At 70.6% G+C, this 53774-nt stretch carries 66 protein-coding genes and 1 pseudogene (2 of these 67 only partly in view); 57 read left to right on the forward strand and 10 right to left on the reverse strand.

Annotated features, from left to right (window positions below; translation table 11 throughout):
• From tuf to glmM, 37 genes and pseudogenes are all read left to right on the forward strand, one after another.
• On the forward strand, positions 1-1044 hold the 3' portion of the coding sequence (gene tuf / locus ABZ716_RS10160) for an elongation factor Tu (protein WP_042812325.1). The gene continues 150 nt to the left of window position 1, outside the view; the window shows 1044 of its 1194 coding nt (coding positions 151-1194); its start codon lies off the left edge, out of view; the stop codon is at positions 1042-1044.
• Positions 1045-1745: 701 nt separating this feature from the next.
• Positions 1746-2054 carry a 30S ribosomal protein S10 gene (rpsJ, locus tag ABZ716_RS10165; RefSeq protein WP_003948644.1) on the forward strand — a complete coding sequence of 103 codons (309 nt, stop codon included), beginning with the start codon at positions 1746-1748 and terminating at the stop codon, positions 2052-2054.
• A 14-nt stretch (positions 2055-2068) separates the two neighbouring features.
• On the forward strand, positions 2069-2713 hold the full coding sequence (gene rplC / locus ABZ716_RS10170; protein ID WP_042812328.1) for a 50S ribosomal protein L3: 645 nt from the start codon (positions 2069-2071) through the stop codon (positions 2711-2713).
• A 4-nt stretch (positions 2714-2717) separates the two neighbouring features.
• Positions 2718-3368, forward strand: coding sequence for a 50S ribosomal protein L4 (gene rplD, locus ABZ716_RS10175; RefSeq protein WP_030959024.1), 651 nt, complete (start codon positions 2718-2720; stop codon positions 3366-3368).
• A gap of 20 nt (positions 3369-3388) precedes the next feature.
• Positions 3389-3691 (forward strand): annotated as a pseudogene (rplW, locus tag ABZ716_RS10180) (50S ribosomal protein L23); the annotation flags it as partial.
• 39 nt (positions 3692-3730) lie between these two features.
• A complete protein-coding gene (gene rplB / locus ABZ716_RS10185) occupies positions 3731-4567 on the forward strand; it encodes a 50S ribosomal protein L2 (RefSeq protein WP_007265902.1) in 837 nt (278 codons plus the stop codon).
• 12 nt (positions 4568-4579) lie between these two features.
• Positions 4580-4861 carry a 30S ribosomal protein S19 gene (gene rpsS / locus ABZ716_RS10190; RefSeq protein WP_003956461.1) on the forward strand — a complete coding sequence of 94 codons (282 nt, stop codon included), beginning with the start codon at positions 4580-4582 and terminating at the stop codon, positions 4859-4861.
• A gap of 43 nt (positions 4862-4904) precedes the next feature.
• The gene (gene rplV / locus ABZ716_RS10195) at positions 4905-5252 is read left to right on the forward strand and encodes a 50S ribosomal protein L22 (RefSeq protein WP_007265904.1); all 348 of its coding nucleotides are present in this window, start codon (positions 4905-4907) and stop codon (positions 5250-5252) included.
• A complete protein-coding gene (rpsC, locus tag ABZ716_RS10200; RefSeq protein WP_007265905.1) occupies positions 5252-6091 on the forward strand; it encodes a 30S ribosomal protein S3 in 840 nt (279 codons plus the stop codon). Before rplV ends, rpsC begins: the two co-directional genes overlap by 1 nt.
• A 5-nt stretch (positions 6092-6096) precedes the next feature.
• Positions 6097-6516, forward strand: a complete 420-nt coding sequence (rplP, locus tag ABZ716_RS10205) for a 50S ribosomal protein L16 (RefSeq protein ID WP_007265906.1) — start codon at positions 6097-6099, stop codon at positions 6514-6516.
• A complete protein-coding gene (gene rpmC / locus ABZ716_RS10210) occupies positions 6516-6740 on the forward strand; it encodes a 50S ribosomal protein L29 (protein WP_079429299.1) in 225 nt (74 codons plus the stop codon). The genes rplP and rpmC overlap by 1 nt, the downstream gene beginning before the upstream one ends.
• Positions 6740-7021 carry a 30S ribosomal protein S17 gene (rpsQ, locus tag ABZ716_RS10215; protein WP_358812081.1) on the forward strand — a complete coding sequence of 94 codons (282 nt, stop codon included), beginning with the start codon at positions 6740-6742 and terminating at the stop codon, positions 7019-7021. The genes rpmC and rpsQ overlap by 1 nt, the downstream gene beginning before the upstream one ends.
• Positions 7022-7140: 119 nt before the next feature.
• On the forward strand, positions 7141-7509 hold the full coding sequence (gene rplN, locus ABZ716_RS10220; protein WP_003956455.1) for a 50S ribosomal protein L14: 369 nt from the start codon (positions 7141-7143) through the stop codon (positions 7507-7509).
• Between the two features lie 2 nt (positions 7510-7511).
• Positions 7512-7823: a 50S ribosomal protein L24 gene (gene rplX / locus ABZ716_RS10225; RefSeq protein ID WP_351878344.1), complete on the forward strand. Its 312-nt coding sequence runs from the start codon at positions 7512-7514 to the stop codon at positions 7821-7823.
• Entirely contained in the window at positions 7823-8374 is a 552-nt protein-coding gene (gene rplE, locus ABZ716_RS10230; RefSeq protein WP_351878340.1) for a 50S ribosomal protein L5, read from the forward strand. The genes rplX and rplE overlap by 1 nt, the downstream gene beginning before the upstream one ends.
• A gap of 5 nt (positions 8375-8379) precedes the next feature.
• Positions 8380-8565 (forward strand): type Z 30S ribosomal protein S14, encoded by a 186-nt coding sequence (locus ABZ716_RS10235; RefSeq protein WP_003956452.1) that lies wholly within the window; start codon positions 8380-8382, stop codon positions 8563-8565.
• Positions 8566-8784: 219 nt separating this feature from the next.
• Entirely contained in the window at positions 8785-9183 is a 399-nt protein-coding gene (rpsH, locus tag ABZ716_RS10240; RefSeq protein ID WP_079429302.1) for a 30S ribosomal protein S8, read from the forward strand.
• A 20-nt stretch (positions 9184-9203) separates the two neighbouring features.
• The gene (gene rplF, locus ABZ716_RS10245; protein ID WP_042812337.1) at positions 9204-9743 is read left to right on the forward strand and encodes a 50S ribosomal protein L6; all 540 of its coding nucleotides are present in this window, start codon (positions 9204-9206) and stop codon (positions 9741-9743) included.
• Between the two features lie 4 nt (positions 9744-9747).
• Positions 9748-10131, forward strand: coding sequence for a 50S ribosomal protein L18 (gene rplR, locus ABZ716_RS10250; RefSeq protein ID WP_351878336.1), 384 nt, complete (start codon positions 9748-9750; stop codon positions 10129-10131).
• Between the two features lie 45 nt (positions 10132-10176).
• Positions 10177-10779 (forward strand): 30S ribosomal protein S5, encoded by a 603-nt coding sequence (gene rpsE, locus ABZ716_RS10255; RefSeq protein WP_351878333.1) that lies wholly within the window; start codon positions 10177-10179, stop codon positions 10777-10779.
• On the forward strand, positions 10779-10961 hold the full coding sequence (rpmD, locus tag ABZ716_RS10260) for a 50S ribosomal protein L30 (protein ID WP_005313525.1): 183 nt from the start codon (positions 10779-10781) through the stop codon (positions 10959-10961). The genes rpsE and rpmD overlap by 1 nt, the downstream gene beginning before the upstream one ends.
• A gap of 2 nt (positions 10962-10963) precedes the next feature.
• Positions 10964-11419 (forward strand): 50S ribosomal protein L15, encoded by a 456-nt coding sequence (gene rplO / locus ABZ716_RS10265; protein ID WP_351878329.1) that lies wholly within the window; start codon positions 10964-10966, stop codon positions 11417-11419.
• Between the two features lie 184 nt (positions 11420-11603).
• Complete coding sequence (gene secY, locus ABZ716_RS10270) at positions 11604-12917, forward strand: preprotein translocase subunit SecY (protein ID WP_358812082.1); 1314 nt, start codon at positions 11604-11606, stop codon at positions 12915-12917.
• Positions 12917-13564 (forward strand): adenylate kinase, encoded by a 648-nt coding sequence (locus tag ABZ716_RS10275; protein WP_358812083.1) that lies wholly within the window; start codon positions 12917-12919, stop codon positions 13562-13564. The genes secY and ABZ716_RS10275 overlap by 1 nt, the downstream gene beginning before the upstream one ends.
• A gap of 95 nt (positions 13565-13659) precedes the next feature.
• Positions 13660-14511: a type I methionyl aminopeptidase gene (gene map / locus ABZ716_RS10280; protein WP_351878317.1), complete on the forward strand. Its 852-nt coding sequence runs from the start codon at positions 13660-13662 to the stop codon at positions 14509-14511.
• Positions 14512-14651: 140 nt separating this feature from the next.
• Entirely contained in the window at positions 14652-14873 is a 222-nt protein-coding gene (gene infA, locus ABZ716_RS10285; RefSeq protein ID WP_003956442.1) for a translation initiation factor IF-1, read from the forward strand.
• Positions 14874-14935: 62 nt separating this feature from the next.
• The gene (gene rpmJ / locus ABZ716_RS10290; protein ID WP_003956441.1) at positions 14936-15049 is read left to right on the forward strand and encodes a 50S ribosomal protein L36; all 114 of its coding nucleotides are present in this window, start codon (positions 14936-14938) and stop codon (positions 15047-15049) included.
• 200 nt (positions 15050-15249) lie between these two features.
• Positions 15250-15630, forward strand: a complete 381-nt coding sequence (gene rpsM / locus ABZ716_RS10295; RefSeq protein WP_079429308.1) for a 30S ribosomal protein S13 — start codon at positions 15250-15252, stop codon at positions 15628-15630.
• 54 nt (positions 15631-15684) lie between these two features.
• The gene (rpsK, locus tag ABZ716_RS10300; protein WP_003956432.1) at positions 15685-16089 is read left to right on the forward strand and encodes a 30S ribosomal protein S11; all 405 of its coding nucleotides are present in this window, start codon (positions 15685-15687) and stop codon (positions 16087-16089) included.
• A gap of 138 nt (positions 16090-16227) precedes the next feature.
• Positions 16228-17250, forward strand: a complete 1023-nt coding sequence (locus ABZ716_RS10305) for a DNA-directed RNA polymerase subunit alpha (RefSeq protein WP_045945292.1) — start codon at positions 16228-16230, stop codon at positions 17248-17250.
• Between the two features lie 94 nt (positions 17251-17344).
• Positions 17345-17812, forward strand: coding sequence for a 50S ribosomal protein L17 (gene rplQ, locus ABZ716_RS10310; RefSeq protein WP_030298228.1), 468 nt, complete (start codon positions 17345-17347; stop codon positions 17810-17812).
• Positions 17813-17920: 108 nt separating this feature from the next.
• Positions 17921-18772 carry a tRNA pseudouridine(38-40) synthase TruA gene (truA, locus tag ABZ716_RS10315; RefSeq protein WP_358958010.1) on the forward strand — a complete coding sequence of 284 codons (852 nt, stop codon included), beginning with the start codon at positions 17921-17923 and terminating at the stop codon, positions 18770-18772.
• A 41-nt stretch (positions 18773-18813) separates the two neighbouring features.
• A complete protein-coding gene (locus ABZ716_RS10320; protein WP_358812086.1) occupies positions 18814-20442 on the forward strand; it encodes an ATP-binding cassette domain-containing protein in 1629 nt (542 codons plus the stop codon).
• Between the two features lie 17 nt (positions 20443-20459).
• A complete protein-coding gene (locus ABZ716_RS10325; protein ID WP_358958012.1) occupies positions 20460-21731 on the forward strand; it encodes a glycosyltransferase family 87 protein in 1272 nt (423 codons plus the stop codon).
• Between the two features lie 234 nt (positions 21732-21965).
• Entirely contained in the window at positions 21966-22409 is a 444-nt protein-coding gene (gene rplM, locus ABZ716_RS10330; RefSeq protein WP_351878303.1) for a 50S ribosomal protein L13, read from the forward strand.
• 41 nt (positions 22410-22450) lie between these two features.
• Positions 22451-22966, forward strand: coding sequence for a 30S ribosomal protein S9 (rpsI, locus tag ABZ716_RS10335; protein WP_030031261.1), 516 nt, complete (start codon positions 22451-22453; stop codon positions 22964-22966).
• 136 nt (positions 22967-23102) lie between these two features.
• Entirely contained in the window at positions 23103-24461 is a 1359-nt protein-coding gene (glmM, locus tag ABZ716_RS10340; RefSeq protein WP_358812088.1) for a phosphoglucosamine mutase, read from the forward strand.
• Between the two features lie 5 nt (positions 24462-24466).
• Here the strand turns inward: glmM and ABZ716_RS10345 are convergent, their stop codons facing one another.
• Together ABZ716_RS10345 and coaA are read right to left on the reverse strand one after the other, a co-directional pair.
• The gene (locus ABZ716_RS10345) at positions 24467-25432 is read right to left on the reverse strand and encodes a DUF389 domain-containing protein (protein ID WP_358958015.1); all 966 of its coding nucleotides are present in this window, start codon (positions 25430-25432) and stop codon (positions 24467-24469) included.
• A 43-nt stretch (positions 25433-25475) separates the two neighbouring features.
• Positions 25476-26498: a type I pantothenate kinase gene (gene coaA, locus ABZ716_RS10350; protein ID WP_351878291.1), complete on the reverse strand. Its 1023-nt coding sequence runs from the start codon at positions 26496-26498 to the stop codon at positions 25476-25478.
• Between the two features lie 308 nt (positions 26499-26806).
• Between coaA and ABZ716_RS10355 the strand changes: the two genes are divergently transcribed.
• From ABZ716_RS10355 to ABZ716_RS10395, 9 genes are all read left to right on the forward strand, one after another.
• On the forward strand, positions 26807-27583 hold the full coding sequence (locus ABZ716_RS10355) for a hypothetical protein (RefSeq protein WP_358958018.1): 777 nt from the start codon (positions 26807-26809) through the stop codon (positions 27581-27583).
• Positions 27580-28374 carry a hypothetical protein gene (locus tag ABZ716_RS10360; protein ID WP_358812091.1) on the forward strand — a complete coding sequence of 265 codons (795 nt, stop codon included), beginning with the start codon at positions 27580-27582 and terminating at the stop codon, positions 28372-28374. The genes ABZ716_RS10355 and ABZ716_RS10360 overlap by 4 nt, the downstream gene beginning before the upstream one ends.
• Before the next feature lie 136 nt (positions 28375-28510).
• Complete coding sequence (gene glmS, locus ABZ716_RS10365; protein WP_358812092.1) at positions 28511-30373, forward strand: glutamine--fructose-6-phosphate transaminase (isomerizing); 1863 nt, start codon at positions 28511-28513, stop codon at positions 30371-30373.
• Positions 30374-30387: 14 nt separating this feature from the next.
• On the forward strand, positions 30388-30756 hold the full coding sequence (locus ABZ716_RS10370) for a holo-ACP synthase (protein WP_358958020.1): 369 nt from the start codon (positions 30388-30390) through the stop codon (positions 30754-30756).
• Positions 30757-30782: 26 nt separating this feature from the next.
• Entirely contained in the window at positions 30783-32237 is a 1455-nt protein-coding gene (locus ABZ716_RS10375) for an NAD(P)H-hydrate dehydratase (protein WP_358958023.1), read from the forward strand.
• Between the two features lie 457 nt (positions 32238-32694).
• Positions 32695-33831 carry an alanine racemase gene (gene alr, locus ABZ716_RS10380; RefSeq protein WP_358958026.1) on the forward strand — a complete coding sequence of 379 codons (1137 nt, stop codon included), beginning with the start codon at positions 32695-32697 and terminating at the stop codon, positions 33829-33831.
• 56 nt (positions 33832-33887) lie between these two features.
• Positions 33888-35069 (forward strand): alpha/beta hydrolase, encoded by a 1182-nt coding sequence (locus ABZ716_RS10385; RefSeq protein ID WP_358958029.1) that lies wholly within the window; start codon positions 33888-33890, stop codon positions 35067-35069.
• The gene (gene tsaE, locus ABZ716_RS10390) at positions 35026-35586 is read left to right on the forward strand and encodes a tRNA (adenosine(37)-N6)-threonylcarbamoyltransferase complex ATPase subunit type 1 TsaE (RefSeq protein WP_351878267.1); all 561 of its coding nucleotides are present in this window, start codon (positions 35026-35028) and stop codon (positions 35584-35586) included. The genes ABZ716_RS10385 and tsaE overlap by 44 nt, the downstream gene beginning before the upstream one ends.
• A 154-nt stretch (positions 35587-35740) precedes the next feature.
• Positions 35741-35929 carry a hypothetical protein gene (locus ABZ716_RS10395; RefSeq protein WP_358812792.1) on the forward strand — a complete coding sequence of 63 codons (189 nt, stop codon included), beginning with the start codon at positions 35741-35743 and terminating at the stop codon, positions 35927-35929.
• A 128-nt stretch (positions 35930-36057) separates the two neighbouring features.
• On the opposite strand, the gene ABZ716_RS10400 is transcribed toward ABZ716_RS10395, so the two are convergent.
• Positions 36058-36615 carry a hypothetical protein gene (locus ABZ716_RS10400; RefSeq protein ID WP_358812793.1) on the reverse strand — a complete coding sequence of 186 codons (558 nt, stop codon included), beginning with the start codon at positions 36613-36615 and terminating at the stop codon, positions 36058-36060.
• A 198-nt stretch (positions 36616-36813) separates the two neighbouring features.
• Between ABZ716_RS10400 and tsaB the strand changes: the two genes are divergently transcribed.
• The 5 genes from tsaB to ABZ716_RS10425 are packed head-to-tail and all read left to right on the forward strand — an operon-like array spanning position 36814 to position 40220.
• The gene (gene tsaB / locus ABZ716_RS10405) at positions 36814-37476 is read left to right on the forward strand and encodes a tRNA (adenosine(37)-N6)-threonylcarbamoyltransferase complex dimerization subunit type 1 TsaB (protein ID WP_358812794.1); all 663 of its coding nucleotides are present in this window, start codon (positions 36814-36816) and stop codon (positions 37474-37476) included.
• Positions 37477-37502: 26 nt separating this feature from the next.
• Complete coding sequence (rimI, locus tag ABZ716_RS10410; RefSeq protein WP_358958132.1) at positions 37503-38069, forward strand: ribosomal protein S18-alanine N-acetyltransferase; 567 nt, start codon at positions 37503-37505, stop codon at positions 38067-38069.
• A complete protein-coding gene (gene tsaD, locus ABZ716_RS10415) occupies positions 38062-39213 on the forward strand; it encodes a tRNA (adenosine(37)-N6)-threonylcarbamoyltransferase complex transferase subunit TsaD (RefSeq protein ID WP_358812795.1) in 1152 nt (383 codons plus the stop codon). The genes rimI and tsaD overlap by 8 nt, the downstream gene beginning before the upstream one ends.
• Complete coding sequence (locus tag ABZ716_RS10420; protein ID WP_358812796.1) at positions 39210-39500, forward strand: hypothetical protein; 291 nt, start codon at positions 39210-39212, stop codon at positions 39498-39500. The genes tsaD and ABZ716_RS10420 overlap by 4 nt, the downstream gene beginning before the upstream one ends.
• Positions 39501-39557: 57 nt before the next feature.
• On the forward strand, positions 39558-40220 hold the full coding sequence (locus ABZ716_RS10425) for a hypothetical protein (RefSeq protein ID WP_358958032.1): 663 nt from the start codon (positions 39558-39560) through the stop codon (positions 40218-40220).
• A gap of 218 nt (positions 40221-40438) precedes the next feature.
• Here ABZ716_RS10425 and ABZ716_RS10430 read toward each other — a convergent pair whose 3' ends face one another.
• Positions 40439-41629 (reverse strand): methyltransferase domain-containing protein, encoded by a 1191-nt coding sequence (locus ABZ716_RS10430; RefSeq protein ID WP_358812892.1) that lies wholly within the window; start codon positions 41627-41629, stop codon positions 40439-40441.
• A 149-nt stretch (positions 41630-41778) separates the two neighbouring features.
• Between ABZ716_RS10430 and ABZ716_RS10435 the strand changes: the two genes are divergently transcribed.
• Positions 41779-42654, forward strand: coding sequence for a polysaccharide deacetylase family protein (locus ABZ716_RS10435; RefSeq protein WP_351878244.1), 876 nt, complete (start codon positions 41779-41781; stop codon positions 42652-42654).
• Positions 42651-43538: a polysaccharide deacetylase family protein gene (locus ABZ716_RS10440; protein ID WP_358958035.1), complete on the forward strand. Its 888-nt coding sequence runs from the start codon at positions 42651-42653 to the stop codon at positions 43536-43538. The genes ABZ716_RS10435 and ABZ716_RS10440 overlap by 4 nt, the downstream gene beginning before the upstream one ends.
• A gap of 423 nt (positions 43539-43961) precedes the next feature.
• Here ABZ716_RS10440 and ABZ716_RS10445 read toward each other — a convergent pair whose 3' ends face one another.
• Both ABZ716_RS10445 and ABZ716_RS10450 read right to left on the reverse strand, forming a co-directional pair.
• Positions 43962-44327, reverse strand: a complete 366-nt coding sequence (locus ABZ716_RS10445; RefSeq protein ID WP_358812800.1) for a hypothetical protein — start codon at positions 44325-44327, stop codon at positions 43962-43964.
• Positions 44328-44341: 14 nt separating this feature from the next.
• Positions 44342-45598, reverse strand: a complete 1257-nt coding sequence (locus ABZ716_RS10450; protein ID WP_358958038.1) for a helix-turn-helix domain-containing protein — start codon at positions 45596-45598, stop codon at positions 44342-44344.
• A 301-nt stretch (positions 45599-45899) separates the two neighbouring features.
• On the opposite strand from ABZ716_RS10450, the gene ABZ716_RS10455 reads away from it, so the two are divergent.
• The gene (locus ABZ716_RS10455) at positions 45900-46130 is read left to right on the forward strand and encodes a hypothetical protein (protein WP_358812802.1); all 231 of its coding nucleotides are present in this window, start codon (positions 45900-45902) and stop codon (positions 46128-46130) included.
• A gap of 34 nt (positions 46131-46164) precedes the next feature.
• On the opposite strand, the gene ABZ716_RS10460 is transcribed toward ABZ716_RS10455, so the two are convergent.
• From ABZ716_RS10460 to ABZ716_RS10470, 3 genes are all read right to left on the reverse strand, one after another.
• Positions 46165-47565, reverse strand: a complete 1401-nt coding sequence (locus ABZ716_RS10460) for an FtsW/RodA/SpoVE family cell cycle protein (RefSeq protein ID WP_358958040.1) — start codon at positions 47563-47565, stop codon at positions 46165-46167.
• Positions 47566-47629: 64 nt separating this feature from the next.
• Positions 47630-49021, reverse strand: a complete 1392-nt coding sequence (locus ABZ716_RS10465; RefSeq protein ID WP_358958043.1) for a HAMP domain-containing sensor histidine kinase — start codon at positions 49019-49021, stop codon at positions 47630-47632.
• 2 nt (positions 49022-49023) lie between these two features.
• On the reverse strand, positions 49024-49716 hold the full coding sequence (locus ABZ716_RS10470) for a response regulator transcription factor (RefSeq protein WP_358958045.1): 693 nt from the start codon (positions 49714-49716) through the stop codon (positions 49024-49026).
• A 316-nt stretch (positions 49717-50032) separates the two neighbouring features.
• On the opposite strand from ABZ716_RS10470, the gene groES reads away from it, so the two are divergent.
• Positions 50033-50341, forward strand: coding sequence for a co-chaperone GroES (gene groES / locus ABZ716_RS10475; RefSeq protein ID WP_030230757.1), 309 nt, complete (start codon positions 50033-50035; stop codon positions 50339-50341).
• 112 nt (positions 50342-50453) lie between these two features.
• The gene (gene groL / locus ABZ716_RS10480) at positions 50454-52082 is read left to right on the forward strand and encodes a chaperonin GroEL (RefSeq protein ID WP_358812806.1); all 1629 of its coding nucleotides are present in this window, start codon (positions 50454-50456) and stop codon (positions 52080-52082) included.
• A gap of 104 nt (positions 52083-52186) precedes the next feature.
• Here the strand turns inward: groL and ABZ716_RS10485 are convergent, their stop codons facing one another.
• The gene (locus tag ABZ716_RS10485; protein WP_355969444.1) at positions 52187-52960 is read right to left on the reverse strand and encodes an SDR family oxidoreductase; all 774 of its coding nucleotides are present in this window, start codon (positions 52958-52960) and stop codon (positions 52187-52189) included.
• Between the two features lie 111 nt (positions 52961-53071).
• On the opposite strand from ABZ716_RS10485, the gene ABZ716_RS10490 reads away from it, so the two are divergent.
• A protein-coding gene (locus tag ABZ716_RS10490) for a LysR family transcriptional regulator (RefSeq protein ID WP_358812807.1) crosses the window boundary here: on the forward strand, positions 53072-53774 show its 5' portion. 194 nt of this gene lie beyond the right edge of the window; only the first 703 of its 897 coding nucleotides appear in the window; the start codon lies at positions 53072-53074; its stop codon lies off the right edge, out of view.

A 53774-nucleotide genomic window follows, 5' to 3' on the forward strand; every position in this document is an offset into this window, starting at 1 on the left:
CAGATCGACAAGGCTCCTGAGGAGCGCCAGCGCGGTATCACCATCTCCATCGCGCACGTCGAGTACCAGACCGAGGCGCGTCACTACGCCCACGTCGACTGCCCGGGTCACGCGGACTACATCAAGAACATGATCACCGGTGCCGCCCAGATGGACGGCGCCATCCTCGTGGTCGCCGCCACCGACGGCCCGATGCCGCAGACCAAGGAGCACGTGCTCCTGGCCCGCCAGGTCGGCGTTCCGTACATCGTCGTCGCCCTGAACAAGGCCGACATGGTGGACGACGAGGAGATCCTGGAGCTCGTCGAGCTCGAGGTCCGTGAGCTGCTCTCCGAGTACGACTTCCCGGGCGACGACCTTCCGGTCGTCCAGGTCTCCGCGCTGAAGGCGCTCGAGGGCGACAAGGAGTGGGGTGACAAGCTCCTCGGCCTGATGGACGCCGTGGACGAGGCCATCCCGACCCCGCCGCGTGACACCGACAAGCCGTTCCTGATGCCCGTCGAGGACGTCTTCACGATCACCGGTCGTGGCACCGTCGTCACCGGCCGCATCGAGCGTGGTGTCCTGAAGGTCAACGAGACCGTTGACATCATCGGCATCAAGCAGGAGAAGACCACCACCACGGTCACCGGCATCGAGATGTTCCGCAAGCTGCTCGACGAGGGCCAGGCCGGCGAGAACGTCGGTCTGCTCCTCCGTGGCATCAAGCGCGAGGACGTCGAGCGCGGCCAGGTCATCATCAAGCCCGGTTCGGTCACGCCGCACACCGAGTTCGAGGCCGCCGCGTACATCCTGTCGAAGGACGAGGGTGGCCGTCACACCCCGTTCTTCAACAACTACCGCCCGCAGTTTTACTTCCGCACCACGGACGTGACCGGCGTCGTTACCCTCCCCGAGGGCACCGAGATGGTCATGCCGGGCGACAACACCGACATGTCCGTCCAGCTGATCCAGCCGGTCGCCATGGAGGAGGGCCTGAAGTTCGCCATCCGTGAGGGTGGTCGTACGGTCGGCGCCGGCCAGGTCACCAAGATCACGAAGTAATTCGTGTTCTGACCTGGTAGCCCACGCGAGCGGGCACCATGTATGACGCGAGGGCCCCTCTCCCACCGCTCAGGCGGCGGGAGAGGGGCCCTCGTCGTGTTCCGGCACTCGGGGCCGGCCTGGCGCGGCCCGGGGGGCGGATACGGGCAGAGGTCGCAGATCGGCTGATCCGCCCCGGGAAGGTGTGGGGCAGGTCTCGCGGAGGGTCCCGGCGACGGTCCGATCAAGGCCCGGCCTGGGAGAACTCCGGCCCGCCGAACGGGTGCTGTGGTTTGACGTGATCGCCCGGAGGGGTATTGTCTTCGGCCCGATTGGCCAGGCGCGTGTCTCGTATGGCAGACTACTCAAGTTGCTCGGCTGTGTGCCGATGCTGCGCGCCTCCCGCCGGGAGGACCGGAAGCGAGTCCCACAGTACTCGTCGTCCTTAATCTGCCTCTCGGGGCAGCAATGAGGGCGGACGTACGGGAATCTTCTGGGAAGCGTTCGCACGGCAGGCACCAGGCACTCGGTGGGTGTTTCTCCCCCCGAAGCGCGGTCCAGGGCCGCACCCCCTTGAACGAGGGAGTTCCCGTATGGGGATTTTCTCGGAGGGAGTGCGACACGCCCGACCGCGTGGGTCGGAGGAGAGGCGGCGGAACCCCGTTCCGCAGCCGGCCGGGAGCCAGAGCGTTTCCACATAGAGACAGGACTACGGAGTAGCCATGGCGGGACAGAAGATCCGCATCCGGCTCAAGGCCTACGACCACGAGGTCATCGACTCCTCGGCGAAGAAGATCGTCGAGACGGTGACGCGCACTGGTGCGTCGGTCGCGGGCCCGGTGCCGCTGCCCACTGAGAAGAACGTGTACTGCGTCATCAAGTCGCCGCACAAGTACAAGGACTCGCGCGAGCACTTCGAGATGCGCACGCACAAGCGCCTGATCGACATCCTCGACCCGACGCCCAAGACCGTTGACTCGCTGATGCGCCTGGACCTTCCGGCCGGCGTTGACATCGAGATCAAGCTCTGAGAGGCGCGGAGAAGATGGCTAAGCAGATCAAGGGCGTCCTGGGCGAGAAGCTCGGCATGACCCAGGTCTGGGACGAGAACAACCGTGTCGTCCCGGTGACCGTTGTCAAGGCCGGGCCCTGCGTCGTTACCCAGGTCCGTACCAATGACACCGACGGCTACGAGTCGGTCCAGATCGCCTTCGGCGAGATCGACCCTCGCAAGGTGAACAAGCCCCTCAAGGGCCACTTCGCCAAGGCCGACGTGACCCCGCGCCGCCACCTGGTGGAGCTGCGCACCTCCGACGCCAGCGAGTACACGCTCGGCCAGGAGATCACTGCCGCTGTGTTCGAGTCCGGCGTCAAGGTTGACGTCACGGGCAACAGCAAGGGCAAGGGCTTCGCCGGTGTCATGAAGCGCCACAACTTCCGGGGCCTCGGCGCCGGTCACGGTGTGCAGCGCAAGCACCGCTCCCCCGGTTCGATCGGTGGCTGTGCCACCCCTGGGCGTGTCTTCAAGGGCATGCGCATGGCCGGTCGCATGGGTAACGAGCGCGTCACCACCCAGAACCTGACCATCCACGCGGTTGACGCGGAGAAGGGTCTGCTCCTCATCAAGGGCGCGGTCCCCGGTCCGAACGGCGGCCTCGTCCTGGTCCGTACCGCGGCCAAGGGGGCTTGAGGTAATGAGCACCATTGACATCCTTTCGCCGGCAGGCGACAAGGCCGGTACCGTCGAGCTCCCCGCGGAGATCTTCGACGCGAAGACCAGCGTTCCGCTGATCCACCAGGTCGTCGTCGCCCAGCTGGCTGCTGCCCGTCAGGGCACGCACAAGACCAAGACCCGTGGCGAAGTCCGTGGTGGTGGCAAGAAGCCGTACCGCCAGAAGGGCACCGGCCGCGCCCGTCAGGGTTCGACCCGCGCTCCGCAGTTCGCCGGCGGTGGCGTCGTCCACGGCCCGCAGCCGCGTGACTACTCGCAGCGCACCCCGAAGAAGATGAAGGCCGCCGCCCTCCGCGGTGCCCTCTCGGACCGTGCGCGTCACTCCCGCATCCACGTCGTCACCGGCGTGGTCGAGGGTGCCGCCTCCACGAAGGCCGCCAAGACGCTGTTCGGCAAGATCTCGGAGCGCAAGAACCTGCTCCTGGTCGTCGAGCGCGCCGACGAGGCCGCGTGGCTGTCCGCCCGCAACCTGCCCCAGGTTCACATCCTGGAGCCGGGCCAGCTGAACACGTACGACGTGATCGTCTCTGACGACGTGGTCTTCACCCAGGCCGCGCTCGAGTCCTTCGTGTCTGGCCCCAAGGCCGACGAGACCGAAGGGAGCGACGCCTGATGTCTGAGGCGACCGTTACCAGCAAGACCTTCACCGACCCGCGCGACCTGCTGATCAAGCCGGTCGTCTCGGAGAAGAGCTACGCGCTGCTGGACGAGAACAAGTACACGTTCATCGTCGCGCCCGGCGCCAACAAGACCCAGATCAAGCAGGCCGTCGAGGCGGTCTTCTCGGTCAAGGTCACCGGGGTCAACACGATCAACCGTCAGGGTAAGCGCAAGCGCACCAAGACCGGTTTCGGCAAGCGCGCCAACACCAAGCGCGCCATCGTGACCCTTGCCGAGGGCAACCGTATCGACATCTTCGGCGGCCAGACCTCCTAACGGAGGTCTAGTCGTCCGGAATCGGACGAGGACTGAGAAATGGGTATCCGCAAGTACAAGCCGACGACCCCGGGCCGTCGTGGCTCCAGCGTCGCCGACTTTGTCGAGATCACGCGGTCCACGCCGGAGAAGTCGCTGGTCCGCCCCCTGCACAGCAAGGGCGGCCGTAACAACACCGGTCGTGTGACCGTTCGCCACCAGGGCGGTGGCCACAAGCGCGCCTACCGCGTGATCGACTTCCGTCGTCACGACAAGGACGGCGTGCCGGCCAAGGTCGCGCACATCGAGTACGACCCCAACCGCACCGCGCGCATCGCGCTGCTGCACTACGCCGACGGCGAGAAGCGCTACATCATCGCGCCGCGCGGTCTGCAGCAGGGTGACCGGATCGAGAACGGCCCGACGGCCGACATCAAGCCGGGCAACAACCTCGCGCTGCGCAACATCCCGGTCGGTACGACCATCCACGCCATCGAGCTGCGTCCCGGCGGCGGTGCGAAGTTCGCCCGCTCCGCGGGTGCCTCCGTGCAGCTGCTCGCGAAGGAGGGCGTGATGGCCCACCTCCGCATGCCGTCCGGTGAGATCCGTCTCGTCGACGCGCGCTGCCGCGCCACGGTCGGCGAGGTCGGCAACGCCGAGCAGTCGAACATCAACTGGGGCAAGGCCGGCCGCATGCGCTGGAAGGGCGTCCGCCCGACCGTCCGCGGTGTCGCGATGAACCCGGTTGACCACCCGCACGGTGGTGGTGAGGGCAAGACCAGTGGTGGTCGCCACCCGGTCTCCCCGTGGGGTCAGAAGGAGGGTCGTACTCGCTCGCCGAAGAAGGCTTCGAGCAAGTACATCGTCCGCCGCCGCAAGACGAACAAGAAGCGCTAGGAGCGGGTTTAGATGCCGCGCAGTCTCAAGAAGGGACCCTTCGTCGACGACCACCTCATCAAGAAGGTGGACGTCCAGAACGAAGCCGGTACCAAGAACGTCATCAAGACCTGGTCCCGTCGCTCGATGATCGTCCCGGCCATGCTGGGTCACACGATCGCGGTGCACAACGGCAAGACCCACGTCCCGGTGTTCGTCACCGAGTCGATGGTCGGCCACAAGCTCGGCGAGTTCTCGCCGACTCGCACCTTCCGCGGCCACGTCAAGGACGACCGGAAGTCGAAGCGCCGCTAATCGCGGGGTGGTTACGACTATGACTAACACCGAAGGGACAACCATGGAAGCCAGGGCCCAGGCGCGGTACATCCGCGTCACGCCCATGAAGGCCCGCCGAGTGGTGGACCTCATCCGTGGCATGGATGCCACGGAGGCTCAGGCGGTCCTGCGTTTCGCCCCGCAGGCCGCGAGCGTGCCGGTCGGCAAGGTGCTGGACAGCGCCATTGCCAACGCCGCACACAACTACAACCACCCGGACGCCTCCACGCTGGTCATCAGCGAGGCGTACGTGGACGAGGGCCCGACCCTGAAGCGGTTCCGTCCGCGTGCCCAGGGCCGTGCCTACCGGATCCGCAAGCGGACCAGCCACATCACCGTGGTCGTCAGCAGCAAGGAAGGTTCCCGGTAATGGGCCAGAAGGTAAACCCGCACGGGTTCCGACTCGGCATCACCACGGACTTCAAGTCGCGTTGGTACGCCGACAAGCTGTACAAGGACTACGTCAAGGAAGACGTCGCCATCCGTCGGATGATGACGTCCGGCATGGAGCGCGCCGGCATCTCGAAGGTTGAGATCGAGCGCACCCGTGACCGCGTGCGTGTGGACATCCACACCGCCCGTCCCGGCATCGTCATCGGCCGCCGTGGCGCCGAGGCCGACCGCATCCGCGGTGACCTCGAGAAGCTCACGGGCAAGCAGGTCCAGCTGAACATCCTCGAGGTCAAGAACCCCGAGCTCGACGCTCAGCTGGTTGCCCAGGCCGTTGCCGAGCAGCTCTCCTCCCGCGTCTCCTTCCGTCGTGCCATGCGCAAGAGCATGCAGGGCACCATGAAGGCCGGCGCCAAGGGCATCAAGATCCAGTGCGGTGGCCGTCTCGGCGGCGCCGAGATGTCCCGCTCCGAGTTCTACCGCGAGGGTCGTGTGCCGCTGCACACGCTGCGCGCGAACGTGGACTACGGCTTCTTCGAGGCCAAGACCACCTTCGGCCGGATCGGCGTGAAGGTCTGGATCTACAAGGGCGACGTCAAGAACATCGCCGAGGTTCGCGCCGAGAACGCTGCGGCCCGTGCGGGTAACCGCCCGGCCCGTGGTGCCGGCGCTGGCGACCGTCCCGCCGGCCGTGGTGGCCGTGGTGGCGAGCGCGGCGGCCGTGGTGGCCGCAAGCCGCAGCAGGCTGCTGGTGCCGAGGCCCCCAAGGCCGACGCTCCCGCCGCCGCTCCGGCCGAGAGCACCGGAACGGAGGCCTGACCGACATGCTGATCCCTCGTAGGGTCAAGCACCGCAAGCAGCACCACCCGAAGCGCAGCGGTATGGCCAAGGGCGGTACTGAGGTCTCGTTCGGCGAGTACGGCATCCAGGCGCTCACCCCCGCCTACGTGACGAACCGCCAGATCGAGGCGGCTCGTATCGCGATGACCCGCCACATCAAGCGTGGCGGCAAGGTCTGGATCAACATCTACCCGGACCGCCCGCTGACGAAGAAGCCCGCCGAGACCCGCATGGGTTCCGGTAAGGGTTCCCCCGAGTGGTGGATCGCGAACGTGCACCCGGGCCGGGTCATGTTCGAGCTGTCCTACCCGAACGAAAAGATTGCGCGTGAGGCTCTCACTCGTGCGGCCCACAAGCTGCCGATGAAGTGCCGCATCGTCAAGCGCGAGGCAGGTGAGTCGTGATGGCGACGGGAACCAAGGCGTCCGAGCTCCGCGAGCTCGGCAACGAGGAGCTCGTTGCCAAGCTGCGCGAGGCCAAGGAAGAGCTGTTCAAGCTCCGTTTCCAGGCGGCCACCGGTCAGCTGGAGAACAACGGCCGGCTCAAGTCCGTCCGTAAGGACATCGCTCGCATCTACACCCTGATGCACGAGCGTGAGCTCGGTATCGAGACGGTGGAGAGCGCCTGATGAGCGAGAAGAACGTGACTGAGAAGACCGACCGCGGCTTCCGCAAGACCCGTGAGGGCCTGGTCGTCAGCGACAAGATGGACAAGACCGTCGTCGTCGCCGTCGAGGACCGCGTCAAGCACGCCCTGTACGGCAAGGTCATCCGCCGTACGAACAAGCTCAAGGCTCACGACGAGCAGAACGCTGCCGGTGTCGGCGACCGCGTCCTCATCATGGAGACGCGTCCGCTGTCGGCGAGCAAGCGCTGGCGCATCGTCGAGATCCTCGAGAAGGCCAAGTAATTACCTGAGGCCCTGAACAAGAAGTTCAGGGGCCCCTCGGGTCAGTTCCGCCAGGCTCGGTCGGGGCCTCCCTTCGCGGGGGCCCCGGCCGGGAACCGGCAGACAAACAGGAGATAGACGTGATCCAGCAGGAGTCGCGACTGCGTGTCGCCGACAACACTGGTGCCAAGGAGATCCTTTGCATCCGTGTTCTCGGTGGCTCCGGTCGCCGCTACGCGGGCATCGGTGACGTCATCGTCGCCACCGTCAAGGATGCGATCCCCGGTGGCAACGTGAAGAAGGGTGACGTCGTCAAGGCGGTCATCGTTCGCACCGTCAAGGAGCGCCGCCGCCAGGACGGCTCGTACATCCGCTTCGACGAGAACGCCGCTGTCATTCTGAAGAACGACGGCGACCCTCGCGGCACCCGTATCTTCGGCCCCGTGGGCCGTGAGCTGCGCGAGAAGAAGTTCATGAAGATCATCTCGCTCGCGCCGGAGGTGCTGTAAGCATGAAGATCAAGAAGGGCGACCTGGTCCAGGTCATCACCGGTAAGGACAAGGGCAAGCAGGGCAAGGTCATCGCGGCCATGCCCAGCGAGAACCGCGTCCTGGTCGAGGGTGTCAACCGGGTCAAGAAGCACACCAAGGCCGGGCAGAACCAGGCCGGCGGCATCGTGATCACCGAGGCCCCCGTCCACGTTTCCAACGTCCAGCTGGTCGTGGAGAAGGACGGCAAGAAGGTCGTCACCCGCGTCGGTTACCGCTTCGACGAAGAGGGCAACAAGATCCGCGTTGCCAAGCGCACGGGTGAGGACATCTGATGGCTACCACTCCGCGTCTGAAGACGAAGTACCGCGAGGAGATCGCGGGCAAGCTGCGTGACGAGTTCAAGTACGAGAACGTCATGCAGATCCCCGGTCTCGTCAAGATCGTCGTGAACATGGGTGTCGGCGACGCCGCCCGTGACTCGAAGCTGATCGACGGTGCCATCCGCGACCTCACCACGATCACCGGTCAGAAGCCGGCCGTCACCAAGGCCCGCAAGTCCATCGCGCAGTTCAAGCTGCGTGAGGGCCAGCCGATCGGTGCGCACGTCACCCTCCGCGGTGACCGCATGTGGGAGTTCCTGGACCGCACCCTGTCGCTCGCGCTGCCGCGCATCCGCGACTTCCGCGGCCTGTCGCCGAAGCAGTTCGACGGCCGTGGCAACTACACCTTCGGTCTCACGGAGCAGGTCATGTTCCACGAGATCGACCAGGACAAGATCGACCGCGTCCGGGGTATGGACATCACCGTGGTGACCACGGCGACCAACGACGCTGAGGGCCGCGCGCTCCTCCGTCACCTCGGCTTCCCGTTCAAGGAGGCATAAGCGAGATGGCGAAGAAGGCTCTCATCGCGAAGGCTGCCCGTAAGCCCAAGTTCGGTGTGCGTGCGTACACCCGCTGCCAGCGCTGCGGTCGCCCCCACTCCGTGTACCGCAAGTTCGGCCTGTGCCGCGTGTGCCTTCGTGAGATGGCTCACCGTGGCGAGCTGCCGGGCGTGACCAAGAGCTCCTGGTAAATCCCTTCACCCTTTGGGTGTTGAGGTTTCCAGAAGCTCTCGGTAAGCATCTGGGCCGGCGGAGGCCCCGCCCCCATGCCGTAGGCTAGTGGGGTTGGGCGTCCGCCGCCCGTCGACTTACTACGCCGTAGGTCCCCGCGCCGCACCCGTCCCGCCCCTGTGTGGGGAGAGGGATGGCGCATACAGGAAACCCCGGCGAGAGAGGCCGAAGGCCGATTCATGACCATGACTGACCCGATCGCAGACATGCTGACTCGTCTGCGTAACGCAAACTCGGCGTACCACGACCAGGTCGTGATGCCGCACAGCAAGATCAAGTCGCACATCGCGGAAATCCTCAAGCAGGAGGGTTTCATCACCGGCTGGAAGGTCGAGGACGCCGAGGTCGGTAAGAACCTCGTCCTCGAGCTGAAGTTCGGTCCGAACCGCGAGCGTTCGATCGCCGGCATCAAGCGGATCTCGAAGCCGGGTCTGCGCGTGTACGCGAAGTCCACCAACCTGCCGAAGGTCCTCGGCGGCCTGGGCGTGGCGATCATCTCCACGTCCCACGGTCTCCTGACCGGCCAGCAGGCGCAGAAGAAGGGCGTGGGTGGGGAAGTCCTCGCCTACGTCTGGTAGTCGGGAACGGAGGAATAGCTATGTCTCGTATCGGCAAGCTCCCCATCCCGGTTCCCGCCGGCGTGGACGTCACCATCGATGGCCGCACGGTCACCGTCAAGGGCTCCAAGGGTTCCCTGACGCACACCGTCGCTGCCCCCATCGAGATCGTTAAGGGCGAGGACGGCGTTCTGAACGTCACCCGTCCGAACGACGAGCGTCAGAACAAGGCCCTCCACGGCCTGTCCCGCACGCTGGTGGCCAACATGATCACCGGTGTGACCACGGGATACACCAAGGCGCTCGAGATCAGCGGTGTCGGTTACCGCGTGGCCGCGAAGGGCTCCGACCTGGAGTTCCAGCTCGGCTACAGCCACCCGATCCTGGTGGAGGCGCCCGAGGGCATCTCCTTCAAGGTCGAGTCTCCGACCAAGTTCTCGGTCGAGGGCATCGACAAGCAGAAGGTCGGCGAGGTCGCGGCGAACATCCGCAAGCTGCGGAAGCCCGACCCGTACAAGGCCAAGGGCGTCAAGTACGCCGGCGAGGTCATCCGCCGCAAGGTCGGAAAGGCTGGTAAGTAAAGCCATGGCATACGGTGTGAAGATCGCCAAGGGCGACGCTTACAAGCGCGCTGCGAAGGCGCGCCGCCACATTCGCATTCGCAAGAACATGTCGGGTACGGCGGAGCGTCCGCGCCTCGTCGTGACGCGTTCGAACCGCGGTATCACCGCTCAGGTGATCGACGACCTCAAGGGTCACACCCTGGCGTCGGCGTCCCACCTGGACGCGTCGGTCCGTGGTGGCGAGGGCGACAAGTCCGCGCAGGCCAAGCAGGTCGGCGCCCTGGTCGCCGAGCGCGCCAAGGCTGCCGGTGTCGAGACCGTCGTGTTCGACCGTGGTGGCAACAGGTACGCCGGGCGCATTGCCGCTCTGGCTGACGCCGCCCGCGAAGCCGGGCTGAAGTTCTAAGCCCCGGTTCCGGGACTAACGGACGTAACAGAGAGAGGTAATCCAATGGCTGGACCCCAGCGCCGCGGCAGCGGTGCCGGTGGCGGCGAGCGGCGGGACCGGAAGGGTCGCGACGGTGGCGCTGCCGCCGAGAAGACCGCTTACGTTGAGCGCGTTGTCGCGATCAACCGCGTCGCCAAGGTTGTCAAGGGTGGTCGTCGCTTCAGCTTCACCGCGCTCGTCGTGGTGGGTGACGGTGACGGCACCGTAGGTGTCGGTTACGGCAAGGCCAAGGAAGTTCCCGCGGCCATCGCCAAGGGTGTCGAGGAAGCCAAGAAGAACTTCTTCAAGGTTCCGCGCATCCAGGGCACCATCCCTCACCCGATTCAGGGCGAGAAGGCGGCGGGCGTCGTCATGCTCAAGCCGGCTTCCCCGGGTACCGGTGTTATCGCCGGTGGTCCGGTGCGTGCCGTGCTGGAGTGCGCCGGCGTTCACGACATCCTGTCGAAGTCGCTCGGCTCTTCCAACGCGATCAACATCGTGCACGCGACCGTGGCGGCCCTCCAGGGCCTGCAGCGTCCCGAGGAGATCGCGGCTCGCCGTGGTCTGCCCCTCGAGGACGTCGCCCCCGCGGCTCTGCTCCGTGCACGTGCAGGGGCGGGTGTGTGATGGCTCGCCTCAAGATCACGCAGACGAAGTCGTACATCGGCAGCAAGCAGAACCACCGCGACACCCTTCGTTCGCTCGGGCTCAAGCGCCTGAACGACGTGGTCGTCAAGGAGGACCGTCCCGAGTTCCGCGGCATGGTGCACACCGTCCGCCACCTCGTGACGGTTGAGGAGGTTGACTAATCATGGCTGACAACAGCCCGCTGAAGGCTCACAACCTCCGTCCCGCCCCCGGTGCCAAGACCGCGAAGACCCGTGTGGGTCGCGGTGAGGCGTCGAAGGGTAAGACGGCTGGTCGTGGTACCAAGGGTACGAAGGCCCGCTACCAGGTTCCGCAGCGCTTCGAGGGTGGCCAGATGCCCCTCCACATGCGCCTGCCGAAGCTGAAGGGCTTCAAGAACCCGTTCCGCACCGAGTTCCAGGTCGTGAACCTGGACAAGCTCGCGGCCCTCTACCCCGAGGGTGGAGAGGTCACGGTGGCCGACCTGGTCGCCAAGGGCGCGGTGCGCAAGAACAGCCTCGTCAAGGTCCTGGGCCAGGGCGAGCTCTCCGTGGCGCTGACGGTTTCGGTTGACGCCGTCTCCGCCTCCGCCAAGGAGAAGATTGCCGCCGCCGGCGGCTCCGTGACCGAGCTCGTCTAAGACGAACTCAGTGACAAATAGCTAAAACCCGACCGGGGATGCCTCACATATGGGGCATCCCCGGTCGGTCGTTCCACGGGGGGCGCAGTCGCCGGTAAGGTGGCCTGCACCTTTGCTTGTACGTATTCGTCGATCCTCAGACCGTCACCTCTGACGCAGTAGCGCGGGGGTCGCAGGAGGCACCGTGCTCACCGCGTTCGCCCGGGCGTTCAAGACGCCCGACCTGCGCAAGAAGCTGCTCTTCACGCTCGGCATCATCGTGCTGTATCGGCTCGGGTCCCACATCCCGGTACCCGGCGTGAGCTACAAGAACGTTCAGATCTGTGTGGACCAGATGGGGAGCAGCAACAGCCTCTTCGGTCTGGTCAACATGTTCAGCGGCGGTGCGCTGCTGCAGATCACGATCTTCGCGCTCGGGATCATGCCGTACATCACCGCGAGCATCATCCTGCAGCTGCTGACCGTGGTCATCCCGAAGCTGGAGAACCTCAAGAAAGAGGGTCAGGCCGGCACTTCGAAGATCACTCAGTACACGCGCTATCTGACGGTCGCCCTCGCGATCCTCCAGGGCACGGGTCTGGTCGCCACCGCGCGGACCGGCGCCCTGTTCGGCACCTGCCCGGTGGCTCGCGAGATCGTCCCGGACCGCTCGATCTTCACCACGATCACCATGGTGATCACCATGACCGCCGGTACCTGCGTCGTCATGTGGCTCGGTGAGCTCATCACCGACCGCGGTATCGGCAACGGCATGTCGATCCTGATGTTCATCTCGATCGCGGCCGGCTTCGTCACCGCTCTGTGGACGATCAAGCTCCAGGGCAAGATCGCTGATGGCTGGGTGGAGTTCGCCGTCGTCATCCTCGTCGGTCTCGCGATGGTGGCCCTGGTGGTCTTCGTCGAGCAGGCCCAGCGCAGGATCCCCGTCCAGTACGCGAAGCGCATGATCGGCCGCCGTGCCTACGGGGGTACGTCCACCTACATCCCGCTCAAGGTGAACCAGGCCGGTGTCATCCCGGTCATCTTCGCCTCGTCGCTGCTGTACATCCCGGCCTTGATCGTGCAGTTCAGCGGTTCGACCGCGGGCTGGGCGACCTGGATCCAGAAGCACTTCGTCAAGGGCGACCACCCGTACTACATCGCCGCCTACTTCCTCCTGATCGTCTTCTTCGCGTTCTTCTACGTGGCGATCTCGTTCAACCCCGAGGAAGTTGCCGACAACATGAAGAAGTATGGTGGGTTCATCCCGGGCATCCGCGCCGGCCGGCCTACCGCTGAGTACCTGAGCTACGTACTCAACCGGATCACCTGGCCGGGCTCGCTGTACCTGGGTCTCATCGCTCTAGTGCCGACGATGGCGTTGGCCGGCTTCGGAGCGAACCAGAACTTCCCCTTCGGCGGGACGAGCATCCTGATCATCGTGGGTGTGGGTCTGGAAACCGTGAAGCAGATCGAGAGCCAGCTCCAGCAGCGCAACTACGAAGGGTTCCTCCGCTGATGCGAATCGTCCTCGTCGGACCCCCCGGGGCGGGCAAGGGAACGCAGGCCGCGTTCCTCGCCAAGAACCTGTCGATCCCGCACATCTCCACGGGCGACCTCTTCCGCGCCAACATCAGCCAGGGCACCGAGCTGGGTGTACGGGCCAAGGCGTTCATGGACGCCGGCGAGCTCGTTCCGGACGAGATCACCATCGGCATGGCCAAGGACCGCATGGAGCAGCCGGACGCCGCGGGCGGTTTCCTGCTCGACGGCTTCCCGCGCAACGTGGCCCAGGCCGAGGCGCTGGACGCGATGCTCAGCGGCGCCGGCATGAAGCTGGACGCCGTCCTCGACCTGGAGGTCGAGGAGGACGAGGTCGTCAAGCGGATCGCCGGCCGGCGGATCTGCCGCGCGGACTCCGCGCACGTGTTCCACGTGATCTACGCGGCTCCGAAGACCGAGGGTGTCTGCGACCACTGCGGTGGCGAGCTGTACCAGCGGGGCGACGACTCCGAGGACACGGTCCGCAACCGGCTTGAGGTCTACCACACGCAGACCGAGCCGATCATCGACTACTACAAGGCCCAGGGCCTGCTGGTGACCATCTCCGCCCTCGGCGAGGTGCAGGAGATCACCAAGCGGGCGATGGACGCTCTGAAGAAGTAGTCACCCCCCAGTAGTGCCGGTACGGCCGCGGTGTCCCCAGGGCATCGCGGCCGTACTGTTGAAACGACCCGTTTTCGAAGGTGGAAGGTCCGTCCATGGTTCAGCTGAAGACCCCCGAGCAGATCGCGAAGATGCGCGAGGCAGGGCTGGTCGTCGCCGCGATCCACGCGGCGACCCGTGAGGCGGCCGTGCCGGGCGCCACGACGCGGGACCTGGACATGGTGGCCCGGAAGGTCATCGCGGACGCCGGGGCGAAGTCGAACTTCCTGGGCTACGGCGGTTTCCCCGCCACCATCTGCACGTCGGTGAACGAGGTCGTCGTCCACGGCATCCCGGACGACAAGACGGTCCTCAAGGACGGCGACATCATCTCCATCGACGCGGGCGCCATCGTGGACGGCTGGCACGGGGACGCGGCGTACACCGCCTTCGTGGGCACCGGTCACGCTCCGGAGCTGGTGGAGCTGTCCCGGGTGACCGAGGAGTCGATGTGGGCCGGTATCGCGGCGATGAAGGCGGGCAACCGTCTCGTGGACATCTCGAAGGCGATCGAGGGCTACATCAAGCGCCAGCCCCGCCCCTCGACCGGTGAGCACAGCCTCGGCAAGTTCGGGATCATCGAGGACTACGGCGGCCACGGCATCGGCACCGAGATGCACATGGACCCGCACCTGCTGAACTACGTCTCGCGCAAGCGGGGCAAGGGCATCAAGCTGGTCCCGGGCGTCTGCCTGGCGATCGAGCCGATGGTGTCCCTGGGAACCGCCCAGACGGAGGTACTCGCCGACGACTGGACGGTCATCACCACGGACGGCACCTGGTCCTCGCACTGGGAGCACTCGGTCGCCCTGACGGAGGCCGGCCCCATCGTCCTGACCAGCCCGGACTGCGGCAAGGCCAAGCTCGCGGAGTACGGGGTGACGACGGCGCCGGACCCCCTCGGGTAGTCGGCCGGTTAATGATCTACACTCTGGGGCAAACTTTCCGGATTCGTCTTTCTGGGTGCCCTGACGTAGACTGACTCGTCGGCTTACGTGCATCCGCATGTCCGTGAGCCGATCAAGGTAGCCGATTCGAAAGGCGAAGCGTGGCCAAGAAGCAAGGTGCCATCGAGATTGAGGGCACCGTGATCGAGTCCCTCCCGAACGCCATGTTCAAGGTGGAACTCCAGAACGGTCACAAAGTCCTCGCGCACATCAGCGGGAAGATGCGTATGCACTACATCCGCATCCTTCCCGATGACCGGGTCGTTGTGGAGCTGTCTCCCTACGACCTGACGCGTGGCCGGATCGTCTACCGATACAAGTAGATCTTGCCCCCGCACCCCGCGTCCCGCGCGGGTGGTGGCACTGACCCGGAGAACCTCACCACATGAAGGTCAAGCCGAGCGTCAAGAAGATCTGCGACAAGTGCAAGGTGATCCGCCGTCACGGCCGGGTCATGGTCATCTGCGACAACCTGCGCCACAAGCAGCGCCAGGGCTGACGCACGCCGACCGACCTGCCTTCCGCAGTTCTTCGCGCGACGTAACAAAACGTACATACGCAGAGCCCGCCCAGCCCTGACAGGGGCCGGCGGCACCTCCGGCGGGGGCCGGGGACCCGGACGTACCACCACCCAGTCCGCGGTGGTCGGCGGTCGGGATCGGTTCTGCGGAAGACCCCCGAACACACAGGAGCCATTGCATGGCACGCGTTTCCGGTGTTGACATCCCGCGCGAAAAGCGTGTGGAGATCGCACTCACCTACGTCTTCGGTATCGGGCGCACCCGGTCCAAGGAGATCCTCGCCGCGACCGGCGTGAACCCGAACACCCGCGTTCGTGACCTGGCCGAAGAGGACCTCGTCAAGATCCGCGAGTACGTGGACGCCAACCTCCGTACCGAGGGTGACCTCCGCCGCGAGATCCAGGGCGACATCCGCCGCAAGATCGAGATCCAGTGCTACCAGGGCATCCGCCACCGTCGCGGCCTCCCGGTGCACGGTCAGCGCACCAGCACGAACGCGCGTACCCGCAAGGGCCCGCGTCGCGCGATCGCCGGCAAGAAGAAGCCGGGCAAGAAGTAGTCCTGTTCAGCGGTCTTGCGCTGTAGGACCGACCACCTCCCGTAGGAGATTTAGATGCCCCCCAAGGGTCGTCAGGGCGCTGCCAAGAAGGTGCGCCGCAAGGAAAAGAAGAACGTCGCTCACGGGCACGCCCACATCAAGAGCACGTTCAACAACACCATCGTCTCGATCACGGACCCCTCGGGCAACGTGATCTCCTGGGCCTCCGCCGGCCACGTCGGCTTCAAGGGCTCGCGCAAGTCCACCCCCTTCGCCGCGCAGATGGCCGCCGAGTCGGCCGCCCGCCGCGCGCAGGAGCACGGCATGCGCAAGGTCGACGTCTTCGTCAAGGGTCCCGGCTCCGGCCGTGAGACCGCGATCCGCTCCCTCCAGGCCACCGGCCTCGAGGTCGGCTCGATCCAGGACGTCACCCCCACCCCGCACAACGGCTGCCGCCCGCCGAAGCGCCGCCGCGTCTGACGCAGCGGACGCACCTGTGCGTTCTTGAGTGTCCGGGCGGTACGACCCCTTCGGGGGCCGTACCGCCCGTACCCTTGCAGTACCCAGCAGTATCTGTCGGGCGTCAAATAGTGGGCGTCCACGACTGAAGGAACAGACATGCTTATCGCTCAGCGTCCTTCGCTGACCGAAGAGGTCGTCGACGAGTACCGCTCGCGGTTCGTGATCGAGCCGCTGGAGCCGGGCTTCGGCTACACCCTCGGCAACTCCCTGCGCCGTACCCTCCTGTCCTCCATCCCGGGTGCCGCTGTCACCAGCATCCGCGTGGACGGCGTCCTGCACGAGTTCACCACCGTGCCGGGCGTCAAGGAAGACGTCACGGACATCATCCTCAACATCAAGCAGCTGGTCGTCTCCTCGGAGCACGACGAGCCGGTCGTGATGTACCTGCGCAAGCAGGGTCCCGGCCTGGTCACCGCTGCTGACATCGCGCCCCCGGCCGGTGTCGAGGTGCACAACCCGGACCTGGTCCTCGCCACGCTCAACGGCAAGGGCAAGCTGGAGATGGAGCTGACCGTCGAGCGCGGTCGCGGCTACGTCTCCGCCGTCCAGAACAAGCAGGCGGGCCAGGAGATCGGCCGTATCCCGGTCGACTCCATCTACTCGCCGGTGCTGAAGGTCACCTACAAGGTCGAGGCGACCCGAGTCGAGCAGCGCACCGACTTCGACAAGCTCATCGTCGACGTCGAGACCAAGCAGGCCATGCGCCCGCGTGACGCCATGGCGTCCGCCGGCAAGACCCTGGTCGAGCTGTTCGGTCTGGCGCGCGAGCTCAACATCGACGCCGAGGGCATCGACATGGGCCCGTCCCCCACGGACGCCGCCCTGGCCGCCGACCTGGCGCTGCCGATCGAGGAGCTGGAGCTCACGGTCCGCTCGTACAACTGCCTCAAGCGCGAGGGCATCCACTCCGTGGGTGAGCTCGTCGCCCGCTCCGAGGCCGACCTGCTCGACATCCGCAACTTCGGTGCGAAGTCGATCGACGAGGTCAAGGCGAAGCTCGCCGGCATGGGCCTGGCCCTGAAGGACAGCCCGCCCGGGTTCGACCCGACCGCCGCCGCCGACGCCTTCGGCGCCGACGACGACGCGGACGCCGGTTTCGTGGAGACCGAGCAGTACTGAGCAGTACCCAGCAGAGACTTTCCCGGGGCATCCGCCCCGGGGGAACTGACACCGGTACCTGACACGGCCGGTGCAGATATGAAGGAGTAACACCATGCCGCGTCCCGCAAAGGGTGCCCGCCTGGGCGGCAGCGCCGCGCACGAGAAGCACCTCCTCGCGAACCTCGCGAAGGCGCTCTTCGAGCACGGCCGCATCACCACCACCGAGGCCAAGGCCCGCCGCCTGCGTCCCTACGCCGAGCGTCTGGTCACCAAGGCCAAGAAGGGCGACATCCACAACCGTCGCCTGGTGCTGCAGACGATCACGGACAAGAGCATCGTGCACACGCTGTTCACCGAGATCGCCCCGCGCTACGAGAACCGCCCCGGTGGTTACACGCGCATCACCAAGATCGGCAACCGTCGTGGCGACAACGCCCCGATGGCCGTGATCGAGCTGGTCGAGGCCCTGACGGTCGCCCAGCAGGCCACCGGTGAGGCCGAGGCCGCCACCAAGCGTGCCGCGAAGGACGCCGAGGCCGTGGCCGAGGCGCCCGCCGCCGAGGAGACCAAGGAAGCCTGATCCCCCTGCGGGACCAGCTTGCTTGATCGGCTCTGAACGGGCCCGCCCCATGCCGGGGCGGGCCCGTTCTGCATTCCTTCGAAAGACGCAGCTGAGAGGATCGGTCACGTGAGTGACGAGGTGGAGCCCGGACACGTCCGGGTCAGGCTGGACCTGAGCTATGACGGCAAGGACTTCTCCGGCTGGGCGAAGCAGCGCACGCTGCGGACCGTGCAGGGCGAGCTGGAGAGCGCCCTGCAGACCGTGATGCGGCTGAAGGAGCCCGTCGAGCTGACCGTCGCCGGGCGGACGGACGCCGGGGTGCACGCGCGCGGGCAGGTCGCGCAGTTCGACCTGGCCGAGGAGGTGTGGGCCGAGCACCACGACAAGCTGCTGCGGCGCCTCGCCGGCCGGCTCCCGCACGACATCCGGGTGTGGAAGGCGGCCGAGGCCCCCGAGGGCTTCAACGCGCGGTTCTCCGCGATCTGGCGCCGCTACGCCTACCGCGTCGGCGACCACCGGGCCGGCGTGGACCCGCTGCGGCGCGGGCACGTCCTGTGGCACCAGTGGCCGCTGGACGTGGACGCCATGAACGCGGCCTCCCGCGCGCTGCTCGGCGAGCACGACTTCGCCGCGTACTGCAAGAAGCGCGAGGGTGCCACGACCATCCGCACCCTCCAGGAGCTGAGCTGGGTGCGGGGCGAGGACGGAATCGTGACCGCGACGGTCCGCGCCGACGCCTTCTGCCACAACATGGTCCGCTCCCTGGTCGGCGCCCTGCTGCACGTGGGCGACGGGCACCGGCCCGTCGAGTGGCCCGGCCAGGTCCTGGCCGCGGCCGTACGGGACTCCTCGGTGCACGTGGTCAAGCCGCACGGGCTGACCCTGGAGGAGGTCGGCTACCCGGCGGACGAGCTGCTGGCCGCCCGCAGCAAGGAGGCGCGGAACATGCGCACCCTGCCGGGCAAGGGCTGCTGCTGATCCCGTAATCGGTTTGGGCCCGGACGCGCCGGACCTGGACAATGCCCGGCATGGGACATCTCGAAGCCAGCCACCTGGAGTACTACCTTCCCGACGGGCGGGTCCTGCTCCCCGACGTCTCCTTCCGTGTGGGGGAGGGGGCGGTGGTGGCCCTCGTGGGGGCCAACGGCGCCGGCAAGACCACCCTGCTGAAGCTGATCTCCGGCGATCTCCAGCCGCACGGCGGCGCGGTCACCCACAGCGGCGGCCTCGGGGTGATGTCGCAGTTCGTGGGCTCGGTGCGCGACGAGAGCACCGTACGGGACCTGCTGGTCTCGGTGTCCCAGCCGCGGATCCGGGAGGCGGCGAAGGCCGTGGACCGGGCCGAGGAGCTGATCCTCACCGTCGACGACGAGGCCGCCCAGATGGCCTACGCCCAGGCGCTGAGCGACTGGGCCGACGTCCAGGGCTACGAGGCGGAGACCCTGTGGGACGTCTGCACGATGGCCGCGCTGGGGATCCCGTACGACAGCGCCCAGTTCCGCGAGGTGCGCACGCTCTCCGGCGGTGAGCAGAAGCGGCTGGTGCTGGAGGCGCTGCTGCGCGGGCCGGACGAGGTGCTGCTGCTGGACGAGCCCGACAACTACCTCGACGTCCCGGGCAAGCGGTGGCTGGAGGAGCAGCTGCGGGCCACCCGCAAGACCGTCCTGTTCGTCTCCCACGACCGGGAGCTGCTGACCCAGGCCGCTCAGAAGATCATCAGCCTGGAGGCGAGCCCGATGGGCTCCGACGTCTGGGTGCACGGCGCGGGCTTCGGGACGTACCACGAGGCCCGCAAGGAGCGCTTCGCCCGGTTCGAGGAGCTCAAGCGGCGCTGGGACGAGGAGCACGCCCGGCTGAAGGCCCTGGTGCTGCGGCTGCGCAACCAGGCGGCGAGCAGCCCCGACATGGCCTCGCGCTACCGGGCGATGCAGACCCGCTTCCAGAAGTTCGAGGAGGCCGGCCCGCCGCCGGAGCCGCCGCGGGAGCAGGACATCCGGATGCGGCTCAAGGGCGGCCGTACGGGCGTGCGCGCGCTGACGGTGGAGAACCTGGAGCTGACCGGCCTGATGAAGCCGTTCTCGCTGGAGGTCTTTTACGGGGAGCGGGTCGCGGTGCTCGGTTCGAACGGCTCCGGCAAGTCGCACTTCCTGCGGCTGCTGGCCGGGGAGGACGTCAAGCACACCGGCGACTGGAAGCTCGGCGCGCGGGTGGTTCCCGGCCACTTCGCGCAGACCCACGCCCATCCGGAGCTGTTCGGCCGCACGCTCGTGGACATCCTGTGGACGGAGGCGGCCAAGCCCCTGGGCCAGGCGATGGGGGCGCTGCGCCGCTACGAGCTGGAGCGGCAGGCGGAGCAGCCGTTCGAGAAGCTCTCGGGCGGGCAGCAGGCGCGGTTCCAGATCCTGCTGCTGGAACTGGCCGGGACCACGGCGCTGCTCTTGGACGAGCCGACGGACAACCTGGACCTGGAGTCGGCCGAGGCCCTGCAGGACGGTCTGGAGGCGTACGAGGGGACGGTGCTGTGCGTGACGCACGACCGCTGGTTCGCCCGCACCTTCGACCGGTACCTGGTCTTCGGTTCGGACGGTGTGGTGCGGGAGACCCCGGAGCCCGTGTGGGACGAACGCAGGGTCGAGCGCAAGCGCTAGGGCCTAGCATCTGGCCCATGCGCATCTGGCGGACGCGGAGTGCCCGGGCGGTCACGGGGGACCGGGTGGTGGGCTGGCTGCTCGGGCCGGCGCCGAGGTCCTGGCGGGCGGTGGCGCTGGTGGTGCTGCTGGCCGTCTCGGTCTCGACGAGCCTGCGGGAGAACTGGGGTTCCGACAACGCGTTCGTGGTCAAGGCCGCGGACGCGCTGCTCCAGGGGGTCTCCCCGTACGAGGACAAGCGGTTCCTGTACCTGCCCAGTGCCGTCCTCATGGCGGTGCCGGAGGCCCTGCTGCCCACGCCGGTGCTGCGGTGGCTGCTGCCGGCGGGGATCTCGGGGCTGGTCGGCCTCGGGTGGTGGGCTTCGCTGCGGCTGTTCGCGGTGCCGCCGCGCTCGCGGTTCGCGGTGGGCGGGCTGGGGCTGCTGGGGCTGGCGTACAAGCCGTACCTGAACCTGGTGCTGATCGGGAACTGGACGGCGATCTCGGCGGCGGCCCTGCCGGTGGCGCTGCTGCTCGCGCACCGCAGGTCCTGGGCGGCGGCGGGGCTGGTGCTGGGGGTGGCGATCGCCTGCAAGCCGATGCTGGTCCCGGCCGGGCTGCTGTTCGTCCTGGCCCGGCGGTGGAGGGGGCTGGCGGTGGCGGCGGCGGTGCCGGTGGGGCTGTCGCTGGCGGGGGCGCTGCTGATGCCGAGCCCGTCGCTGTTCTTCACCAGGACGCTGCCGTTCCTGTTCCAGGGGCAGGACGGGTACGCGCTGCCCTGGGACGCCTCGCCGGTCGCGGTGCTGCCGCGGCTGGGGGTGCCGCAGCCGGTGGCGGTGGCGGTGGCCGCCGCCGGGGCGGTGGCCGGGCTGTGGGCGGCGTGGCGGCGGTGGCGGCGGCCGGATCCGCCGGGGGAGGGGGACGCGCTGCGGCTGGCGGAGACGGCCTGCATGGTGATGCTCGCCGTGTTCCTCGTCTCACGTCCGTCCTTCGACCACTATCTGCTGGTGGTGCTGCCGCTGCTGCTGGCGTCGGGGGTGCGCGAGGGGTCGCTGCCGAGGTCAGGCTGGTTCTGGGCCGCCCTGCTGCCGCAGGCGGCGGGCATCCCGTGGCCCTCGGAGTTCGCCCACAAGAGGCGTGCGTTCCGTGACTGTCTGACGCTGTGCGTGCTCGCCGGTCTGCTCGGGCGTCGCGTACTGCGCTCCGGGCGGGTTATTCTGGAGCCCGTAACAACTGCGGGGTCCCCACCCAGGACCGAACCGGAGTGCGCCGCGACGCCAGCTGAACCGGCATCGCGGACCGCGTTTTGACCCGTAAGGGTCTGCTTGGGTATTCTGCTGGTTTGTTATGCGTATTGGCTTTCTCATTCTCACGTGAAAGGGCCTTACGCCGGTCCACCGGACCGATGACCAGCGGTTCACACGGGTGCGTCCCCGATGTGAACGAGGGCTGTCGTGATCGTCCGTGGTGACCCTGTCAGGACCCTTCCCGCGGGGCTTGTGCCCTATGGGATGACCCACCACTGAAGAAGCGAAGGCATACGCGTGCGTACGTTCAGCCCCAAGCCCGGCGACATCTCGCGCCAGTGGCTCGTCATCGACGCCCAGGACGTTGTCCTCGGCCGTCTGGCGACCCAGGCCGCCGCCCTCCTGCGCGGCAAGCACAAGCCGACTTACGCCCCCCACATGGACATGGGCGACTTCGTCATCATCGTCAACGCCGACAAGGTCCACCTGTCCGGCAACAAGGCGTCCCAGAAGATGGCCTACCGCCACTCCGGTTTCCCGGGCGGTCTGCGCTCCGTGCGCTACGACGACCTGCTGGCGAACAACCCGGAGAAGGCCGTCGAGAAGGCCATCAAGGGCATGCTCCCCAAGAACTCCCTGGGCCGTCAGATGCTCTCGAAGCTGAAGGTCTACTCGGGCGACCAGCACCCCCACGCTGCCCAGCAGCCGGTGCCGTTCGAGATCACCCAGGTCGCGCAGTAGTTCCGGCCACCCCCTAAACACAGAGAATTCTGAGGAGCATCGTGGCCGAGACCACCGCCGAGACCCCCGTCGACGAGTTCGAGGGCGTCGAGGAGTACACCACCGAGTCGGACGTCGCCGTTGAGGGCGACTACACCTCCGAGTCCCTTGCCGGTCGCTTCGGCGACCCCCAGCCGGCCGCCGGCCTGGGCCGTCGCAAGAACGCCATCGCCCGCGTCCGGATCGTTCCGGGCACCGGCAAGTGGAAGATCAACGGTCGCACCCTTGAGGACTACTTCCCCAACAAGGTGCACCAGCAGGAAGTCAACGAGCCCTTCAAGCTCCTCGAGCTTGACGGCCGCTACGACGTCATCGCCCGCATCTCGGGTGGCGGCGTCTCCGGTCAGGCCGGCGCCCTGCGCCTCGGCGTGGCCCGCGCGCTGAACGAGGCGGACGTGGACAACAACCGCCCGGCGCTGAAGAAGGCCGGCTTCCTCTCCCGCGACGACCGTGCGGTCGAGCGCAAGAAGGCCGGTCTCAAGAAGGCCCGTAAGGCTCCGCAGTACAGCAAGCGTTAATCTGCGCCTGCTGTTCAGCAACGAAACCGCCCCGGCAGCACTCTCTGTGCTGCCGGGGCGGTTCGTTTACCGCCAAAAGCGGCAAACAACTGTCACCAGCGGTAACCAAGCGAAGCGTGAACTCGGGAGGACAACAGTGGGACGACTCTTCGGGACGGACGGTGTACGAGGCGTCGCCAACGCGGATCTGACGGCTGAGCTCGCGCTCGGTCTCTCCGTGGCGGCCGCACACGTACTGGCCGAGGCGGGCACCTTCGCGGGCCACCGCCCCACGGCCGTGGTCGGCCGCGATCCCCGCGCCTCGGGCGAGTTCCTGGAGGCCGCGGTCGTCGCGGGCCTCGCCAGCGCCGGCGTGGACGTCCTGCGCGTCGGTGTGCTGCCCACCCCGGCGGTGGCGTATCTCACCGGTGCGCTGGGCGCCGACCTCGGCGTGATGCTCTCCGCGAGCCACAACGCCATGCCCGACAACGGCATCAAGTTCTTCGCGCGCGGCGGGCACAAACTCGCCGACGACCTGGAGGACCGGATCGAGGCCGTGTACGACGAGCACCGCACCGGCGCCCCCTGGGACCGGCCCACCGGCTCCGGCGTCGGCCGGGTCTCCGACTACGACCAGGGTTTCGACAAGTACGTCGCCCACCTGATCGGCGTCCTTCCCAACCGCCTCGACGGCCTGAAGATCGTCCTGGACGAGGCGCACGGCGCGGCCGCCCGCGTCTCGCCCGAGGCGTTCACCCGGGCCGGGGCCGAGATCGTCACCATCGGCGCCGAGCCCGACGGCCTGAACATCAACGACGGCTGCGGCTCCACCCACCTCGACCTGCTCAAGCGGGCCGTCGTCGAGCACGGCGCGGACCTCGGCATCGCCCACGACGGGGACGCCGACCGCTGCCTCGCCGTGGACGCCGACGGCAACGAGATCGACGGCGACCAGATCCTCGCCGTCATCGCCCTCGCCATGCGCGAGGCCGGGCAGCTGCGCGAGAACACCGTCGTCGCCACCGTCATGTCGAACCTGGGCTTCAAGCTGGCCATGGAGGCCGAGGGCGTCCACTTCGTCCAGACCGCGGTAGGTGACCGGTACGTCCTGGAGGCGATGAAGGAGCACGGCTACGCGCTGGGCGGCGAGCAGTCCGGCCACGTGATCATCCTCGACCACGCCACCACCGGCGACGGCACCCTGACCGGTCTGATGCTGGCCGCCCGGGTCGCGGCCACCGGCCGTTCGCTGGCCGAGCTCGCCGGGGTCATGACGCGGCTGCCGCAGGTCCTGATCAACGTCAAGGACGTGGACAAGTCCCGCGTCTCCACCTCCGCCGACCTGGCCAGCGCCGTCACCGAGGCCGAGCGGGAACTCGGTTCCACCGGACGGGTGCTGCTGCGCCCCTCGGGTACCGAGCCGCTCGTCCGGGTGATGGTGGAGGCCGCCGACATCGAGCAGGCCCGCGCGGTCGCCGGGCGGCTCGCGGACGTGGTGAAGTCGGCCCTCGGCTAGGGACGTCAGCCGCTGCTGTCCTGTGGCACACCCGGCGGGCGGAGCATCCGCCCGTTCCGGGTGCGCCACAGCAGCTTCCAGCCGATCAGGGTCAGCGAGCCGGTGAGGACGATGCCCAGCAGGTTCAGCAGCAGCTGCTCCGCCGACCCCCACATCTGGCCCACCTCCCCGTAGCTCAGGGCCAGGGCCGCGTTGGCGGCGGCCGGGACGGTGGTGACCGAGATCGCCACGCCCACCAGCGCCCCCGCCCTCGCCGACGTCAGCGACAGCATCCCCGCCACACCGGCGAGCGCGGCCACGACGAAGGAGAACGGGTCCGGCTGCCAGATGAAGCTGGTGTTGGGGCGCGGCCGGTCGAGCATCTCGAGGTGGAACAGCCCGAGGGCGTCCATCACCAGGCTGAACGCGGTCGTCGCCACGATCGCCGCGGTGAAACCGGCCACCAGGGCGAGGGCCGAGCGCCACGCCAGCCGCGGGGTCCGCCGGACCAGGCCCGTGCAGATCCCCGCGAGCGGACCGAACTCCGGGCCGACCGCCATCGCGCCGACGATCAGGATCGCGTTGTCCAGGGCCACGCCGCAGGCCGCGATCATCGTGGCGACGACCAGGAACACGCAGTAGGTGATGGTGAGGGTCGACTCCTCGCGGGTCGAGTCGGTCAGCTGCTCCCAGATCACCGCGTCCGCGCCCTCGCCGGGGGCCTCCTCCTCCGCCCGGTCGGCCCGGGAGGAGATCGACAGGTCGATGTTCTCCACGGCGATCGAGCCGCTTTCGGCGAGGCCCAGCGTCCTCATTTCGGTCAGCAGCTCGTCGGCCGCCTCGCGGGCCACGTCGACGAGCACCAGGTCGCCCTCGGGCAGGCGCGCGGCGCCCGGCAGGACGACCAGGTGGGTGGTTCCCACCGTCCGGCCGATCAGCTCCACCACGTGGTCGGTCAGCGGGCGGGGGACGATCATCCGAAGATGCAGCATGCCCGCACACTAGTCCCGGCGGTGTCGCCGCGGGCGGCGGGGTTCAGAGCTTGCGCAGGCTCAGCTTGGTGACCTTGTGGTCGGGGCCCTTGCGGACGACGAGGGTGGCGCGGCCGCGCGTGGGGGCCACGTTCTCCAGCAGGTTGGGCTTGTTGATGGTCCGCCACATCGTCTTCGCGTACTCCAGGGCCTCCTCCTCCGAGACCTGGGTGTACTTGCGGAAGTAGGAGAACGGGTTCTGGAACGCCGTCTCGCGCAGCTTGCGGAAGCGGTTGAGGTACCAGCGCTCGATGTCCTCGGGGCGGGCGTCCACGTACACGCTGAAGTCGAAGTAGTCGGCGAGGCCCACCCGGGTGCGGCCGTCCGTGCCGGGCAGGGCCGGCTGGAGGACGTTGAGGCCCTCGACGATGAGGATGTCCGGGCGGCGCACGACGAGCCGCTCGTCGGGGACGATGTCGTAGATCAGGTGCGAGTAGACGGGGGCGGTGACCTCGTCCTTGCCCGCCTTGATGTCGGCGACGAACTTGGTCAGGGCCCGGCGGTCGTAGGACTCGGGGAAGCCCTTGCGGGAGGTCAGGCCGCGCCGCTGGAGTTCCTTCATCGGGTAGAGGAAGCCGTCCGTGGTGACCCGCTCGACGCGCGGGTGCTCGGGCCAGCGGGCCAGGAGGGCCTGGAGCAGACGGGCCACGGTGGACTTGCCGACGGCGACCGACCCGGCCACCCCTATGACGAACGGGGTCCCCTGCTGGGCGCCGTGGCCGGTGCCGCCCGCGTCCCCCAGGAAGGTGTTCAGGGTGCCGCGGAGGTTGCTGGTGGCGCCGACGTACAGGTTGAGCAGGCGGGAGAGCGGGAGGTAGACGTCCCGGACCTCGTCGAGGTCGATGACGTCGCCGAGACCGCGCAGCCGCTCGACCTCCTCCGCCGTCAGCGGCAGGGGGGTTCGCTCGCGCAGGGCGCTCCACTCGGCCCGGGTGAGGTCGACGTAGGGCGAGGGCTCCGGTACCCGGCGGGACCCGGGACGCTCCGTTGCGTGCTCCGGCGTACAGCGCGGCGGCGTTGTGATCACACCGCCCATTGTCGGGGGTCGGCGCGTCCGATGGGTGGTGGGGTCGGTCACGTGCCGGCCGGGGCGGCCGAAACGCCCGGGCGGCGGTGGTGCGCCCGAGCGGATCTCGGTCGCGGGCCCGTCCTGTCTCGTGCCGGTCACGATTTCGCGCTGCGAGCAGGAAGATCCCGCGTATGTGCCATTAACACCGCTCGCCTGATCGAGCAAGTCGTACATTGTTCGTCACCGCGGCGTTGACCGGCGCCCTGCGGTGATCTGCTTCAAGTGATCTGCTTCGGGTGATCTGGTTCATGGGGGAGAGCTTTCACGTGGGTACCACGTTTGTCCGCCGCGGCGTCCTGGCCGCGTCCGCCGTTTCCTTGTGCCTGCCGGCCGCCGCCTGCGACTCCGGATCCGGTACGGGGGCCGGCGCGGGGAAGGACGGCTCGGTGGAGGACGCACGCGCCGGCGCCGCGCCGGGGGGCACGGAGCAGTCGGCGGCGCTGGGCCGGCTGCTGGTGGCTCCGGCGGACCTGCCGGAGTACCGGGTGGAGGGGAAGCCCCCGAGGCGCGAGCCGGAGCGGAAGGTCCCGTCCGACAAGGAGGTCTGCGTGCCGCTCGTGCGGGCGCAGGCCGGCATACCGATCGGCCGGGCGGCCGGGACCGCCGTCGCCGCGGTCATGGAGAAGGCCGGGCCGGCCGCCGCGGACGCCGGCGAGGACGAGAAGCTCGACGCGCTCCGGGAGAGCGCCGCGAAGCCGCAGACGACCGTGACGCTGGACTCCTACGCGGACCAGGGCGCCCAGGCCGCCTTCGCGGCGGTCAAGGCGGCCATGGCGGCCTGCGCGGGCGGGTACACGGCCTTCGAGGGGCCCAAGGCGATCAAGGTCGAGCAGCTGCTGCCGGGGGAGACGGTCCCGGCCGGGGACGAGTCGCTGGCCTACCAGATCGTGTGGGACCTGCCCGAAGGCCAGAAGACGCCCCTCCAGTACGTGTTCGTCCGCAAGGGAGCGGTCCTGGCCACCTTCGAGAGGAGGGGCGGGCCCGGCGGCGCCCCGCAGCCGCCGGCGGCGGTCGTCGCGGCGCAGGCCGGGAAGCTCGGATGAGAGGCGCGCAGGTGCGGCGGGGGGCCGCGTGGATCGTGTCGGGGCTGGTGCTGGCCGGGGTGGTCAGCGGGTGCGGGACCGGCCGGCCCACCGTGATCGTGGTCGAGGACGGCGTTCCGGCCGCCGCCGAGGTGTCCGCCTCCGGGGCCGGTCCGGCGCGCAAGGGGCAGCAGGGTCTCGCGCAGAAGGGCAGGTCCCAGGAGGCCCCCGAGCGGCTGCTGGTGGCGCAGGGGGACCTGCTGGACCACAAGGTCACCCCGGAGGCGCACGACAGCGCCCCGGTGGGCGTGGACCGGCCCGAGTGCCGGGAGCTGGCCCGGGCCGTCTCCGGGTTCCTGCCGGCGGGGCGGACCGGCTGGGCCCGGGCCTCGGTGGTCGCCATGGCGTCGGCGCTGCCCGAGGACGCGCCCGAGGGGCAGAAGCGGGCCGCCGCGCTGGACGCGGCCAGCTCGACGGTGACGGTGGTGACCGTCGGCTCGTACGCCGGGGAGGGCGCCCACGGGCACTTCGCCGAGGTGCAGGCCGCGGGCCGGGCCTGCGAGGGCGGGTACGCGGCGACGGCCGGCGGGGAGACCGTCACGGTGACCCGGGTGGTCCCGCACGCGGCGTACGGCGGGGACGAGGCGCTGGCGTACACCGTCGAGGCGGAGCGTGACGGGGAGCCGTACGAGACGGAGCTGATGGTGGTCCGCAAGGGCGGCACGCTGGTGAACTTCCACGCCGACCGGCTGTCCGGCGAGGCGCAGCTGGCGGCTCCGGCGATCGAGGCGCAGGTCAGGAAGCTGGGCTGACGCCCCGGCGGGACGGCGGGCCCGTCACCCAGGAGGGTCAAGAGGGTCAACCCCGCTCCGGTGGATTCGCCGGAGCGGGGTTTTCGTCCTGTTCGGGTACCCGACAGGGGATCAACTCAGGCGTACCCTGCGGCCTATGTGCGGAATTGTGGGATACGTGGGAGCGCAGTCGGCGCTCGATGTGGTCATCGCCGGGCTGAAGCGGCTGGAGTACCGGGGCTACGACTCGGCCGGGGTCGCCGTCCTCGCCGACGACGAGCTGGTCAGCGCCAAGAAGGCCGGAAAACTCGTCAACCTGGAGAAGGAGCTGGTGGCGCAGCCGCTGCCGGCGGGCTCCACGGGTCTCGGGCACACCCGTTGGGCGACCCACGGGGCGCCCACCGACGTCAACGCCCACCCGCATCTGGACAACTCCGGCCGGGTGGCCGTCGTCCACAACGGCATCATCGAGAACTTCGCCGCGCTCCGCGCCGAACTGGCCGAGCGGGGGCACCGGCTGGAGTCGGAGACGGACACCGAGGTCGTCGCGCACCTGCTGGCCGAGCGGTTCGAGGCGTCGGGGGGCGCCGGGGGCGCGGGGCTGGCGGAGGCGATGCGGCAGGTGTGCCGGCGGCTGGAGGGGGCGTTCACCCTGGTCGCGGTGCACGCCGACGAGCCGGACGTGGTGGTCGGGGCGCGCCGGAACTCCCCGCTGGTGGTGGGCGTTGGAGAGGGTGAGAACTTCCTCGCCTCGGACGTGGCCGCGTTCATCGCCCACACGCGGTCCGCGATCGAGCTGGGGCAGGACCAGGTGGTCGAGCTCCGCCGGGACGGGGTCTCGGTGACCGACTTCGACGGTGCGCCCGCGACCGTGCGGGCGTACCACGTGGACTGGGACGCTTCGGCGGCCGAGAAGGGGGGTTATGACTACTTCATGCTCAAGGAGATCGCCGAGCAGCCGAAGGCTGTCGCCGACACCCTCCTGGGCAGGATCGACGCGAGCGGCCTGCTGACCCTGGACGAGGTGCGCATCCCCGCCTCGGTGCTCCGGGAGGTCGACAAGGTCGTGATCGTGGCGTGCGGTACGGCGTACCACGCGGGCATGATCGCGAAGCTGGCCATCGAGCACTGGACCCGCATCCCGTGCGAGACCGAGCTGGCCAGCGAGTTCCGCTACCGCGACCCGATCCTGGACCAGCGGACGCTGGTGATCGCCATCTCGCAGTCCGGCGAGACCATGGACACCCTCATGGCGCTGCGGCACGCCCGCGAGCAGGGGGCGAAGGTGCTGGCCGTCTGCAACACCAACGGGTCCACGATCCCGCGCGAGTCGGACGCCGTGCTGTACACGCACGCCGGGCCGGAGGTGGCCGTCGCCTCCACCAAGGCGTTCCTGACGCAGCTGGTGGCCTGCTACCTCGTCGCCCTGTACTTGGGCCAGGTGCGGGGCACGAAGTGGGGCGACGAGATCGAGGCGGTGATCCGCGAGCTGTCGGACATCGCCGCGGCGGTGGACCGGGTCCTGGAGACGATGGAGCCGGTACGGGCCCTCGCGCGCTCGCTGGCCGACAAGGACACCGTGCTGTTCCTCGGCCGGCACGTCGGCTACCCGGTGGCGCTGGAGGGTGCGCTCAAGCTCAAGGAGCTGGCGTACATGCACGCCGAGGGGTTCGCGGCGGGCGAGCTCAAGCACGGGCCGATCGCGCTGATCGACCAGGACCTGCCGGTGGTGGTCGTCGTACCGTCGCCGCGCGGCCGTTCCGTGCTCCACGACAAGATCGTCTCGAACATCCAGGAGATCCGGGCGCGCGGGGCGCGGACCATCGTGATCGCCGAGGAGGGCGACGACGCCGTCATCCCGTACGCCGACCACCTGATCCGCATCCCGGCGACGCCGACGCTGCTCCAGCCGCTGGTGGCGACGGTTCCGCTCCAGGTGTTCGCGTGCGAGCTGGCGACCGCGCGCGGCAACGAGGTGGACCAGCCGCGTAATCTCGCGAAGTCCGTCACTGTGGAGTAGTAGGGGTTGTCGTTGTGATTGTCGGTGTGGGGATTGACGTGGCCGAGATCGCCCGGTTCGGCGCGGCGCTGGAGCGGACACCGCAGATGGCGGAGCGGCTCTTCCTGGACACCGAGTTGACGCTGCCGAGCGGCGAGCGGCGCGGAGTCGCCTCGCTCGCCGCCCGGTTCGCGGCGAAGGAGGCCCTGGCCAAGGCGCTGGGCGCGCCGGGCGGCCTGCTGTGGACCGACGCCGAGGTGTACGTCGAGGAGACCGGGCAGCCGCGGCTGCGGGTGTCGGGCACCGTCGAGGCACGGGCCCGGGTCCTGGGGGTGAAGTCCTGGCACATCTCGCTGAGCCATGACGCGGGGATCGCGTCGGCGGTGGTCATCGCCGAGGGCTGAGCGGTCTGGTGGGGCAGGCTGGGGGTATGCGTACTGCTTACAGCGTGGAGAGCGTACGGGCCGCCGAGCGCGAGCTGATGGCCCGTCTGCCGGAGGGTGCCCTGATGGCGCGGGCCGCGGCCGGGCTGGCCGCCGTGTGCGCGGAGTTGCTGGCCCGCCGCCGGGGCCGGGTCTACGGGGCGCGGGTGGTGCTGCTGGTCGGGCCCGGGGACAACGGCGGCGACGCCCTGTACGCGGGCGCGCGGCTGGCGCGGCGCGGGGCCGGGGTGACGGCGGTGCCGATGGACCCCGAACGGATGCACCCGGGCGGGCTGGCCGCGCTGCGGGCCGCCGGGGGGCGGGTCGGGGAGCGGGTGCCGGAGCGGGCCGACCTGGTGGTGGACGGGCTGCTCGGGATCGGCGGCCGCGGCGGGCTGCGGCCGGCCGCGGCGGCGCTGGCGGAGGCGATCCCGGCCGGGGCGGTCGTGGTCGCGGTGGACCTGCCGAGCGGGGTGGACGCCGACACCGGGGAGGTGGCGGGCCCGGCGGTGACGGCCGGGGTGACGGTCACCTTCGGGGCGCACAAGCCGGGGCTGCTGACGGATCCGGGGGCCTCGCGGGCGGGGGCGGTGCGGCTGGTGGACATCGGGCTGGACCTGCCGGGGTCCGCCGTCGCGATGGAGGCGCTGCAACACGCCGATGTGGCGCGGCTGCTGCCGGTGCCGTCGGCGTCGAGCGACAAGTACCGGCGGGGCGTCGTCGGGGTCGTCGCCGGGTCGGAGCAGTACCCGGGCGCGGCGGTGCTCGCGGTGGCGGGGGCGCTGCGGGGCGGTGCGGGTGCGGTGCGGTACGTGGGGCCGGCGGCGGAGGCCGTGCTGGCGCGCTTCCCCGAGGTGCTGGTCGGGCGGGGGCGGGTGCAGTCCTGGGTGGTCGGGCCGGGGCTGGGCGCGGGGCGGGCGGAGGAGGTCGAGCGGGCCCTGGCGGATGCGGAGGTGCCGGTACTGCTCGACGCGGACGGGCTGCGCGGGCTGGACGGCGCGGTGGTGCGCCGGCGCCGGGCCGCGACCCTGCTGACCCCGCACGCGGGGGAGGCGGCGGCGCTGCTGGGGGTGGCGCGCGAGGAGGTGGAGGCGGGCCGGCTGGGCGCCGTCCGGGAGCTGGCCGGGCGGTACGGGGCGACGGCGCTGCTGAAGGGCTCGACGACACTGGTCGCCTCCGCCGCGGGCGGGCCCGTCCGGGTGAACCCGACGGGAACGCCGTGGCTGGCCACCGCCGGCAGCGGCGACGTCCTCTCGGGCCTGGCGGGCGCCCTCCTGGCCGCCGGCCTGCCGGCCCTGGACGCGGCCTCGGCGGCGGCCTACCTCCACGGCCTGGCGGGCCGCTTCGCCGCCGCGGGCGCCCCGACGACCGCACAGGAAGTGGCCGCCGCCCTCCCGGCCGCCTGGCGAAGCGTCGTGAGCCCGCCGGCCCCGGCCGCGGGGGCGGGAGCTCCCGAGCGGTAGCCGGGCGCCCTCCGGGACCTCCCGCCCCGCCGCGTCCGCGCCGTGGGCGTCCCGGCGGCAGCCGCGCGCCCGGGGGCGCCTTCGGCGGTGTCTCCCCTCGGCGGCGCCCTTCGGGGTGTGCCGCTCCGGTGGTGTCCGGCGCGGCGGGGCAACGTCGGCGGCAGCCGGACGTGCGGGGCGCCTTCAGGTGTTCGGCCCGGTGGCGTGCGGGGCGGCGGTGCGGCTTGGGCGGCGGTGCGGCTTCGGCGGCGGTGCGGCTTCGGTGGTGGGCGGGGCCCTTGGCGGGGGTATCCGTCCGGCGGAGTTCAGGGCGGTGGGGTGGTCCCGGCCGTAGCTCGGGCCCTTGCGGCAGCCCCCGGAGGGGCCCGGCCCCGGTGGCGGGCTGGGTGGTGGGGGACAACACGGGGCGAACCGTGCCGGATCTTCGAGGTGGGCTGGTTCTGAGAGACTGTGGGCGATGAACGAGACACCGATGCGCGTGTACGCCGAGATCGATCTTGACGCCGTACGGGACAACGTGCGCGCCCTGCGCGCCCGTGCGCCCCGGGCCGCGCTGATGGCCGTCGTCAAGGCGAACGCCTACGGGCACGGCGCCCTCCAGTGCGCCCGCGCGGCCCAGGAGGCCGGGGCGGCCTGGCTCGGCACCGCCACCCCCGAGGAGGCGCTGGAGCTGCGCGCCGCCGGGATCCAGGGGCGGATCATGTGCTGGCTGTGGACGCCCGGCGGCCCCTGGCGCGAGGCGGTCGAGGCCGACATCGACGTCTCCGTGAGCGGCATGTGGGCCCTGGACGAGGTCCGCGCGGCCGCCCGCGCGGCCGGCCGCACCGCCCGGATCCAGCTCAAGGCCGACACCGGCCTCGGCCGCAACGGCTGCCAGCCCGCCGACTGGGCCGCCCTCGTCGGCGCGGCCGTCGCCGCCCAGGCGGAGGGCACCGTCCAGGTCACCGGCGTCTGGTCGCACTTCGCCTGCGCCGACGAGCCCGGCCACCCCTCCATCCGGCTCCAGCTCGACGCCTTCCGCGACATGCTGGCCTACGCCGAGAAGGAGGGCGTCGACCCCGAGGTCCGGCACATCGCCAACTCCCCGGCGACCCTCACCCTCCCCGAGAGCCACTTCGACCTCGTCCGCACCGGCCTGGCCGTCTACGGGGTCTCGCCCGCGCCCGAACTCGGCACCCCCGCCGAACTCGGCCTGCGCCCCGCCATGACCCTCAGGGCCTCCCTCGCGCTGGTCAAGACCGTCCCCGACGGCCACGGCGTCAGCTACGGCCACCACTACGTCACCGGCTCCGAGACCCGCCTCGCCCTCGTCCCCGCCGGCTACGCCGACGGCATCCCGCGGGCCGCGTCCGGCCGAGGGCCCGTACTCGTCGCGGGGAAGATCCGGCGGGCCGCCGGGCGGATCGCCATGGACCAGTTCGTCGTGGACCTCGGCGAGGACCTCGCCCGGGCGGGCGACGAGGTCGTCATCCTCGGTGACGCCGAGCGTGGCGAGCCGACCGCCGATGACTGGGCTCAAGCAGCGCACACGATCGGGTATGAGATCGTCACCCGTATCGGGGGCCGGGTGCCCCGGGTCTACCTCGGCGGCTGAGGCCGAGTGCGGCTGAGGCCGAGTGAGGACGGGGACGGCGTGAGCGGAACAGGGTCGTGAGCGAGAACTGGCGCAAGGCCGGCTGGGCCGGCGCCGCCATCGGCGTGATAGCGGCGGGCGCCGCGGCCGGTGTCGCCGTCGAACGGATCACCGTGGGCCGGGGCATCCGCCGCAAGGCGCGCCTGGCACTGGACGCCGCCGGGGACTACGGCTCCCTGCGCGGGACCGAGGGCACCTGCCGCACCGAGGACGGCACCGAGCTCCACTACGAGGTGGACGAGCCCCAGGAGGAGGCCCCCGGCACGGGCAGACGCCGGCCGGGCCGCAAGGCCGCGGCCCCGCCCACCGTCGTGTTCTGCCACGGCTACTGCCTCAGCCAGGACTCCTGGCACTTCCAGCGCGCCGCCCTGCGCGGGCTCGTCCGCTGCGTCTACTGGGACCAGCGCAGCCACGGCCGCAGCGCCCGCGGCCTGGCCCAGGCCGACGGCGAGCCGGTCACCATCGAGCAGCTCGGCCGCGACCTCAAGGCCGTCATCGACGCCGCCGCCCCCGAGGGCCCGCTCGTGCTCGTCGGGCACTCCATGGGCGGGATGACCGTCATGGCCTTCGCCGAGCAGTTCCCGGAGCTGGTGCGCGAGCGCGTCCTCGGCGTGGCCCTGATCGGCACCTCCAGCGGCCGGCTCGACGAGGTCACGTACGGGCTGCCGGCCCTCGGACAGGGCGCCGTGCGCCGCCTGCTGCCGGGCGTGCTCAAAGCCCTCGGCTCCCAGGTGGAACTCGTCGAGAAGGGCCGCCGGGCCACCGCCGACTTGTTCGCCGGAATGATCAAGCTGTACTCGTTCGGCTCCCGCGAGGTCGATCCCGGCGTGGAGCGCTTCGCCGAGCGGCTGATCGAGGGGACCCCGATCGACGTGGTCGCCGAGTTCTACCCCGCCTTCCAGGTCCACGACAAGAGCGCGGCCCTCCAGCGCTTCGCCGGCATCCCCGTCACCGTCATCGCGGGGGACCGGGACATGATCATCCCGCCGGAGCACAGCGTGGCGATCAAGGAGGAGCTGCCGGCGGCCGAGCTGGCGGTCCTGGAGGAGACCGGGCACCTGATGATGCTGGAGCGCCCCGAGATCGTGACGGAGCTGCTCACGGGCCTGCTGGCCCGCTCCGGAGCCGTCCCCGCACCGGCTAACGTGGGGCCGCATGGAAGACGTACAGCGGGAAGCGCCGCGCAGCCCGGCCGCTGAGGCCCTGGCAGAGGCGGCCGCCGAAACCCTGATCACCGTCGACTCGCCCGCCGCCATGCAGGCCCTGGGCCGCCGGATCGCCGGCGTGCTGCGCCCCGGGGACCTGGTCCTGCTGACCGGTGAGCTCGGCGCGGGCAAGACCACCCTGACCCGGGGGCTGGGGGAGGGGCTGGGCGTGCGCGGGGCGGTGACCTCGCCGACCTTCGTGATCGCCCGGGTGCACCCGTCCCTGGGCGACGGGCCGCCGCTGGTGCACGTGGATGCGTACCGGCTGGGCGGCGGACTGGACGAGATGGAGGACCTGGACCTCGACGTCTCGCTGTCCGATTCCGTGGTGGTCGTGGAGTGGGGCGACGGCAAGGTGGAGGAGCTCTCCGACGACCGGCTGCATGTGGTCATCGGGCGGGCGGTCGGCCACGAGGAGGTCCTGGACGACGTGCGCGAGGTCGCGCTGCGCGGCGTGGGCGCCCGCTGGGCGCAGGCCGCGCCGGAGCTGGCGCGGCTGGCGCGGGGGTAGCGGCGGTCCCTGGCCGGCTCGCCGACCGGGTACCGACAAGTCGTCGGGAAAACGTTGCGCCGGTGCGGGCCCGCGTGGTGACATGGTACCGAGCGCTGGTTAGGTGTACCTAAGTCCGCCTGGTCCGGCGTCCCCGGGGTCTCAGGAGGCAGCCATGTCGGCAGCAGGAGCAGAGCGAGCGCCCGTCGTGTCCATGCGGGCCCTGCTCGCGGCGGGCGTGGCCGCCACCGCGGTGTCCACGCCGCCCGCCCCCTCGGAGCCGGACCCCCGGGAGCCGGCGGCCGGGGGTGCTGGGGACGCGGACACGGAACAGGCCGCCTCCGCGGAACCGGAAGCGGCCTGACGCGGGCGGGACGCCGCGCGGGGTACCCACGTACGGGTGGAAGGCTCTCGCCCGGAACGCCCTCGTCCGGAACGCCTCGTCCGGACGGTTCTCGTCTGGACGGCCCTCGGCGGCGTCGACCGGATGGGCTACGGGACGACGACGATCTTCGAGTTGTAGAGGGCGAAGGCCCACATGGCGTCACCGTCCGCACGCGACATCCGGATGCCGCCCGTCTTCTTCGCCGGGTCCGGCTGCGGCAGCTGACCGTCCACGCGGGCGCTGAAGCCGATCGCGATGCCGTCGGCGCTGCTGGCGAACCGGACGACGTGCTCGATCGGCACCCCGTCCGAGCCGGTGACCGTGCCCGCACGCGAGTTCACGAGGTAGCTGCCGGGCGCCGGCTGCACCGTGCTCGGCACCACCGTGAACGACTTCGGCTCCTTGCCGTCCTCCGGGACCAGCCACACCCGCTTCTGCGACACCGAGTACACGACCCGCTGGCCGGTGCCCGACGCGGCCGGCAGCGGCGCCGGCTTCGCCGCGTCCTGCGGCCCCGGAGCGGGGCTCTGCGGCTGCGCCGGGGCGGGCGCGGCCTTCGCGGGGTGCGCGGGAGCGGTCGCGTGCGCCTGGTAGCCGAGGAAGCCGATCGCCGCGATCGCCGCTGCGGTGAGCCCGGCCACGATTCCCGAGCTGCTGCGTGCCACCTTGCTCCACCTCTCCGCGCGTGCGCGTGCTGTCTGTGCCGTACCGCTGTGCTGTCGGTGCCGTGCTGCTGTGCTGTCTGTGCCGTGCCGCTGTGCCGCTGTGCCGTGCTGCTGTGCCGTGCGGTCGAAAGGTAGCAGCCGGACCCCGGCTCCGACCGGCCGCAAGGCCCGGGGGCCGGGGAGTCGTAGGCTGTTCGCGTGCTCTTGCTCGCCGTAGATACCGCCACGCCCGCCGTCACCGTCGCCCTGCATGACGGGGAGTCCGTCCTGGCCGAGTCCCACCAGGTCGACGCCCGCCGCCACGGGGAGCTCCTGCTGCCCTCCGTGGACCGGGTCCTCGCCGAGGCCGGGGTGAAGCTCGAAGCCCTCACCGGCATCGTCGTCGGCGTCGGCCCCGGCCCCTACACCGGGCTGCGCGTCGGCCTCGTCACCGCCTCCACCTTCGCCGCCGTCCTCGGCATCCCCGTGCACGGCCTGTGCACCCTCGACGGGCTCGCCTACGCCGCGGGCGCCGCCGGGATCGAGGGCCCCTTCACCGTCGCCACCGACGCGCGGCGCAAGGAGGTCTACTGGGCGCGCTACGAGGACCCGCACACCCGGGTCGGCGAGCCCGCCGTGGACCGTCCGGCCGACATCGCCGAGCAGGTCGCGGGCCTCCCCGCCGTCGGCGAGGGCGCCCGCCTGTACCCGGAGGTCTTCCCGGACGCGCGGGGCCCCGAGCACCAGTCGGCCGCGGCCCTGGCCGGCCTGGCCGCCGAGCGCCTCGCCGCGGGAGCCGGGTTCCTCCCGCCCACCCCGCTCTACCTGCGCCGCCCCGACGCCCAGGTGCCGAAGAACTACAAGGTGGTCACCCCGCAGTGACCGCCCCGACCGCGGTGCTCCGTGAGATGCGCTGGTGGGACATCGCACCGGTGCTGGAACTGGAGCACGAGCTCTTCCCCGAGGACGCCTGGTCGGCCGGGATGTTCTGGTCCGAGCTGGCCCACGCGCGCGGCCCGCGGGCCAGCCGCCGCTACGTCGTCGCCGAGATCCCGCCTGACAGCGCCTCCGCCGCGGGGTCCACCGGCCGCCTGGTCGGCTACGCGGGACTGGCCGCCTCCGGCGACCAGGGCGACGTACAGACCATCGCGGCGGCCAAGGACCAGTGGGGCACCGGACTCGGCGCCCGCCTCCTGACCGAGCTGCTGCGCGCCGCGACCGCCTTCGAGTGCGCGGAGGTGCTGCTGGAGGTCCGGGTCGACAACACCCGCGCCCAGCGGCTCTACGAGCGCTTCGGCTTCGAGCCGATCGGCTTCCGGCGGGGCTACTACCAGCCGGGCAACGTCGACGCGCTGGTGATGCGCCTGACGGACCCGGCACGGACGACGACCACCCCCGCGACCGGGGCCGCCGAGGCCGCCCCCGACACCCCCGAGACCACCGAACATCCTGAGAGCAGTGACACCCATGGCTGACGAACCGCTCGTCCTCGGCATCGAGACCTCCTGCGACGAGACCGGCGTCGGCATCGTCCGCGGTACCACCCTGCTCGCCGACGCGGTCGCCTCCAGCGTCGACGAGCACGCCCGGTTCGGCGGCGTCGTGCCCGAGGTCGCCTCCCGCGCCCACCTGGAGGCGATGGTCCCGACCATCGAGCGCGCCCTGAAGGAAGCCGGCGTCAGCGCCCGCGACCTCGACGGCATCGCCGTCACCGCCGGCCCCGGCCTCGCGGGCGCGCTGCTGGTCGGCGTCTCGGCGGCGAAGGCGTACGCGTACGCGCTGGGCAAGCCGCTGTACGGGGTCAACCACCTCGCGTCACACATCTGCGTCGACCAGCTGGAGCACGGGCCGCTGCCCGAGCCGACCATGGCCCTGCTGGTCTCCGGCGGCCACTCCTCGCTGCTCCTCGCCCCCGACATCACCAGCGACGTCCGCCCGCTCGGCGCGACCATCGACGACGCGGCGGGCGAGGCGTTCGACAAGATCGCCCGCGTGCTCCAGCTCGGCTTCCCCGGCGGTCCGGTCATCGACCGGCTGGCCAAGGAGGGCGACCCCAAGGCCATCCACTTCCCGCGCGGACTGACCGGGTCGCGCGACCCGGCGTACGACTTCTCCTTCTCCGGTCTCAAGACGGCGGTGGCCCGCTGGATCGAGGCGAAGCGGAACGCGGGCGAGGAGGTGCCGGTGCGCGACGTGGCGGCGTCCTTCCAGGAGGCGGTGGTGGACGTGCTCACGCGCAAGGCGATCCGCGCGTGCAAGGACGAGGGCGTGGACCACCTCATGATCGGCGGCGGCGTGGCGGCCAACTCGCGGCTGCGCTCGCTCGCGCAGGAGCGGTGCGACGACGCGGGGATCATCCTGCGCGTGCCGCGGCCGAAGCTGTGCACCGACAACGGGGCGATGGTCGCGGCGCTGGGCGCGGAGATGGTCAGGCGGAACCGTCCGGCCTCGGACTGGGACCTGTCGGCGGACTCCTCCCTGCCGGTGACGGACCCCCACGTCCCGGGCACGTCCCACGACCACGCCGGCGACGGGCACTCCCACGGGAGCCACTCCCACGGCCACTCCCACGACCACGACCACGTGCACGAGCTGAGCAAGGACAACCTCTACTCATGAGCACCACCGTCGCGCTGATGTGGGAGGCCCGGGCCGCCGAGGGCCGGGGCAACGAGCTCCTGGAATGGGCCCGCGCCCAGGTCCTGGCCCGGGATCCGCTGCGCCGCGAGGTGCTGCGCGCGGGGCAGGACCGGGTGCTGGTGATCACCTGGTGGGAGACCCCGCAGGGCGGCCCGGCGGCGGATCTGCCCGAGCTGCCGGAGCCCGCGGCGGACCTGATCGCCCGGGCCGTGCACCGCTGGCGCTTCGAGTCCGTCGAGGTCAGCGAGGGCACCGAGGGCGGCTGAGCGCGGGTCGAGGAGCGCTGCGGTGAAGCTCCACGAGCCGCCGCTAGGGTCATGCGCATGTCTAGCCGCCGTGACCTGCCGCCCCCGCCGCCGCCCGCGCACCTGCGCGAGTGGCTGGACGAGAGCGTCGTACGGGCCGACCGCGCGCGCTACCTCGCGGACCTGAGCCACCGCTCGCTGGGCCTGGGGCGGCTGGTGCTGCTCTGGCTGGTCGCGGCCCTCTTCGCGCTCGGCTGGACCTTCGTCAGCATGGCCGTGATGACCTTCGAGTCGGGCCGGGGAGCGGAGTACTTCTTCGGCGGCGCCTTCGCCGTGATGGGGGCGGCGGTGCTGGCACTGGCCGGGTACCTCTTCGTGCGGGGTGCCCGGCAGGAGCGGCGGGTGCACCAGCTGCTGTGCGCCTGGGTCGTCGCGGGCCGCGACCCCGCCGCGGACGCGCGGCTGCGCGCACCGGGCCGGGGGCTGGTGTGGCTGGCGGCCTCGCTGACCCTGGGCGCCCTCGGCCTGTGGACGGCCTTCACCTCGGCGGCGGACGCGGCCACGGTGGGCGAGGTCGCGTACTCCATGGGCCTCGGCCTCATCCTGTGGATCACCGCCCTCCTGGGCCTGGCGAAGACCACCGCCCATCACACCTGGTCCCTCCGCACCCGCCCGAAGCCCCCCGCCACCACTGCCCCACCCCGCACCCGGCAGGCAAGGTCCACCCTGGCGGGCATCTGAGCCGCGGGGCCAGTAAGCCCGGCCCGCCGCCCTTGCGGGTCGGCCCGCCCAAAACCCGGCCCTGCCGCGCGCGCCCGGCCGGGCCGGCCAGAATCAGCCCCGCCGGCGTTAGAGGCGCGGGGTCCGGGGCGGAGCCCCGGAGGGCCAGGGCGCAGCCCGGGGTCGCTTGCGCGGCGGCGCGGCACCGGAGTCCGTACCCCGCCCGGCCAGGGCAACGGCTACGCCGCCGGCCCCCCGATCAGCATCGCCGGCGCCCCCGCCACCCGCGTCAGGAACACCGTCGCCGCGTTCGGCCCCGCCGGCTTCACCTTCCGCCGCAGCTCCTCCGGCTCGATCGCCGACCCCCGCTTCTTCACCGTCAGCACCCCCACCTCCCGCTCCCGCAGCAGCGCCTTCAGCTTCTTCAGCCCGAACGGCAGCACATCCGTGATCTCGTACGCCGTCGCGTACGGCGTGGCCCGCAGCTCGTCGGCCGTGATGTACGCGATCGTCGGGTCGATCAGCCGCCCGCCCAGCTGCTCCGCCACCTCCGCCACCAGATGCGCCCGGATCACCGCCCCGTCCGGCTCGTAGAGCCAGCGCCCCACCGGCCCCGCCTCGGGATCCGGCAGCGGCTCGGCGGTGCGCAGGCCGACCGGACCCGGCAGCAGGGTGGCCCGTACCGTGCCCGGGGCGGTGCCGAACCAGAGCACGGCCTCCTTCACGTCCCCGTGGTCCGAGATCCACTCCGCCTCGGCCTCGGCCGGCACCGCCTCGTGCGGAATCCCCGGCGCGATCTTGATCGCCGCGTACCGCGCCGCACGCGCCGTGCCCACCGCCCACGACAGCGGCGGCGAGTACGCCTCCGGGTCGAAGATCCGCCCGCGCCCGCCGCGCCGCGCCGGGTCGATGAAGACGGCGTCGTACGAGGAGACGTCGACCGCCGTCACATCCGCCTCCCGGACCTCGATCAGGTCCGCCAGCCCCAGCGCCTCCGCGTTGGCCCGCGCGACGGCCACCGTCAGGGGGTCGAGGTCCACCGCCAGCACCCGGATCCCGCGCCGCGCCAGCGCGAGCGCGTCCCCGCCGATCCCGCAGCACAGGTCCGCGACGCTGCGCACGCCGAGCCCGGCGAGGCGCTCGGCCCGGTACGAGGCGACCGGCGCGCGGGTGGCCATCTCCCCGCCGCCGGGGGTGAAGAACATCCGGAACGCGTCCTCGGCCCCGAACTTCGCCACCGCCCGCTGCCTCAGCCGGGCCTGCCCCAGCGCGGCCGACACCAGCCCGGCGGGGTGCTCGCGGCGCAGCCGGGTGGCCACGGCCAGCTCCTGGGCGGGGTCGTAGTCGCGGAGCGAGTCGAGGAGCGCGCGGCCCTCGGGGGTGAGGAGCGCGGCGAAGTCTTCGGGAGTCACGGCTCCATTGTCGGCCAGTCGGTGGAAGGGGGGCCTCCAGCCGTGGTGTCGGCCGGGGAGCCGCGCCGCGCGGTGCGAGGATCCGCGCTATGCAGCTAGTAGGACAAAAGGGAAATCCCACGCAGTTTGGTCACCGGAACGCGGCCCGCTCGCGCACCCGGTACGGGGTGGCCGCGGCCGCGCTGCTGGTTGCCGCCCTGGCGACGGGGTGCGGCTCCGCGGACCCGGCCACGCCCGTCAAGGGCAAGCCGGGCCAGGGTGCGGCCGAGGCCGGCTCCGGCGCGGCCGGCGCCCTCGCCAACTCCGCCGAGCAGCTCAAGGCCGCCCAGCAGGCCCGTGTCGCCATGGCCAAGAAGTGGGGTCTGGCCAAGACCCCGCTCATGGCCCCGGCCGGACCGAAGACGAAACCCGAGATCACCACCCGGGACGGCTTCGAGGTAGAGGGCCAGAGCGAGCTGCCCCCGGTCTTCACCACCGTGCCGACCGAGGACAAGGTCGTCTTCCTGACCATCGACGACGGGGCCGAGAAAGACCCCCAGTTCCTCCGCATGATGCAGGAGCTGAAGATCCCGTACACGGCGTTCCTCAGCGACTACCTCGTGCGCGACAACTACCCGTACTTCAAGGAGATGCAGGCCGCCGGCGTCACCCTGAACAACCACACGCTCAACCACCGCTACATGCCCGGCCTCAACTACGAGCAGCAGCGCGAGGAGATCTGCGGGCAGCAGGACACCATCCAGAAGCAGTTCGGCAAGCGGCCCGCACTCTTCCGGCCCCCCTACGGCAACTACAACCAGGACACCCTGCGCGCGGCGAAGTCCTGCGGTATCAAGGCAGTTCCCCTGTGGAACGCGGAAGCCTTCCCGAACCGCATGGACTACCGTGAATGGGACAGGGACCTGCACCCCGGTGACATCATCTTGACGCACTTCCGGGGCAAGGAAGACTGGAAGGGCACGATGCCTGACATGATCCGTCATGTCATGAAGACCGTCACGGACAAGGGGTATGCCGTGGCCCGCCTGGAGGATTACCTGTGAAGTACGCGCGCCGGCTCGTAGCCGGGACGCTGACGGCCGGCGCGCTCGCGCTGTCCCTGTCGGGTTGCGGGAACAGCGTGGATCCCATCGAGAGGCTGGGCCGCAAGGCCGGGCAGACGGGGAGCCCGTCGGCCTCCCCGTCCGCCCCGGCCTCCCCGTCCGCCTCCGCCCAGGCGGGCACCCCGGCGGACGAGGCGTACCGCAAGTGGGGGCTGACCGCCCCGCTGCAGTACGCCCCCAAGCCCGCGCAGAAGTCCCAGCTCCCCAAGCCGGCGGGGCCGGGCAAGCCGGTGGTGGTGGACCGAATACCCGTGGCGCCGAACGAGAAGGTCGTCTTCCTGACCTTCGACGACGGCGCGGAGAAGGACCCCGAGTTCCTGAAGATGGCGGCTGACCTGAAGCTGCCGATCAGCATGTTCCTGACGGACAACGTGGCTTCGTCGGACTACGGCTACTTCGAGAAGCTCCGCGACAACGGCTCCGGCAGCACGGTGAACAACCACACCCTGACGCACCCGAACCTGCGCACGCTGGCGTTCGCCGCGCAGAAGAAGGAGATATGCGGCCAGCAGGACCGTCTGGAGAAACGCTTCGGCAAGCGCCCCGTCCTGTTCCGGCCGCCCTTCGGCAACTACAACGACGACACCCTGAAGGCCGCCGCTGAGTGCGGCATCAACACGGTCGTGCTGTGGCGGGCGTCGATGCAGATAAACGACTTCCAGTACGCGGAGGGCTCCGCCCTCAAACCGGGCGACATCATCCTGGCCCACTTCCGCGGCCCGTCGGAACTCAAGGGCGCGACGGAAATCCACATGACCACCCGCATGCTCCAGCACATACAGGAACAGGGCTACAAGATCGCCCGCCTGGAGGACTACCTGTAGGGGTACGGGGTTCACGGCGCGGGGCGGCGGTCTCCCCCGCCGGGGAGCGGGACTTCACTCGGCGGTCTCAGGGAAGGTGTGGGGCTTTCCCGTCCGTCTCATCGTCCTTCCGTGCCGGGCCGGCCTGTCAAGGGCGCTCCTTCGTCGCGTCGCTGCGCGATGGCCTCCGGCCACCCTTGACAGACCGTCCCGCCACGAAAAGCCGAAGACTGCCGGGAAACCCCCAAAAGAACGGGCCGGTTCTTCCTTGGACATGCGGCGGCCTCAGCGATGGGCGGCGGGGCCGAGCGCCGCCTCGCCGGGCATCCGGGCCGACCTGGGCAGCAATCGGAGCCGCTCCCCGCGCCAGATCGCTACGCGCTTCTCTCTTTCGGCGTCCGCGACCCGTCATGGGCTGATATCCGCAACGGATGAACGCCGGCTTCAGGTGAGGGACTTCTCGATGACCTCGAAGATGTCCGCATCCGTTTCCCGCTGCCAGGACGGGAGTTCCGGCCAGTCGGCCACGTAGCCCGGCTTCGGGGCGTCGAAGTGCTTGAACATCTGGGCGATCCAGCAGAGGGCGACGAACCGGCCCTTCTGCTCGCGGGAGAGCCGGTCCGTCTTGCCGTCGCTGATGTCGATGAACTGGCGCACCTGCGCGTAAACGGCGCCTGCGGCCTCGCGCTCCCACTGCGGGGTGTCCTCCCAGGGGGTGACGTACCCGGCCTTCGGCTCGCCGGGGAAGTGCTGCTGCACCCCGGCGATCCAGGCTTCCCGGAACAGTCGTGCGCCTTCGGTCTGCGACATGCCAACCCCTTTCGTCACGGTGCCCTCAGCGCGGTGATCTCCGCCCCCAACTCCGCCATGCGGCGGTCTCGGACCAGGGGGCCGAACTCCTCGCACAGTCCTCGGAGTCTACGGATGATGTACCCCGACGATGAGGCATGTGCCAGGCGCAGGGCTTCGCGGGCGTGGATCAGCACCTGGTCGGGGTCCCGATGTTTGACCCCGATCAGGGCCAGGTCGGCCAGCACCGCTCCCCTTCGGCGGTACGAGTGCCCGAAGGCCAGGGCGTGCTGCCCCAGGGCCCTGCTGAGCGCCTCTTCTGCCAGGTCGAAGCGACCGAGGCGTACGTATCGCGCACCGCGCTCCTCGGCCAGCCGCGTGCCGTCGAATCGGAGCCAGCCGCCATTCGAGCTGTCTTCACCCAGGTGCTGGACTTCCTCTGCCCGCGCAAGCGCCTCTTCGCACCCAGCGAGGTCTCCCATGCCGGCCAGTGCCTCCGCCTGCACGGACGCCACCCAGTACCGCGTGGTCAGTGCGTTGTCTCCCCGGACCGCGACGCGCTCCGCGGCGCGCAGGACCTCGACCGCTTCGCGGTAACGCTGCTCGGACACGTCCACGTAGGCATGACGCACCAGGGCGCATGCCCACAGGTCGTATGCTCCGGCCTCCTTGCTCACAGAGGCAGCCAGGGCGTAGGAGGCTGCCGCGTTCGCATACCGGTTGGAGTCGAAGGCCACTTCACCGGCCAGCTGGAACAGGTCGGCTGCCGCGTGGAGCAGCGGGAGTGACGTCCCGGCCCGTGCCCCGGACAGAGCCTCCTGAAGCGTTTGCAGCTGATCTCGGACCACGGGGTAGACCGTGCCCTTGGTCCGCGCCCGTTGGTAGACCTGCCACAGATGGCCGTTCATCCGAGCGAAGTCCGCCGGGTTGCCCCGCTGCACGCCGTCAGCCAGTGCCTCTGCCTCGTCGAGGGGAAGGGCGGCCAGCGCACCGCTGACGGTGAGTATGCGGAGAAATTCACGGCGGATCATCTCGTCGGGGTCTCCCGCGCTCGGGTGGTCACTGGGCTTTGGCCGTCCTGGCCCCCGCTCTACGACTTGGGGCGGCGGCAAGAGGGTTTCCACCTCTTGGAGGCGGACGTCCAAGGCGCTCGCCAGAGCTGGCCGTTGACATGGATGAGGCGAGATCTCGCCCCTCTCCCAGCGCCCGACCGTCGTGCGGTCCACGCCAAGCAACTCGGCCAATTTCTCCTGACTGTAGCCCAGGGCCTTGCGCCGTTCTGCCAGTCCCATGCGACCCCTTCTTGTGCCTCTGGACCTTTCGGGTCCCGTGCACGGATCTGCATCAAGCGTGCCTCATGGATGCCGTGGAGGTCGTCCACTCGCTGGGATTTCCTTGGTGTTGTTCCACAACGAAAGGATGCAGACATGGCAACGCCGAACGTCGATCGAAGCTGCGGAAGTGATGTGTCCCTCGGCTCCCCGGACAAGCCGTTGCCCCGGGTGAGGGCCGTGGACGGGCCCAGCGTCGATCTCCTGGACCGCGCGCTCATCGGCTGGGAGCGGTTCCTCGACACCTTCGAGGTCGCGTCCGGTGAGTGAGCGGTACGAGTACGTCCCCCATCGCCTTCTGCGCTGTCGTGTCCGGGACATCGCATCAGGTGCCGAGGGGGAGCTGATGGCCGTGATCAACGAGAACGTCTCGGACACCGGGGCCGAGTACTGGATGGAGCTGGCCTATATCCGTGGCGCGTCGGGCCGGGAGTTCACCACCGCCGTCGCGAACGTCCAGCCCGCCTATGAGAGGGGCACGGTGAGGGGCTGAGGTCGGCTCGGAAGGCCGGGAGGAGGCGTTCTCGCTAGTGTGCCGCCGCCGGTACCGGGGTGATCGTCGTTTCGGCTGGGCCTCGGGCGTCGGCTTCGCGTTGGCGTTCCGCGCTGTCGCTGATGCGGAGGAGGAGGGCGATCATGATCCAGTTGGCCAGGAGGGACGAGCCGCCCTTGGCCAGGAAGGGGAGGGCCTTGCCCGTCAGGGGGATCAGGCCCGTGACGCCGCCCGCGACCACGAAGACCTGGAGGGCGAGGGCCGCCGCGAGGCCCACCGCGAGCAGCTTGCCGAACGGGTCCCGCGCGGCCAGGGCCATCCGCAGGCCCCGCTGTACGAGGAGGCCGTAGAGGAGGAGGACGGCCATGACTCCGGCCAGGCCCAGCTCCTCGCCCACCGTCGTCAGGATGAAGTCGCTGCGCCCCGCGAACTTGATCAGCTCGGGGTGGCCCAGACCCAGGCCGGTGCCCGAGACGCCGCCGGTGCCGAAGCTGAACAGGGCCTGCGCCGACTGGTCGGAGGTGACCCCGGGCGGGCGGTTCTCCCAGTAGTACGACAGCGGGTTGAGCCAGGCCGCCACGCGCGCCTTGACGTGGGGCTCGGTCGAGCCGACCACGAAGGCGCCGCCCGCCGCCATGACCAGGCCGCACACGATCCAGCTGGTCCGCTCCGTGGCGACGTAGAGCATCACCACGAACACGCCGAAGAAGATCAGCGACGTGCCCAGGTCGCGTTCGAAGACCAGCACCAGGAGGGAGATGATCCACACCGTGATGATCGGGCCCAGCTGACGCATCGGAGGGAGGCGCATGCCCAGGAACCTGCGGCCCGTCAGGGCGAGCGAGTCGCGGTGGACGACCAGGTAGCCGGCGAAGAAGACCGAGATCATGATCTTCACGAACTCGCCGGGCTGGAGCGAGAACCCGAAGAGGATGATCCAGCGCTTGGCCCCGTAGGTGTCCGCGCCGAAGAACGCCGGCGCGATCAGCAGCACCAGCGCGACGGCCATCGTGATGTAGATGAACCGCTGGAGCAGCCGGTGGTCGCGCAGCAGGGCCACCACCAGCAGGCAGGCCGCGACCCCGACCACCGTCCACATCAGCTGCCCGGGCGCGTTCGCGTCGGAGCCGTAGCGCTCGATGTACCCCTGGTCGAGCCGGTGGATCAGGACGAGCCCCAGCCCCGTCAGCAGCATGGCCAGCGGGAAGACCAGTGGGTCCGCGTACGCCGCGAACCGGCGGATGCCCAGGTGTCCGACCAGGGAGAGCAGGCTCATGCTGATCACGAAGCTGGTGAGGTGCTGCGGCAGCTCCCCGTTCATGGCCAGGCCCGCGCTCACATGCCCGAAGACGGCGATGCCGACGACGAACACCAGCAGCAGCGCTTCGGTACGGCGGCGGGCGCCCGCCGACGTCAGGGGCCTCAGGCCCCGCACGGAACGCCGCCGCCGACGGTGGGACCGGTCTGCTCGGCAATGCGACGCTTTATCTTCATATCGTCTATGACGTAGATGCCCTGCTCGAGGTTCCGTCCGGGATCCGCAGCTCCAGCCGCGCGCCCCCGCCCGGGGTGCCCAGCGCGCGGACGTCGCCGCCGTGGGACCGGGCGATCTCGCGGCTGATCGCCAGGCCCAGGCCGGTGCCGCCGCCGGCCCGGCCCCGGTCCGCGTCGAGGCGTACGAACCGCTCGAAGACCCGGTCCCGGTCCGCCTCCGGGATCCCCGGACCGTCGTCCGCGACTTCCAGCACCGCCCACCCCTCCCGGGCGGCGGCCCGCACCACGACCCCTCCCCGCGCGTACCGCAGGGCGTTGTCCACCAGGTTGGCCAAGGCCCGCTCCAGCCGCGCCGGGTCCCCGTACGCCGGGACCGGCGCCGGGGCCTGCACCCGCAGCGGCACCCGGGGCGCGGGCCGGCGCGCCGCGTCCTCCGCCGCCACCAGCGCCAGGTCCACCGGCTCCGGGCGCGGCGCGGGCCCCCCGTCGAGGCGGGCCAGGAGCAGCAGGTCGGCGGCGATCCGCTGGAGCCGGTCGGTGTCGGCCAGCGCGGCGGCCACCGACGCCCGGTCGGGCCGCTCCATGGCCAGGGCCACCTCCAGCCGGGAGCGTACGGCGGCCAGCGGGTTGCGCAGCTCGTGCGAGGCGTCGGCGGTGAACTGCCGCTGCCGGGCGTCGGAGCGCTCCAGACGGTCGAGGGTGTCGTTGACGGTCCGCGCCAGCCGGGCGATCTCGTCGGCGCCGCCCGGGTCGGGGACGCGGCGGCCCAGCTCGCTCGCGGTGACGGCGGCCAGCCCGGAGCGGATCGCGGTGACGGGACGCAGCGCGTGCCCGGTGGCCCACCAGGCCAGGGCCGCCGCGAAGACGGTCATCGGGGGTGCGCCGGCGAGCAGTCCGACGGCGACGGCGCGCGTGGCGTCGTCCACGTCGCCCAGCGCGGTCATCGCGTACACGGTGTGCGGCGCGCCCGGGTCGTGCGCCCCCGGCGGGCCGGGGGCCGTGACCGCGACGACCACGCGCCGCTGCGCGCCGGGGTGCGCGGGCTCCCGTACGGCGGAGCGGGAGTCCTGCCCGGGGCCGGGGCGCAGCCCGTCGAGGCGGGGGAGGTCCCGGGGTTCGCCGCCGGCCGCGGTGCTCGCGACGGTCCGGCCCCGCGCGTCGCGGACGAGGACCAGGTCGACCCCGCTCTCCGGCGCGGGCAGCCGGCCGCCGGGCGGGAGGGTGCGGGTGTCGATCTGGGCGGCGACCTTGCGGGCGGCGAGCTCGGTGCGGCCGGTGGTGTTGTCGAGGAGGTTGCCGCGCATGAGGGTGTACAGCCACAGTCCGCCGGTGGCGAGGACCGCGGCCATCGCGAGCGCGGCGGCGAGCGCGGTACGGGCGCGGAGGCTGCTCAGCACCGTCAGCCGCCGTCGGGGGCCATGCGGTAGCCGGTGCCGTGGACGGTGAGGATGGAGCGGCGGCCGAAGGGGGCGTCGATCTTCCTGCGCAGGGAGGAGACGTAGACCTCGACGATGTTCGGGTCGATGCCGTGCGGGGAGTCCCAGACCTCGTCGAGGATCTGCTGTTTGGCGACGGCCCGGCCGGGCCGCTCCATCAGGCAGGCGAGGACGCCGAGCTCGCGGGCGGTGAGCTCGATGTCGCGGCCGCCGCGGCGGCAGCGGCGGTCGTGCCGGTCGAGGAACAGGTCCCCGGCCCGGAGCACGGCGGACGTGGACGCGGGCCCGGGGGCGGCGGCGCGGCGGGCGAGGGCGCGCAGGCGGGCGCCGAGCACGACGAAGGAGAAGGGCTTGGTGAGGTAGTCGTCGGCCCCGGCGTCGAGTCCTTCGGCCTCGTCGTACTCGCCGTCCCGGGCGGTGAGCATCAGGACGGGGGTGGCGTCGCCCTCGGCGCGCATCCGGGCGCAGATCTCGGCGCCGCCGGGTCCGGGGAGCATCAGGTCCAGCAGGACGGCGTCGTACGGTCCGCCGGTGAGGGCCAGCTGGAGCCCCCGGTGCCCGTCGTGGGCGACCTCGACGCGGTGGCCCTCGGCGGACAGGCCCTGCCGGAGGGACTCGGCCAGGTTCTCTTCGTCTTCGACGACCAGGATGCGCACGCGCCAAGCCTCACACAGGGGGCGCGGGTGGGCGCCGCCCTCCCGGGGTACCGGTCCCGGGGCGGCCCCGCGCCCCGCGGCCAGGCGTGCCGAATGCGCCAAACGGGTCCTCAGACGGCCGGATCACGTGGAACGGAGGGCGTGTGTTGGCACTCCGCTTGACCGAGTGCTAATCGCCGGAATAGTGTCACACCTGGCACTCGCCACCGGTGAGTGCCAACACAGCGACAGGCAGGTCCGGCACCCGCGACGACGGATCGACCTGGTCGCCACCTCAGACAGTTAACCCCGGATCTCCGAAGGGGGAGGTCGGATCGTGACGACCGCCAGCTCCAAGGTTGCCATCAAGCCGCTTGAGGACCGCATCGTGGTCCAGCCGCTCGACGCCGAGCAGACCACGGCCTCCGGCCTGGTCATCCCGGACACCGCGAAGGAGAAGCCCCAGGAGGGCGTCGTCCTCGCGGTTGGCCCGGGCCGCTTCGAGGACGGCCAGCGTCTCCCGCTGGACGTCAGCGTCGGCGACATCGTGCTGTACAGCAAGTACGGCGGCACCGAAGTGAAGTACAGCGGCGAGGAATACCTCGTCCTCTCGGCCCGCGACGTGCTCGCGATCGTCGAGAAGTAATCACTTCTCACGCATTGCTTTGAACTGCGCCCCTGGTCACCCCGCTGATTTGCCGGGCGGCGAGGGGCGCGGTTCGTTAAACCCGAGTTTTCGAGAGGGCTGAACCGCTCCCATGGCGAAGATCCTGAAGTTCGACGAGGACGCCCGTCGCGCCCTCGAGCGCGGCGTCAACAAGCTTGCCGACACGGTCAAGGTGACGATCGGCCCCAAGGGCCGCAACGTCGTCATCGACAAGAAGTTCGGCGCCCCCACCATCACCAACGACGGCGTCACCATCGCCCGCGAGGTCGAGCTGGACGACCCGTACGAGAACCTCGGCGCGCAGCTCGTGAAGGAGGTGGCGACCAAGACCAACGACATCGCGGGTGACGGCACCACCACCGCCACCGTGCTCGCCCAGGCGCTCGTCCGCGAGGGTCTGCGCAACGTCGCCGCCGGCGCCTCCCCGGCCGCCCTGAAGAAGGGCATCGACGCCGCGGTCAAGGCCGTGTCCGAGGAGCTCCTCGCGACCGCCCGCCCGATCGAGGACAAGTCGGACATCGCCGCCGTGGCCGCGCTCTCCGCGCAGGACGCCCAGGTCGGCGAGCTCATCGCCGAGGCGATGGACAAGGTCGGCAAGGACGGTGTCATCACCGTCGAGGAGTCCAACGCCTTCGGCCTGGAGCTGGAGTTCACCGAGGGCATGGCCTTCGACAAGGGCTACCTCTCCCCCTACATGGTCACCGACCAGGAGCGTATGGAGGCCGTCCTCGACGACCCGTACATCCTGATCCACCAGGGCAAGATCTCCTCCATCCAGGACCTCCTGCCGCTGCTGGAGAAGGTCATCCAGGCCGGCAGCTCCAAGCCGCTGCTGATCATCGCCGAGGACGTCGAGGGCGAGGCGCTCTCCACCCTCGTCGTCAACAAGATCCGCGGCACCTTCAACGCGGTCGCCGTCAAGGCCCCCGGCTTCGGTGACCGCCGCAAGGCGATGCTCCAGGACATGGCCACCCTCACCGGTGCCACCGTCATCGCCGAGGAGGTCGGCCTCAAGCTCGACCAGGCCGGTCTGGACGTGCTGGGCAGCGCCCGCCGCGTGACCATCTCCAAGGACGACACGACCATCGTCGACGGCGGCGGCAACGCCGCGGACGTCGCGGGCCGCGTCAGCCAGATCAAGGCCGAGATCGAGTCCACGGACTCCGACTGGGACCGCGAGAAGCTGCAGGAGCGCCTGGCGAAGCTCGCCGGCGGCGTCTGCGTCATCAAGGTCGGCGCCGCCACCGAGGTGGAGCTCAAGGAGAAGAAGCACCGCCTCGAGGACGCCATCTCCGCGACCCGCGCCGCGGTCGAGGAGGGCATCGTCTCCGGCGGTGGCTCCGCGCTCGTCCACGCCGTCAAGGTCCTGGAGGGCAACCTCGGCCTGACCGGCGACGAGGGCACGGGTGTGGCGGTCGTCCGCCGCGCCGCCGTCGAGCCGCTGCGCTGGATCGCCGAGAACGCCGGCCTCGAGGGCTACGTCATCACCTCGAAGGTGGCGGAGCTGGAGAAGGGCAACGGCTTCAACGCCGCCACCGGCGAGTACGGCGACCTGGTCAAGGCCGGCGTCATCGACCCGGTCAAGGTCACCCGCTCCGCGCTGGAGAACGCCGCTTCCATCGCCTCCCTGCTGCTCACGACCGAGACCCTGGTCGTCGAGAAGCCGGCCGAGGAAGAGGCCGACGCCGGTCACGGCCACGGTCACGGCCACAGCCACTGAGGCACGGCCGCTGAGGCCGGCGCCTGAGCGCCGGCCCCCGCACGAGAAGGCCCTGGTCACCCCCGCCACGCGGGGTGGCCAGGGCCTCTCGCGTACCGCGGGGGCTACTGCGGCCCGTACTTGCGCCCCGTGCGGGAGGACACGCCGCCGAGCAGCCCGCGCGGCGTCAGCTTCACCACGCCCATCAGCGCCTTGTACCGCGGGTCGGGGATCGACACCGTCTTCCCCCGCGCCAGGTCGGCCAGGGCCGCGGCCACCAGCTTGTCGGCGTCCAGCCACAGCCAGCCCGGGATGTTGTCGGTGCCCATCCCGGCCCGCTCGTGGAACTCGGTCCGTACGAAGCCCGGGCACAGCGCCATCAGCCGCACCCCGGACCCGGCCAGGTCCCGTGCCGCCCCCTGGGTGAACTGCACGACCCACGCCTTGCTGGCGCCGTAGGTGCCGCGCGGGACGAAGGCGGCCACGGAGGCCACGTTGACGACCCCGCCGCGGCCGCGCGAGCGCATCGACTCCGTCGCCGCCGAGGTCAGCCGCAGCACCGCCTCGACGTGCACCTTGAGCATGGCCAGCTCGTCGGCGAGGGAGACCTCCAGGTAGCGGCCCTTGTTGCCGAAGCCCGCGTTGTTGACCAGCAGGTCCACCGGGTGCGTGCGGTCCCCGAGGCGGGCCTCGACCGCCGCGATGCCCTCGTCCGTGGCGAGGTCGGCCGCCAGCACCTCCGCCTCGATGCCGTGCCGGTCGTGCAGTTCGGTGGCCTGCTCGGCCAGCCGCTTCGTGTCCCGGGCCACCAGGACGAGGTTGTGGCCCTGGGCGGCGAGCCGCCGGGCGAAGGCGGCACCGATGCCCGCCGTGGATCCAGTGATCAACGCAGTCGTCATGTGCGCAAAATAGCCGCCCGCCCCGGCTTCCGGACCCCCCGGCCCGTACGGGGTCCCAAAGGTGGAGCTGGGAAGAGCGGCCGGGGCAAAAGGCGGGCTTATGCTCGAAGGGTGATTGAGGCACGCCACCTGCGGATCCTGCGCGCTGTCGCCGGGACCGGTTCCTTCTCCGCCGCCGCCCGTGAACTGGGCTGCACCCAGCCCGCCGTCTCCCAGCAGATGAAGGCCCTGGAGCAGTCGGCCGGCACCCCGCTGCTGGTGCGGACGGGCCGTGAGATGCGGCTGACCCAGGCGGGGGAGGCCCTCGTGCGGCACGCCGCCGGGATCCTGGCCGGGCTGACCGCCGCCGAGGAGGAGGTCGCCGCCATCGCGGGGCTGCGCGCCGGGCGGGTGCGGCTCGTCTCCTTCCCCAGCGGCAGCTCCACCCTGGTGCCGACGGCGCTCGCCGCGATGCGCGCCGAGCACCCGGGCACCCGGATCTCCCTGGTGGAGGCGGAGCCCCCGCGTTCGGTGGAGATGCTGCGCGAGGGGGACTGCGATCTGGCGCTGGCCTTCCGCTACGGCGGGGCCGCGGCCGCGGCCGAATGGGAGGACCTGGTCGTCACCCCGCTGCTGACCGACCGGCTCGTGGGGCTGGTGCCGGACGGGCACCGGCTGGCCGGCGCCGGGCGGGTGGGCATGGCGGAGCTGGCGGACGAGCCCTGGATCGCGGGCTGCCCGCGCTGCCGGCGGCATCTGGTCGAGGTGTGCGAGGGGGCGGGGTTCACCCCGCGCATCGACTTCGCCACCGACGACTACCCGGCCGTGGTGGGGC

Origin of the sequence: Streptomyces sp. NPDC006687 (genome assembly GCF_040636215.1) — a bacterium.
Lineage (GTDB): Bacteria > Actinomycetota > Actinomycetes > Streptomycetales > Streptomycetaceae > Streptomyces.

Excerpts from the sequence above, each read along its gene's own strand:
- rplC (WP_042812328.1), top strand. The coding sequence starts at position 2,069 with ATGGCTAAGCAGATCAAGGGCGTCCTGGGCGAGAAGCTCGGCATGACC.
- ABZ716_RS10375 (WP_358958023.1), top strand. The coding sequence starts at position 30,783 with ATGCGTACTGCTTACAGCGTGGAGAGCGTACGGGCCGCCGAGCGCGAG.
- ABZ716_RS10345 (WP_358958015.1), bottom strand. The coding sequence starts at position 25,432 with ATGCTGCATCTTCGGATGATCGTCCCCCGCCCGCTGACCGACCACGTG.
- rplV (WP_007265904.1), top strand. The coding sequence starts at position 4,905 with ATGGAAGCCAGGGCCCAGGCGCGGTACATCCGCGTCACGCCCATGAAG.
- ABZ716_RS10320 (WP_358812086.1), top strand. The coding sequence starts at position 18,814 with ATGCCCGGCATGGGACATCTCGAAGCCAGCCACCTGGAGTACTACCTT.
- ABZ716_RS10275 (WP_358812083.1), top strand. The coding sequence starts at position 12,917 with ATGCGAATCGTCCTCGTCGGACCCCCCGGGGCGGGCAAGGGAACGCAG.
- rplF (WP_042812337.1), top strand. The coding sequence starts at position 9,204 with ATGTCTCGTATCGGCAAGCTCCCCATCCCGGTTCCCGCCGGCGTGGAC.
- rpsQ (WP_358812081.1), top strand. The coding sequence starts at position 6,740 with ATGAGCGAGAAGAACGTGACTGAGAAGACCGACCGCGGCTTCCGCAAG.
- rplE (WP_351878340.1), top strand. The coding sequence starts at position 7,823 with ATGGCTACCACTCCGCGTCTGAAGACGAAGTACCGCGAGGAGATCGCG.
- tsaD (WP_358812795.1), top strand. The coding sequence starts at position 38,062 with ATGGCTGACGAACCGCTCGTCCTCGGCATCGAGACCTCCTGCGACGAG.
- rpmC (WP_079429299.1), top strand. The coding sequence starts at position 6,516 with ATGGCGACGGGAACCAAGGCGTCCGAGCTCCGCGAGCTCGGCAACGAG.
- rplR (WP_351878336.1), top strand. The coding sequence starts at position 9,748 with ATGGCATACGGTGTGAAGATCGCCAAGGGCGACGCTTACAAGCGCGCT.
- ABZ716_RS10235 (WP_003956452.1), top strand. The coding sequence starts at position 8,380 with ATGGCGAAGAAGGCTCTCATCGCGAAGGCTGCCCGTAAGCCCAAGTTC.
- ABZ716_RS10425 (WP_358958032.1), top strand. The coding sequence starts at position 39,558 with ATGTCTAGCCGCCGTGACCTGCCGCCCCCGCCGCCGCCCGCGCACCTG.
- rpmJ (WP_003956441.1), top strand. The coding sequence starts at position 14,936 with ATGAAGGTCAAGCCGAGCGTCAAGAAGATCTGCGACAAGTGCAAGGTG.
- groL (WP_358812806.1), top strand. The coding sequence starts at position 50,454 with ATGGCGAAGATCCTGAAGTTCGACGAGGACGCCCGTCGCGCCCTCGAG.
- rplD (WP_030959024.1), top strand. The coding sequence starts at position 2,718 with ATGAGCACCATTGACATCCTTTCGCCGGCAGGCGACAAGGCCGGTACC.
- glmS (WP_358812092.1), top strand. The coding sequence starts at position 28,511 with ATGTGCGGAATTGTGGGATACGTGGGAGCGCAGTCGGCGCTCGATGTG.
- rpmD (WP_005313525.1), top strand. The coding sequence starts at position 10,779 with ATGGCTCGCCTCAAGATCACGCAGACGAAGTCGTACATCGGCAGCAAG.
- rimI (WP_358958132.1), top strand. The coding sequence starts at position 37,503 with ATGCGCTGGTGGGACATCGCACCGGTGCTGGAACTGGAGCACGAGCTC.
- rpsC (WP_007265905.1), top strand. The coding sequence starts at position 5,252 with ATGGGCCAGAAGGTAAACCCGCACGGGTTCCGACTCGGCATCACCACG.
- ABZ716_RS10485 (WP_355969444.1), bottom strand. The coding sequence starts at position 52,960 with ATGACGACTGCGTTGATCACTGGATCCACGGCGGGCATCGGTGCCGCC.
- ABZ716_RS10325 (WP_358958012.1), top strand. The coding sequence starts at position 20,460 with ATGCGCATCTGGCGGACGCGGAGTGCCCGGGCGGTCACGGGGGACCGG.
- rplB (WP_007265902.1), top strand. The coding sequence starts at position 3,731 with ATGGGTATCCGCAAGTACAAGCCGACGACCCCGGGCCGTCGTGGCTCC.
- ABZ716_RS10395 (WP_358812792.1), top strand. The coding sequence starts at position 35,741 with ATGTCGGCAGCAGGAGCAGAGCGAGCGCCCGTCGTGTCCATGCGGGCC.
- rpsM (WP_079429308.1), top strand. The coding sequence starts at position 15,250 with ATGGCACGCGTTTCCGGTGTTGACATCCCGCGCGAAAAGCGTGTGGAG.
- rpsH (WP_079429302.1), top strand. The coding sequence starts at position 8,785 with ATGACCATGACTGACCCGATCGCAGACATGCTGACTCGTCTGCGTAAC.
- rpsE (WP_351878333.1), top strand. The coding sequence starts at position 10,177 with ATGGCTGGACCCCAGCGCCGCGGCAGCGGTGCCGGTGGCGGCGAGCGG.
- tsaE (WP_351878267.1), top strand. The coding sequence starts at position 35,026 with ATGGAAGACGTACAGCGGGAAGCGCCGCGCAGCCCGGCCGCTGAGGCC.
- rplO (WP_351878329.1), top strand. The coding sequence starts at position 10,964 with ATGGCTGACAACAGCCCGCTGAAGGCTCACAACCTCCGTCCCGCCCCC.
- ABZ716_RS10305 (WP_045945292.1), top strand. The coding sequence starts at position 16,228 with ATGCTTATCGCTCAGCGTCCTTCGCTGACCGAAGAGGTCGTCGACGAG.
- ABZ716_RS10360 (WP_358812091.1), top strand. The coding sequence starts at position 27,580 with ATGAGAGGCGCGCAGGTGCGGCGGGGGGCCGCGTGGATCGTGTCGGGG.
- alr (WP_358958026.1), top strand. The coding sequence starts at position 32,695 with ATGAACGAGACACCGATGCGCGTGTACGCCGAGATCGATCTTGACGCC.
- ABZ716_RS10450 (WP_358958038.1), bottom strand. The coding sequence starts at position 45,598 with ATGGGACTGGCAGAACGGCGCAAGGCCCTGGGCTACAGTCAGGAGAAA.
- rplQ (WP_030298228.1), top strand. The coding sequence starts at position 17,345 with ATGCCGCGTCCCGCAAAGGGTGCCCGCCTGGGCGGCAGCGCCGCGCAC.
- rpsJ (WP_003948644.1), top strand. The coding sequence starts at position 1,746 with ATGGCGGGACAGAAGATCCGCATCCGGCTCAAGGCCTACGACCACGAG.
- map (WP_351878317.1), top strand. The coding sequence starts at position 13,660 with ATGGTTCAGCTGAAGACCCCCGAGCAGATCGCGAAGATGCGCGAGGCA.
- ABZ716_RS10420 (WP_358812796.1), top strand. The coding sequence starts at position 39,210 with ATGAGCACCACCGTCGCGCTGATGTGGGAGGCCCGGGCCGCCGAGGGC.
- rpsK (WP_003956432.1), top strand. The coding sequence starts at position 15,685 with ATGCCCCCCAAGGGTCGTCAGGGCGCTGCCAAGAAGGTGCGCCGCAAG.
- rpsS (WP_003956461.1), top strand. The coding sequence starts at position 4,580 with ATGCCGCGCAGTCTCAAGAAGGGACCCTTCGTCGACGACCACCTCATC.
- rplP (WP_007265906.1), top strand. The coding sequence starts at position 6,097 with ATGCTGATCCCTCGTAGGGTCAAGCACCGCAAGCAGCACCACCCGAAG.
- rplX (WP_351878344.1), top strand. The coding sequence starts at position 7,512 with ATGAAGATCAAGAAGGGCGACCTGGTCCAGGTCATCACCGGTAAGGAC.
- ABZ716_RS10445 (WP_358812800.1), bottom strand. The coding sequence starts at position 44,327 with ATGTCGCAGACCGAAGGCGCACGACTGTTCCGGGAAGCCTGGATCGCC.